The sequence below is a fragment of the Leptolyngbya sp. FACHB-60 genome (assembly GCF_014695775.1).
Classification (GTDB): Bacteria; Cyanobacteriota; Cyanobacteriia; order Phormidesmidales; family Phormidesmidaceae; genus Nodosilinea.
The window spans coordinates 1-57671 of the sequence record NZ_JACJOX010000009.1; the positions used below are offsets into that span (position 1 = coordinate 1).

The following is a 57671-nucleotide window of genomic DNA, read 5'->3' on the forward strand; positions in this document are numbered from 1 at the left end:
ATTATTGATGCTGCCCCAGAGTTGGGGTTATCCTATGTTCCTGGTTTCTGGCCTGAAGCATAGTACAGATCAAGACATGCTGCTACTGAGGGAGCGAGGCTAAGCCGTTAGGCGTATTGCAGTTGTTGAGGCTGATCCTCAAGCGTTGGCAAAGCCGCTATGAAAGAGCATTGCTTCCTCCCCTTAGGCACGCTTAAGCAACTAGACTGTGCAGACTCACCTCCAAGAGGTGCCTGAACCAGCACCTACCTTAGACGATGATCGAACCCCAGATCTGCGCCCAAGCGATCGCATCTCACACCCCCTTTGACCCATCAGAGGCCCAGGCGATCGTCGCCACGCTGGCATTCCTGGAGGAACACGATCGCTTTTGGCAACGAGACAACTACGTTGGACACCTCACTGCCTCAGCCTGGTTGGTCAATGCCGCAAAATCCCATGTGCTGCTGACCCATCACCGGAAGTTTAACCGCTGGCTTCAGGTGGGGGGGCATGTGGGCGAAGAGGATGACTCCCTGTTAGCCGCAGCCCTGCGCGAGACCAGGGAGGAATCTGGTATCCAGGTAATTGAGCCTTTACAAACCACCATCTTCGACATCGGCCACCACCCCATCAACACGGCTAAAGAGCCGCCCCATATGCATTACGACATCCGGTTTTTGCTCGTCGCCAAATCTATGAGCTATATAGTCTCTAAGGAATCTAACGACCTGGCCTGGATTCCCCTGGCAGAGGTGGCTACCGTCGGCAGCTCAACCGCTCTACAACGAATGGCCTATAAAACTTGCTAGCGATCGCCCTCTTTGCCCTGGGCAATCTGAACCTAGGTAGATGCCATTTACTAAAAAGCCCCCGCTGCAAGCTCGTTGAGTAGCCACAGCAGGGGTTTTCTTTGGTAAGGAACTGGGGCTAAGCGCCTTTATTCGTCCTCATCCAGGTAAGCGGCTTCCTCTTCAGCCTCTACCTCAATCTCTACATCCGTGACGTCCACAGCAGCGCCACCAATTTCTAGTTTCTCGCGCACCTGAGCTTCTACCTTTTGGGCAAACTCGGCATCCTCTTGTAGTCGCTGGATCGTGTTCTCGCGCCCCTGGCCAACGTTGTTGCCCTCATAGCTGTACCAGGCCCCTTTGCGAACGATTACCCCATGCTGTTCGGCCAGGTCAACCAGACAGCCCATCGTAGAAATGCCTTGGCCAAAGAGAATGTCAAATTCCCCAATGCGGAAGGGCGGGGCCACCTTGTTCTTAGCTACTTTGACCTTGGCCCGAATGCCGTACTCTTCAGTTCCCTTCTTCAGGGTTTGAATGCGGCGAATATCGAGGCGTACCGAGGCATAGAACTTCAGCGCGTTACCCCCGGTCGTGACTTCGGGGTTGCCATAGGAAATACCAATTTTCTGCCGCAGCTGGTTCAGGAAGATGACCGTACACTGCGACTTACCAATGCTGCCGGTGATCTTCCGCAGTGCCTGGCTCATCAGTCGGGCTTGAAGGCCCACGTGGGTATCGCCCATTTCGCCTTCAATCTCGGCCCGTGGCACCAGCGCTGCAACCGAGTCTATTACCACGAGATCAACAGCCGAAGATCGCACCAGCTGATCCACAACCTCCAGGCCCATCTCTCCAGTGTCAGGCTGGGACACCAGCAGTTCATCGACATTCACCCCTAGGGCAGCGGCATAAATCGGGTCGAGAGCGTGTTCTGCGTCTACAAAGGCGGCAACTCCACCCGCCTTCTGCACCTCAGCCAGAACGTGCAGGGCCACGGTAGTTTTACCCGAACTCTCAGGGCCATAGATCTCAATCACCCGCCCTTTGGGTAAGCCACCGCCCAAGGCCAGGTCGAGGGTTAGTGCCCCGGTGGAAATGGTTTCAACCTTCATGCGGGAAGCATCGCCCAGGCGCATGATTGCCCCTTTGCCAAAGTTGCGTTCAATCTGGCCGAGCACCAGAGTCAGCGCCTTTTCTTTTTCGGTCTGCTCTTTGCTTCCGCCTTTCTTAGCCGCCATAGTCGCCTCAGTGCTGTAGGACAAGACTCCTGAACCCCAGAACAGTTGTCTTCAGAGATTTAGTTTAGTACACTTGTTCCAGAACGCAATAGGTAGTTATCTATCTCAACCGGAATTACTGGAATTTAAGCCTCCAGTCCAGAATCAAGGAAGGAGGGTCAAGATATGGAAGACTCTTTAGTTCAACTCATCGCCGTTTCTGACTGGATTGTGGCTGTTACCCATTGCCGTGCCACAGGATATTTTTGCTGGGTGATCACTCCAGAGTTGTCTGCCCTGACTGATGGCGAAACCTACTCCACTCGTGAATCTGCCCTGGCAGCGGGTCGTGGTTTAGTACAATGCTCCACCGGGCCAGAGATCGACTTCAGCCGCTGTCGTCTTTACTAAGACTAGCGACTGACCTCAAAATGGTGGAGTCGCTATCCCTTGACTGGCCATGGTCAAAGACCTGCTGACGCTATACGAACCCATCAACACCCTCAAGCCCGTTGATGACGGCATCTGGATCGTGGATGGCCCCATTGTCAAAATGTCGATGTACGGCACGGCTATTCCCTTCACCACTCGAATGACGGTTGTGCGCCTAGGCAATGGCGGGCTGTGGTGCCATTCCCCCATAGAACTAACGCCTACTCTCAAAGCCGAGATCGACAACCTTGGCCCCGTCGAACATCTGGTATCGCCCAACAAGATTCACTATGCCCACATTCAGAGCTGGGTAGATGCTTACCCTCAGGCGATCGCCTGGGCATCTCCAGGGGTGCGAGAGCGGGCTGACAGCCAGCAAATTCCAACGACTTTTCATGCTGACCTAGACGATGCGCCACCGCCGCAGTGGGCCACAGAAATTGACCAGGCAATCGTTCGCGGCAGTCGGTTCTTAGATGAAGTGGTGTTCTTCCATCGGCAGAGCAAGACGCTGATCTTGACCGACCTGATTGAAAACGTTGAACCCGCCAAGATAGACAAAGCCTTTCGCTGGTTGATTTACCTGGCTGGTATAGCCGACCCCAACGGTAAGGCTCCCCTGGATTTAAGGATGACGTTTTGGGGCCGTAAAGCTCAGGCGAGGAAAGGCTACGAACAGATGTTAGCTTGGGCACCCGAGAAGATTATTTTGGCCCACGGTCGCTGGTTTCCAGAGAACGGGGTGGCGGAGCTAGAACGGGCTTTTCAGTGGCTCAAGTAGTCCACGCTCAAACTCATAACTTGAACAAAGAACACTTGCACTGTATTGCTCTAACGAGTTTTCCCCAAAGTCAAATCCTCGTACACGCAGCTTTACAGGTGTTTTCCGCAATTGCGCTGAAGGAAATTTAACATTGTTCCCTCTGGGTTCCCTCCCCAGCGGAAGACTGTGCTGAGGGGCTGGCTAATAGACTTAAAAAGCTATTTCATCTTATTTCATCTACTACAAGGCCGGGGTGATGCTGATAGCGCCAGGGCAGATTGTTTGTGAATGAGGGCAGGCGCGAGATGACATGTGGCTGATGGATGCTATGAACTCGTTGAATCGACGGTTCAAGGTGGGGACTGTGCGCTGAGCCGATGAGGGATTGCAGTAAGGGTGGGGGATGCGAGTTGAATGGCGATCGCCAAGGCTGACGACTCGGTGGGATGAGTTAGTGAGAGTAGATTAATTGTGAAATATTGATACTGATTAAAATTAAGCAATAAAAGATGGGACTTTTTTGCAACCAGTTTTTCTCAAGAAGTGAGAGTTTTTTCAGTTTAGAGGGAAGAATAAAGACTAGGCTTAAACACCTATAGGTTATAAAAATGTTTACGTTCTTTCCTAGTCAAGCAAAATAGAGGAAGCTGTATGAATCCAGAGAAATTTGATTTCAAGTCAGACGAGAGTGAAGCAAAAACTGCCAACAACGCTGACCAAAGCAAACAATTTGACAATAATAAAAAAAATACACTAGATGACTTTAAAGATATTAAAAATGTGGATCCAGAATTTATTAGAATGTATTATGAGCACCACTATGACAGAGTTTCTAAGCTTGAAGAGCAAGGGCTCATTATTACTAATGTAGCAATGACATTTAGTGTCGTAGTGTTTACATTTGGCTTTGGTAACATTCAAAGCCTAAATATCGTGACGGGAGTTTTACTTCCACTAACTATGATTTTTGTTAATGCTTTTGCAGTGGGCTACTTAATTGCATCTCGCAACTGGATTAGTTCACACCGAAAAAGAGCTGAGCGTGTTCTTGAGATTTTTGCGAAAGATATTTATCTCCTTGATCGTGCAATTTTCAATTCTTACAAACCTGGCTTTATGGGAAGACATAAAGCCCAACTCTTTATTCACTATATTTTGATAGGTTTAGCCGTTGCACCAATAATCATATACCTGAGCAGCCTTATTTAAATTAAGATATGGACCTTTCCTCTCCTGCGATTAGAGGCTCAGTGGATAAAGCGAGCCTCTGGCCATGACAGACTTGCACTTGAAATTTTGTAATCTCCAAAACCAGCGGTAGTCTTGGAGGTTTTTTTTCTGATCTCCTTGATGACAGCATTTTGCCGACAGTAGGGATGGAAAAATTATGAAGTGTTAATGCTGTAATAGCATGGAAAATAAAGTGTGGATATTTTTCATGCTGACCAGTTCAATGATGTGAGTTTTGCTTAGGTAGAAGGGGAATGATGAATCTACCTTAATCCATAATTCTTCCTAATGAAAAATCTAGTCTTGCAAGCACTAAAGTTTTCTCCTCTATTTTTCCTGTTACTAGGTGGAACTACGGTTAGTGCTCAAAGTCTGCCTCCTTATGCAGGCACAACCTGCTCTGCCTTTGCGACCCATCCAGAGGCTCAGTGGCATTACGCAATGGGCACCGCGCCATCTTCTGTGGACGACGACAGAGATGGTCTGGCCTGTGAGCATTTAACCAGTGCAATTAGAAGCGATGGCAGCCGAATCTTTAATAATCAGGCTAATCGTGGCAACGTGAGATACACGATGGAAGTTTGGCGAGTTAATGCCACTGATGTTTATCTACGCATTAAATCGAGCCAAGGAATGGATTTTACAACCCGTAGTTTTCCATCTGATCCAGCAGCCCGCGAGCACATGAATACCTACTATCGAAATCTGCTCCGTTAATACCTTCTTGATGAGAAGCAGATGTCGAAGCACCGTCGTTCTAGTCGATCTGTAAGTCGCCGCCATCCTGTAGCCCAGCACCATTGGGCAGTGGTTCTCTCTGCCCTGGTGTTCGGCGGCTATGCCCTAGTGCAGCTTCACCAATTGTTCTTCCAAAGCAATGGTGCGGGTGGCCCTGGTTGGGCAATTGGACAACCTCAAACTCAGTGGAACTTCCGTTTAGGCAATCAGCCGCTGCCCGAACTTAGAGCGCTGGGGTTGGAGGTGGTGAACCGCGATCGACTGGCGAATGGTTTGCCACCGTTAGTAGAAGATCCGCTGCTCTCCCAGGTGGCCCAAAGACACGCAGAAGACATGCTGGCTCGTCAGTTCTATGACCACGTTAACCCCGATGGCCAAGATCCCTCAGCTCGCTTTACAGCAGCAGGGGGCCAGGTTGGGGCCGGGGAAAATATCATGCAGCAGAAGGGGACTATCCCGATGGCTCTGTCACTAGGTTTGATAGAGGAATACCAGCAGGGGTGGATGGAGAGCCCTGGCCACCGCGAGAACCTGCTGACTTCCCACTACGCCACCTTTGGTTATGGCATCGTGGCATCGCCCACGGGGACAGAGATCTATGCAGTGCAGATGTTTAGCTTTCCGGCGCAGTAGGCAAGGGTAAAGACTCACTCTCCTACTATCTGCTTCCATTCCGCTAAAGCTAAGGCAACTAGATCCTCAAAGGAGTCAAGCTGTGGTCGATGGCCTAGCAGCGGCTCACAGAGATTGGCATAGTCGCTATAGGAAAGCTTATAGCTATAGCGACTGCGACTTTTGCTCAGGTAAAAGAAAACGATTCTCTCTGTAAGCCATAGTGAAACACTGGCCCAGGCAAAACCTTTAGCTTTTCCCCTTATGTAGCTGTAGCCTGGCTGCTGAATCACCCGCTTTGGGTAAGGCAGCCTCAAATAAAGTTCGGGCAGTGTGCCTACATGGGTAGCCCAAAATTCTGCACACAGCTTGGTTTTATAGATTTCTTTCTCCCCCTTAGCCAAGCCGTATAGGGTTCGGCTCGTGAGGCCCACTTCCCTCATGCGCTCGTCAAACTCAAGGATTTGGAGTCGCAGGGCCGATACCACAGCGGCACTTTCTGGCTTTATCCCCTCTAGCCGCATCCGCAGAGACTTGGGTGGCCGCCCGATGACCCGCGCAGATGTTTGGAGCGCTGGTGCGGCCCCCGTGGTTTGGAGGTAAGGGTGAAAGCTGGGCTCTACCTCAACCGCTGTTTCTGCGGCTGAGTCAGCATGGACAAGCTGAAACCTGAAGCGCTCGCCATCGCCGATAATCGTGAAGCGGTAAAACTCGAAGTCGAGGCGGTTGTACTCTCGGTCGATGTGGTTGTGGGCGTGGAACGTAGGGGCGATCGCTACCAAGCGGATGGGCAGGCTGTAGTCTATCTGGTCGGGAAAAGGCTGGGCATGGCGCAGGCTGGCATAGTAGCGGGTGAGCTGCTGCACTACATAGCGATCTTCGATGTTCTTCAGTTCGAGGACAACAAGCTGCTGTTCTGAGGTAGTGGCTAGAATGTCGCAGATTTGGCCCTTGATGCCATACTGGCGAGCTAGGGGCTCGAGTCCGAACAGCGCCCCTAAGTTGGCCCAGATGAATTCTTCTAGGTTGAACTCGGTTTTGAATGCCCAATCTGTCATAACTTCACTTGGTCTATGACTGGTCAGTCCCCTGACTTGCAGCATACCCGTGAGCCATCACCGATCGCATTAGTAGGGTAGGTCTTGTAAATTCGCTCTGTGCCCTCGACGGTGATCGCCTGTCAATGATGAGGGCATCCCCTAGCGGATTAACCTACCGCCGGGGTGCTCTTCAGCAGAGGTTCATTCTGATCAAGAGCTCCACCAAGCTAGCACAGCCAATCAGGGCCACAGCTAGGGGGAAGCCTGCTACTCTAGCCCCAGTGGAATTTCACTTCGGCCCCTGCGCGCTGGGGACTTTTGCTTTCCTGCCAGCGATCGCTGAGGCAACCCCAGCACAAACAGCACCTTCTCCCCATCGCTTCTGAATTGGTGGCGCATGGAGGGCTGCTGCAGGCGTTGATTCCATTGCTGCTGGATGAGCCAAGGGAGTCGAGCTTTCGCTATCACATAGAGAATGCTTCGGGTCAATGTTTGGGGTAAAGATTAATGGGTTTGAGGTAGTGGGGTTGATGGTGTAGAGCGTTTGGAAGGAGCAGGCTGAGAACATCGGTTACTTGTTCCCAGCCCTACTACATTAGAGTTTCAGGAGAGGCATATAGTTCTGCGATCGCACATCCAACCTTGTGAATTTGAGCAGCTATTTCGAGAGGCGCAACAACTTTAACCATGGCTCCAAACCCTAGGATCCACCGCTGTAGATCTCGATCATCTCTAGACCAACTAGGCAATTGAACTTGCAGTCGGTTGGGATAGAGTGGATCGCTACTCTTAGGTAAAGTAAAAAGAGCACTAGATTTACTGGGGTTTCCTGTCAACTTTGGAGACATCCTCATTTGAGCCATGGGAAAACGCTGAGTCCCCTCGCTAACAAACGCAAAAATCTTATCGGTAAACCACAGCTCTAGCTGCATAGAAGCAGCGGCTCGTACCTCTGGATTGCGGCTGAGGAATTGCTTTTGGGCCTTCGCATTCATGCCCAAATAAAGACTACTACAAGCCTGATAAAGCTGCTGGAGACGATGCAAAGATTGCTGCTGCGCCGCAAGATCCCGCTGATGAGATTGGGGGCGGCCCCGAAATAATCGATCGAGGCGTTCGAACTGCAGTAAGCCTACCTCTGGACCTTCAGCTATCTCGTACGCTAGATACCAGGCAATATTGTGAAAGACAATCTGCAATGGCCAAACATAAAAGAACCCGTCTGGTTGTCCATCAAAAAGACCAACACCAGCAAACCGTTTTAGCTCAAGCAGTTGTCCTGTCTCAATTTCCGACTCTAGACGGTCTGGGTCCTTAGCAATGGCTGAGGTAGGTAACAGGTCAGGATTTATGATGGTTCGGTTACATATAGCCCTGACTGGATACAAGTCCGCGAGGTCGTGCTGGCTGCGGTGTAGACGGTCTTGAAGGGTTTCGAGAATTGCTAAGGCAGCAGGGTCTTGAATATTTTTTACCTGGCTTTGGAGTAAGCCAGCTACCCTCAACAATTCCCGTTCTGATAAAACGCCGCTGCCAATGAAGTAGCCTCGACGCATCCGAAAGCGAGGCAGAATCCCAAAGGGTTTCATTACTTGCTCGATGTCCTTACGTAATGCCGCCTGGCGATCGCCTATGAGTAACCCCTTCTTCTGCATAGCACTGATCAGGCTTTTAAGGCTACTGCTGTGTTCAGGTAGCCAGCAAAATGGATGGTGAGCGATAAACCGAATAGTTGTCAAAACCCGGTTGAAAGCTTCCCAATCGGTGTAGGAGTGAGGATTTACGGCTTCTTCAACGCTTGGGGGTAGAGTTAGTTCAGCTTCTGTAGGGACAGGGCTTAACAAGCCATTCTCCTCTAACCAATCCAAGTCCTGTGCAATCTTGACGGGGTCGGCATAAAGGTTACCTTGCTGATGAGCTAGCACTGAACAAATTTCATCTAAGGACTCTGAGAAAGAACAGTGCTTACCCCCCAGTAACGCGCTAAGTTGCTCAGGGTCATGCTTCTGTAAGCAACCTAAGCCAGGATATTGAACCAGCAGACTAATCAAGTGCATCAGCCGATCAAAGGCCAGCAGGCTTGAATAGCGGTGGAGTTGGATATCGTTGTGGCGAGTGCGGTTAGCGCGATTGGTGATGCTACGGCTGAGGTTGCTCAGCTTGGACTGAATTTCGTCTAGGTTTGATGTGGGGTTAATGGTGTAGATTGCCGCGAACCCTTCAGCAGGAAGGGGTGAAAACTGCTGAAGAGCATTGTGCATCTCCTCAATGACATGATCGGGCACAGCTCGGTTGCGCCGGGTATTCCATTGTTGGCAGGTGGCGAGGGGCGTGGTGAGATACCAACCAATCCAAGTTATATCGGGATAGGAAAGCTTGTTCAGCAGGGCCATTCGCCAGACCCGTTTAACGTTGGTAGCGTCGTAAATGATGCTTTGGCCTAACCCTAGGGCATCCTGAACCTGTTCCTGAATGACAGCTTCAACGTCAGACCACTGACCCTGTATGGCTTCATCGCCGTAGAGGTCTTTGCGAATTTGGTCGGTAGAGACTATACAGCTGCCGGTTATAGCCTGCTGCATTTTATGAGCCAGGGTAGTTTTTCCGCTACCAGGTGGCCCCATCAGCATATGGCAAATGATATCGGCACCCATGGCAGGAAACACTTCAAGAAAATGGAATGCTCTTATTTTATTGGCTGGGGAGTGGCCCGGCCGGTGGACTAATGCGATTGTCCATAGCGTTACGGTTCACTCAATAAGGAAAACCGTACTGATTCTGATCCTTTACGCAGGAGAGATCAGGAGACGCTATGAGAGCAGGCATCCTGGGACTGGATGTGACGGCGTGTGTCGGATTCGTCATTCGCATTAAAATTCTACCCCAGCTGGATTGAGTCGGCCATACTCGACAAAGTTGTTAACGGGCGGTCTGTTTAGCCCGGTCAGATTTCAACCAAAGGAACGCTTCACATGACTCAACTCTTCTGGCAAGCCAAAATCTGGGGGCTTCTCCATGACCCGGCATTGAAGGCGTTGCGCTCATCTCAACACTTTGGCGATGAAGGACCATGGCAACAGCTGTCATGCATGAAGGGGTGGGTTTCACCAAAAGCGTTTGTCGAGCATAAAGACTTTGCTGGTAATAGCACATGGCTAAAGTACGTCGGGCTCTGTGACTTGATTGCATCTGCAAGCGATCGCACTACCATTGGTCGTTTACCGGCCCAGTACAGTGCTGTCGCCTATGGTGATCAAGGGTTAGAAATTCGACACCTCCTTTCGGGAAAACATCTGCACCTAACCCAATGGTCAGAGGAATTTGCAACCGGCGATCGCCAGCAGTTTATTCAGACTCAGGAAGTTGACATCATTCCTCCAGAGATTCGAACCTGCCAAGACGCTCGCAAGGTCTTTTGGTGGTTTTGGCGGTGTTACCCAGAACAAGTGGCTAAGGATATCCCTGCTACCCATCTTCTGCCTGCTGATACCCGGATTCCAGATGCTTCTCTGTGGAGTCATAGTACAATCACGTCTGCGTTGGCAGGGGCTTTAGCGGGATATAATACTCGGCCCGAAGACTACCCTCAGAAGAAGAAGCATTTTGTACGATCGCGCCCTTACCTAGCTACCTTCACGTTCACTCCTGTTCAAGAACTGATTCAGGCTAGTCGCAAGATGCGGGACCTTTGGGCCGGATCCTGGCTGTTACACTACCTATCAGCCCAGGCATGTTGGCGTATGGCCTGGAAATATGGCCCCGATACGGTGGTCTATCCCTGCCTTTATGACCAGCCCTTGATTGACCATTGGCTACTTCAGAAATATCCCGACTTTACCCAGTGGATGCAAATCCCTGACGAGCAAAAACTACTGACGGCAGGGTTTCCCAATATCGTTGTGATGTTACTACCGGACAACGGCGAGGCTAAGGGTGGTTCAGTAGCAGCGGCGATGCAGACGGCTGAGCAATCCATTAAGGAAGCCTGGACAGAGCTAGGTAAAGCCGTGCGGTCGGATTTACAGCGTCGCTCCTCTGCCTGGGGCAAGATTGATAATCAGGCTTGGGACACTTGGCTTGGATCACAATGGCAAACCTATTGGACAGCCTTACCTTTGGGGGATAGTAACCAGCCCTTGCACCAAACTCCTCGTCAAGAACAGAGCTTTAGTGAGTGGACATCTGCGGAAAACAAATTTTCTCAACTTAAAAATAGACCAGGGACTGACGATAATCCAGCCCAGCAAACTGAGTTATTTCTCAAAACTGGAGAAGAGCCTTTTTTAAGGGCTGTTTTCCAGTTGGATAAGCTGACTGATGCAGAAGCGGTAGTGGACGGTGATGAAGGGAAGGATGAGCCAGCCCTTCATTTATCTGGTAAATATCCCAACTTGAACGTGGGCTCCTGGTGGGGCAGTATCTTTGACCAACTACGGCGCAACCTTACCGGTCTTAAGAATGGTCGTACTTGGCAACTCCCCACTGCCTTTGGCCCCAGATCTACGATTTCTGGACTAGGGCCAGTCGTGCACCCAATCTATGACCCCAAAAAACCAGGTTGGGCAACGGAAGGTCAGACCCACAGATTTTGGACTAATCGTGCGCACCTATTTGACGGTATAGAAGAACTAAATGCTACCGAAGTAGTTAAACGAGGACTGCACCAGGTGTTAGGAACGGTACTAGGACTACAGACTGACCCCAAACGAAGTAGCAAGGTGTCTGTTCTGTACCCTGATTTGAGTTCCGGCGTGGCGGGCTGGTTAAAGCAGCTAGAGCAGCGAGTTGACCAACAGGATACAGCAGCGGCTGCGAACCTTCAGCGCTATCACAATTGTTGTCGCGCCATCCAACAACAGTTTGGCTGGAGTACTGAGGTCAGTCAAACACCATGGGGTATTCCTTGGATAGCTAAACATCATCGGCACTGGCCCAACCCTCGTCTATTGAATGCTAGCTGGCTAATTGAGGAGTGCCCAGAGGATGAGGTTGAAATCAACTTAGGCAACGTGAAGCAAACCATTGCCCAATATTTCAGCACGGGCAATAACCCCACCGACTGGTATGTCCTAGCTGTTGGTGACGGAGATGATATGGGCGGATGGCTGAAGGGTAATCGCCTCCAGCCTTATGAAGACTACATTCCAAAAGCATTAGCTCAAAAAGTTGAGGCGATGCCCTCATCGATCAAAACTCCATTTCAAGATTTCCTCAAAGTTAGAAAGCGGATGGGACCGGCCAGCCACGCTGCCCTTTCTCGGGCACTGTTAGATTTCTCCAATCAACTGGTGCCATACCTTACAGAACAACGCTATGCCGGACGCCTGATTTACAGCGGTGGTGATGATGTCCTGGCTTATACGAACCTGTGGGAGTGGGACAGATGGTTATGGGATATCCGTCAGTGTTTTAAGGGTGATGAGGATCCTGCCAAAGAATTTAAAGCAGATGGAGATTACTGGCAATGGCAAAAAGATACCTTGCCGGAAGGGCTTACCGATCGGCCCCTCTTTACCCTTGGGAGTTTTGCCAGCATCAGCTTTGGGGTGGTCATAGCCCATCATTCTGTCCCCTTGGCAATCGCACTAGAAAGCCTCCGAGAGGCAGAGAAGCAAGCGAAGAAGCATAAGTCTACTAAAGGTGATTTGAAGGATGCGGTGCAAGTTCGAGTTATTTATGGCAACGGCAATACATTGAGCGCTACCGCCAAGTTTGAAGTGCTAAACCAATGGCAACGGCTAATTCAGTTCCAAGACACCCACCCTGATGTGGGCTTTGACCCGGCTTTATTTGAACAGGCGGCTGAGTTAATGGATCAACACCCGATCCCATTGGAAGAGGCGATAACACCTTGGGTAACGGCATTTTGCGATCGCAGAGATATTTTCCTCTCTACTGAGTTAGGGACAGAAGCCAAAGCATCGTTTCAAGAAGCCTTAGCACATTTCATCGAAACGATTTGGCAGTCTACCGCCGAAGCCGATGTACCTCCAACTCTTAAAAGTTGGTTAAAACTGGCTGCTTTTGTGCTTCGTAAACGCACCATCGCTATTCTCCCAGGAGGTCATCGTTGATGTACTGGTATACTTTGACCCCTTTGGATGTATTGCTATTTCGAGATGCTAAACCCTTTACCCCTGGGGAACGAGCGTGGGCTGGCAGTGTGTTTCCTCCTAATGGACATGCGATTGCAGGGGCATTAAGCGCATTACTGGGACGAGACAGCAAGCCTAGCGATCGGCCTAATGAGGAAACCTATGGTTTAAAAGGGCCATTTCTCTGTCATCAAGAATGCCTGTATTTACCTCGGCCATTGAACTATGTAGGCACTCGATGCCTATGGCCAACCTCTTGGCTGCGGGAAAAAGATGAGCAGCATCCTAGCCAGCAAATGCTGTGGCATCCATTACAGCCTGCGCCACTACTGCTAGAAGACTTACAACCTGTTGACTCCCAATCAGAGCAAGCAGATTATCGGCAGTTTCTGCACCAGGAAAGTGTTTTAGATCTTTTAGCTGGAAAGTCCCCTCCTGAAACAGCTTGGAAACTCCCCCCAGGGAGATCGCCTTATCCTTGGACAGTAGAGTCTCGGCCTCACAATACCCTAAAGACAGACACTCGCCAGGTTAAGGACAGGGATGGTTACTTTGTTGAAAATGCTATTCGCTTGGACGAAAACTGGAGTTTAGCAATCGGGCTGGATCAAAACATCCACACTAAGCTCCAAGCGGCTGGCCTACCAACGACCATGGGCTTAGGCGGTGAGGGGCATCGGGTTGTGATAGAGCGTTGTCAGAGCCTGGACGAGCAGTGGCAGGCTCTGCAAGATCTGTCTCAACATAACTACCAGCAGGCAGAAACGGCCCTATCTCAAGATCCAAAGAGAGGGCGATCGCTGGCTTATCTATTGACCCCTGGTGTCTTTGAGCGCAATCACCATGGGGTTGCCACCTGTCGTGCCTGGCCTTGGGAATGGGGGTTAGCCCATGCTCCCAACAAAAATCAAACCCGTGGCCCATTGGTCAGTGTGGCAACAGATCGACCTGTACCCATCAGTGGCAGATTTCGTTCGGGCGGTAACAGTGTGCCATCGCCCCAAGTGTTTGCTGCCCCACCCGGTAGCGTTTACTACTTGGAACGGCCAGCATGTCTCTTTCAAGACAATCCTACGCACAAGGTGCATAACTGGCGGCAACTCGGCTACTCTGAACTGCTTTGGATTCCTTTTGGAGCAAACAACAATGATTGAAGATTTGGTTTATTTCTACTTATTGTCGCCCCTCCATACTGGAGGGACAACCCAGGAAGGGAATCTACTCGGGATTGCGCGTGAATCCCATACGGACCTTCCTTACATCCCATCGAGTTCGATTAGAGGTCGCTTGCGGGCTGCAACGCCAGATGGGAGTAGAACTGTACTCTGGGGTAACACCATTGATGATGTGACCAGTGGTGTAGATGACAACCTCAAGCAAGGAGCCCTGTGGATTGGCGACGGCTCTATTCTTTGGCTGCCCGTACCCTCTCTAAGTCATGGAGTGATTTGGGTTAGCAGCCCGCTTTTGTTAAGGCGATGGGCTAAATTCAACAAAGTTAAGACGGAAATTCCTGCTGACTACAGTACTAATCTTAATGGTCAAAAGCCTGTCTATCTTAAAGATGCCATTCTCAAGCCGTCGGAGCTAAACGGCTGGAATACCTGGCAGAATTTTGTCCCGCAAGCCGAACAATCAAAAGGTATCAAGCGAGTGTTGGTGCTGCCTGATAAGCACTGTGCCACACTCCTTCAAATGGCACTCTGGCGGCAGGTTAAGGTCAAACTTGATGAACATAAAACCGTCGATGGAGGATTCCGCTACGAAGAGGCTATTCCGCCAGATACGCTGATGTACTTCCCTTGGGGCATTACCGCTCAGGCAAATGGGAAGAAACCAGACTCCACAAACGCTTTCCATACACTCATTGAGCAACATTCAATTTTACAAATTGGTGGGCAAGAGAGTTTGGGACGTGGGTTTGTACAAACTTGGCTAGATAACAATTAGAAAGGGCTGAATAATGGGATTTGATCCGCGTACGATGGGCAAGCCTGTTTATGAAGCTCTCTATGAGCTTAGAAATTTACCCAGCCAGGATGAAACGCGCCTTAAGGAACAGAAAAATCAGGCAGTTGAGCTGTATACCTATCTCTCAACCTGGGGCCTAATGCGGCTTAAGGCAGAAGAGATGGCGCTGAACCAGGAAGGGAAAAAGCAGGTAGTCAAAAAGTATTTTGTGTGTTTAGAGGAGATTTCAGAACAACGCAAGTTATCTGGGGCAGATGGATTGAGTACCCTCAAAGAACTTGACACGGATGACTACCTTGGTTTGACCGGGTTAGGACTGGCGATCGCTCAAGAATTCAGCTTTTGGGCAACAGCGGTTTATAACGACATTAAGGGTGAGGTATAACTGTGGTTTTTGATCGACCAAAGAAATCAGTGACTGGCAAGCCTTCCCTGGCCACAAGTAACCCTAGCCCCAAGGAACAATCAGGCAAGCCCAAAAAAGTAATTACGGTGGGTGTTAATCGGGGTAATTCTGGTGACAACCGAGGACACGGTGGCAATGGAGGAGGAGGCCACAATGGTGGAAATGGTGATGTTCCATCGCCCTGGTTGCAGCATCCGTTAGATCCCAATCCTGATCCAACACCTGAAGCCAGCTTTGTGGAACATCTACGGTGGATGCGGTCTTATCGAAAAGACGATCCCAATAAGGACTCCACCAAAGTCCAAATTCTGCAAATGGCAGAGAAGAATGCGAATTACCGCGATCGCCTTAAAACCCTCACTGACCGCACTCGACTGATTGCGGGGGAAGACAACACATTTCAGGTCAAGTGCTTGTGGCGCATTCGCGTTGGTGGACATCGAGGGCCAGAAAACATTTTGCTACCTGCCTTTGATGCCTTGGGGATGCCCTTTATTCCTGCCAGCACGCTACGAGGGGTAGCTCGTTCCCAAGCGATAAGAGACAATCTACCTAATGCTCTGGATTACTCGGACAGGGAAGCTGTGAAAAAAGCTTGGCAAGATGCTGAGCAGCAAGCGGCTAAATATTTTGGTCATTTGGATGCGGAAGGCAAGGATCGTATGGGTAAGGTTGTTTTTCTAGATGCCTATCCATTACCACAGCACTCCGGCAATGGCTGTGGATTGGCAGTGGATATAGCAACGGCTATCTGGAAATGGGATGGTGATACTCCGATATACGGCAACCCCAATCCCAATCCATTTTTCTCATTAGAAAAAGCAACATTTTTGATTGGCATCCGTCCTTCTACTAATGGCAACCCAGAGACCTTGGAGAAAGTTAAGCAGTGGCTGAGTCGCGGCTTAGCTTCTGGCATTGGCTCTCAGGTAAATACCGGCTATGGCAGTTTGGTCAGAGCGGGGCAATCGACAGCAGTAGATGAATTTTTCAGTGTAAACTTTGCCCTTGAAGGGCAACTCATCCACGGATGCCAGAAGTTTACTCAGTGGAACTGGAATGATCGTCGCAATGAATGGCAAATGCGGGGAAACCCTGAGCCCGAGGTACGCCCAGTCGCATTCAAATCAATACTGCGCTACTGGTTCCGGGCTTTTGCTTTAGGTGTGTTGCCATCTACAGAAGTGCAACGCTTAGAACGTGAGCTATTCGGCGCAATTAGCCCTAAACAGGCGCGAGGTAAAGTTGCGGTTAGGATTGCTGATGGGCGTGTCGTACAGCGGGAAGCTCGACCAACTCGGCAAGGACAGAATGACCCCTGTGGAGAACAGTCTGGTCGGTTGATCTTGGCTTACTCGTCGGAGACATCTGTCAGCCAAAAACGTGACATTGAAGTCCTGTTTAAGAACCTGACCTGGGTGATGTTCCATCTTGGGGGGATTGGCCAGGGGGCAAGACGGCCCTGTTACTCTCGCAAGAACCGTGAGCGGGCTCCCTGGTGGCGTGGGTCTACCCTAATTCCTGATGTGAGGGATCCATTTTGGAATCTCCCCAGCAAAGTCAATAATTTTCAAGGGCTTTTTCAGCGAAGGTTGCAAGACTTTTATGAGGCATTGGGAAGATTAGCTGATCATCCTGTTAATCCTCGTCAACTATTGGAAGTTGGTCAGGTAAGAAGCGATCGATGGACGGAAGCTGTTGATCGTCACTGTCGCATTATCGTATGCAATGGACAAGAAGACTTTGGCAAACCCTACGCTCTCAGAATTTTGCATCATCGAGATTTTAAGCGTGGGCAAGACTATGACGGCAACCTTTGTGGCCAAGTACAGGGGGGCGTTAAGCCCTCACCCGTTTGGATTGCGGATCTAGACAAGTACCAGGTAGTAACTGTATTTGGGGCGACTCAAGACCCACGTCAAAGATATGCCAGTGAACTACGACGGCAGACGGATCCCAATGACTACGCTCAAATTTGGCCTTTGCAGTAGATCCATTTATTAGATATCCGAAACAATGAAAACCCTAATGATTACTGTAGGCACCCGTCAGGTTGGGTGGCGTTGCCGCGACGGCGTAGTGCGCAGTTTAGGGGCCGATGGCGTCAAATATGACCCGCAGCACACCGCTGAACTTTACCAAAATGAACTAGATCTTAAACGAAATAATCATCAAGACAAAGGTAACGATCACACCTACCCCTGGAGCGTTTGGGACTTAGGGTATCGTCTCTGGCAGCAGTGCCAGCAAGCGGACTTTGGCCCCGTTGAGTTATTGCTGGATGAAGTAATTATTGCTGACCAGATCCCAAAAAGTTTGAGTCATGTAATTTTGTGGGGTACTCAACAGCCAGATACCGTTTCTTGGCACTATCGCCGTATGGATACGGCTTGGCTGGCAGAGTTGATGGCTGGTAAGCTTAAGCAAAAATATCCTGAGCTGCAAGTCAAGGTTTTTAGGCCACTCCTCAGCGCTATTGATACCGAAGCGATTCGCGATGAGCTAGAATCTCACATTTTGCCCTTTGCCTTACAGACGCGACTGCCTAACGACTCAGACTTCACCCTTCTAATTGAAAACAAGGGTGCCACCCCCGCAATCGCAGAAGGACTAAGTATTTGTGCCGGGGCATTAGTGCGGGACTGCCAGGTTGTCACCACTACCCCTACAGAGCCTCGACCACTCTATCCCAGAGTCAGCGATACAGTCCAAACCGTTGCGCCTGCCAATGAGTATCGGCGAGTTAACTTAAGCAGTTACTTTTGGCCTTTAGAGCGATCACGCATTCTTTCAGCCTGGCAACGAGGTGATTTTCGAGAAGCCCAGGTATGGCTGCAAGCCCATCGCCCCCAACATCGTCCTATGTACGAGCTAGCCGGTTATTTAGCGCTAACTACTAACTGGCAAATGGATGACGCCTTAAAAGGGATAAAAAACTGGGTAGGCACAAGAAATGTGAAGAATTGCACGACTAGTGAAATTCGCGAAATTTGGCAGGCGGCGGTGAGTATCATGTGCCCTGCGGGAGGGAAACAAACTTCTACGAGCAAATATCTCAAAATTTGGGAGACTCGCTTGCTCATGGAATTAGAGCTGAGCTGCGAAAATTACACTGCAGCCTTCATGCAGTTTGCCCAAACGCTAGAGCGCCTTTTGTTTTGGCGTTATGAAACCGAAAATTGGATTCAGCAGAGATTGATTACTCCCCCAGAGGATAAAAAAGTTTATGGATTGAAGTACAAAGCTTCTTTAGGAGAACTCAAAATAGCTTGGCTAGAGTCGCAGCAAATTGAGCCAGATAGTTTTTCTTGGCAACAACTTGATGCCATCAATGAATTACGAAACAGTGTAATCCACCGCAGTACTTCGCTGACGCCGGAAGAACTCCAAAATGAAATTTGGCCACATATTGATCAGCCAACACCAGAGGCCCTTTACAAAGCCATGATTTCTTTGTTGCAGACCTTACTGCCACCTGATCATCTTATGCCCGATCGATCCCTCCTACAAGATCTTTACTCCTGGGGCATTGAACAATTACAAGCTTAGACAAACTCTATGAAAGCAGTTCTTATTGCTACCATCGGTACCCGCGATTTGATGTTTCAGACCCAATCGGAGGACTGGTTCAATATTGGCGATGACCAGATGCGCGGCGACATCATCGGCGAGCAGGCCGAAGTCTTAGAAGACCTAGGGCAAGACCTGATTACATTCCGCGAGCTGACCCAATTCTTGCTCGACCACCTCGACCAGTACCGCAGTCGCATTCGCCCAATCATTATGGGCAAGCTGTTTCAGGAAAGGGCGGCGGATATCAGCAAAATTTATCTTGTTGGTACTGACCAGCCGTCTACAGTAGCCGAGCGTAACAAAGACACGCTCAATGCCTGCTACCTGCTCCAAGACTGGTTTCAGCAGCACTATTCCCACATAACCGTGGAACTAATTGCTTTGGGGGCTGATGGCACCAATCCCAGCGACTTTGAGGCTATGTTTCGCTGGTGGCAGAAGGTGTGGCGCGAGACGATTCAAGTCTCTACACAACAACCGATTTGGTTGTGCATCAAGGGAGGAGTAGGACAAACAGCAGAAGCCGCTCGGATCTCTGGCTTGAGTCTCTATAGCGATCGCATCCAATTCTTTGACTTCAAGCAAACTCCTTACCAAAACCGCCAAGGGATACCGTCTGCCTATAGCGGCCCCTTCAAGGGCACTAGCTACCTCTGGGACCGCACCCGTCAGCAGGCATTAAGACTATGGGAGCGCTACGACTACGCTGGACTAGAAGCGCTTCTAGCCCCCTATTTTCAGCAAGACCAAGCTCGGTTTGGAGCATTGCCGATTTGGATCAAGGCTGGGGTTGATTGGAATCAGGGAGAGTTCAAAACCTTCTTTCAGCGGGTCAAGTCCACGCTACCCCCTGCTCAGCAACGTCAGGGCCATACCTGGTGGTGGATGGCCTATGAGCAGGCTCAGTTGGCTCAGGTGCGCTTACATCAGCAGCACACATCAGAGGCCATGCTACATAGCTTTAGGGCCGTTGAAGGTGTGATTTGGGAATGGATGCTGGCTCATTATGGCGACTACATCCAGCATCCCCCAAGACGCTATCCCCAGTTATTGGGTTCTATTTGCGATCGCTACCCCAGTCTCCGACCTTCTTTTGTTGATAGAGCCACTGGTCAATTACGGGAATCGGCCAATCTCAACGGCTATATACAACAGGCCCTGTTAGAAGCAGTTATACCAGCGATTATCAGCAATACTGATTTTCAATCTTTCTGGAGCCAGGACAATCGAGATCAACGCAATACCTTGTCCCATCGGCTAGGGGGCCTGACGGCTCGGGATCTATTTCTGGCTTGGGGTGCAGATACTCAAAATGCAGAGGATTGGCAAAAGCGTATTATTAACTGCCTAAATTTAATAGCATCTCAATCCTTTAGATCCCTTGACCAAGCTAGCATTTTCAGCTTTTTGCATAAAAAAATTCAGAAGTTAATTGATACATATGAACCATAGGTATCTAGTTTAAGCTTACTAAAGTACTTATGTTTTACTCTTTATTTCTTTAAACTAAACTTTTCGTACCTTCATCAAGTTTTTGATGGTTAGGGCACCTTAAGTTTACCGAAGTTTTTTTTGTTCCCAGATAGGTTTCGGCTGTGTGGTGGAGTGGTTGCTTCTTAAACTTTGCATCTCAATAGCTTTCCAACTGAGAAAAATTATGCAAACGCTTTATATTTCACAGCAGGGGTGCTCTGTAAGCCTCTGCCAAGAACAATTGCTTGTTAAACAGAAAGACAATGTTTGTCAGCAGGTTCAACTACCTTTGATCGAACAGGTGCTGGTATTTGGCCAATCGCAGGTAACAACACAAGCGTTACGAGCTTGCCTTAAGCGCAATATTCCCATTCTATATTTGTCTCGAATGGGGCAATGCCATGGTCGATTATTGCCGATGCCGCAAGGCTATCGCCAGTTAGCACGATATCAGAGTGAGCTTTCTGAAGATACTCGGCTTTCAGTGGCTAAGGCGATTGTTCAAGCTAAACTCCGTAATAGCCGGGTACTTCTACAGCGTCAGGCACGACAACGCTCTAAAGAGTCTATAACCGCAGCCGTGCAGCAACTGGAATCGCTCATCATTGGTGCTAGCAAAGCCAGTTCAAACCAAGCTTTGATGGGAGTTGAAGGTGCCGGGGCTGCAAGTTACTTCTCGGTTTTAGGCGATTGCCTAGTTAATCCTGAGTTCAAATTTACGGAGCGTAGCCGTCGCCCGCCTACAGATCCAGTGAATGCACTACTGAGCTTTGGCTATCAACTCCTGTGGAATCATCTTTATAGCCTCATTGAGGCCCAAAACCTCGATCCCTACGATGCTTGTCTACATCAAGGAACTCGCAAACATGCAGCATTAGTTCTGACCTTATAGAAGCATTTCGAGCACCATTAGCGGATTCACTCATGCTGTATTTGGTAAACCATAGGGTCATGGATGTAGAGTCTGACTTTACATTCAAGAGTGGCGGTTGTTATCTCAACGGCAATGGGCGACGCAAATACTTACGTGCATTTATTGCCCGCATGGAAGAGGAGATCAAAGCCGGAGGAGAAGAGCTTCATCCCCGCTGGGATTTGTTGATGGCTCAAGTCAAGGACTACAAAAAGTTTATTTACAACCCGAAGGCTCTGTTTCAGCCCTGATTGACTGACAAAAGTTTGCCTGGATGCTACTCAAAGCCTCCTATAGCAGGGGTTTGAGGCGATCTAGAACGTTTTATGGCTCCGTTTCGCCTGTAATGCTTGTCAGCCAAGGGCTTCGAGGGTTAATGATCCATGTTTTGTCAGTCAACCAGGTTTCAGCCTTATTCGATCCGGTGAGGCTATGTTTTTATACATTGTAGCTTATGACATCCCATCAAATAGGCGGCGAAAGAAAGTGTCTGATATTCTTGAAGGCTATGGTAAGCGAGTTCAATATAGTGTTTTTGAGCTTGTTCTAGCTAAATCAAAGTATGATGATATGAAACGAATATTAAGCCGTTATGTTAATTTTGAGGAAGATAGTCTTAGATTTTACCCAATTTCACAACATACCTTGGAACAGGTTGAAATTTGGGGTGGTGTACCTCTAACTCAGATGCAGAAATCGATTATTGTATGAATTGCGAATAAAGTTATGAGCAGCGGTAGGACTTATTATTTGGTGATATCCCTCGAAAGGCGACTGAGTAAGGTTTTCGGGCTTTTGCAAGCCAACTCTGGATTGTCTGTAGTCGCCAAGGCAAGCATCCTTCGCAACCGAGGCCTGGACACCCTGCTGTGCTTAGGTGCAAGATAGGGTCACTCCCCACCCGCTGGGGATATTAATTGAATGGAAACTAGGCGTCGTAGGGAGCAAAAGCGGTAAACGTTGGAACTCCCCACCCGCTGGGGATATTAATTGAATGGAAACAATCAGCGGGTAAACCTTAGTGCTCAGCAGGTCAGGGCGATCTCCCCACCCGCTGGGGATATTAATTGAATGGAAACATCTTTACGGGTTCCCCTGTCTCTGCGTACAGTGAAATTAGCCGCCTACTCCCCACCCGCTGGGGATATTAATTGAATGGAAACCGATCCTCCGCTCGGCGCTGGTCGTCGCGGGCCTCACTGCTCCCCACCCGCTGGGGATATTAATTGAATGGAAACTGACAGGGCCAGCAGTACCACCGGGTCACTCTGCTGTGTCTCCACTCCCCACCCCCTGGGGATATTAATTGAATGGAAACCCTTTTGATTGTTTTCATGCGATGCCTACCTGCTGTCTCCCCACCCGCTGGGGATATTAATTGAATGGAAACTCCGACATCGGCGATGCGATCGTGAATCGCTTGGGCGTAGCTCCCCACCCGCTGGGGATATTAATTGAATGGAAACTGCAGGTGACGCTTAACCATCAGGCCGGGGTCATAGTCTCCCCACCCGCTGGGGATATTAATTGAATGGAAACTAGATGACGGTAGCGCACCGCCGGAGTCGCGCCCGGCATTCATCTCCCCACCCGCTGGGGATATTAATTGAATGGAAACGATGCTGCCTTGAAAGCCGTCTACTAAGTTGTAGTCGCCTCTCCCCACCCGCTGGGGATATTAATTGAATGGAAACCATTTTGCGCAGGTCGTTCAGGTTCTGGAAGCCGACCACTCCCCACCCGCTGGGGATATTAATTGAATGGAAACCTATGACGGCATTGTGCAGATCCTTGTCGAGGGGGCCTGGCTTTCTCCCCACCCGCTGGGGATATTAATTGAATGGAAACCAGACAAATCCTATTAATATTTCAGTTATTCCTAGCATGGAATACTCCCCACCCGCTGGGGATATTAATTGAATGGAAACTTCTTCCCCGGTCATAGGCTCACACATCCTTTATGAAATCTCCACGATGACTCCCCACCCGCTGGGGATATTAATTGAATGGAAACAGTTATCTTCTAAATAAAAACCGCCTACTGATTGATTGTTTAACTCCCCACCCGCTGGGGATATTAATTGAATGGAAACCTAGGTCCACACGCTTATCCTGGCTTCTGCGTGGACTCCCCACCCGCTGGGGATATTAATTGAATGGAAACTTGCCCCCTACCTGAGTCACTTGGCGGGCGTACTCTTGGGTAACTCCCCACCCGCTGGGGATATTAATTGAATGGAAACTGCATCGGGGCAGGGTCAACATGGGTCAGGGCAGATAGCTGCCTGCTCCCCACCCGCTGGGGATATTAATTGAATGGAAACCTGACATGGTTGAACGGTCTACGATCTCGCCGTTGCCGACGTAGACTCCCCACCCGCTGGGGATATTAATTGAATGGAAACCCATTGCCCCTCACAATCACAACAAAGTCATCAGGCAACTCCCCACCCGCTGGGGATATTAATTGAATGGAAACCTATGCCCCACCGATCGCACAGCAGCAGCCCACGACGACTCCCCACCCGCTGGGGATATTAATTGAATGGAAACCCCCCATGATTAGATCCTGGTAGATCAGGTCTCTCTGGAGTAACTCCCCACCCGCTGGGGATATTAATTGAATGGAAACATAGGATTCACATCGGCAGGGTTTACAGTCACATGGGACTCCCCACCCGCTGGGGATATTAATTGAATGGAAACTCCTTATTTACGGTGGTGTGTTGCGGTTAGTTCTCTAACTCCCCACCCGCTGGGGATATTAATTGAATGGAAACTGTTTCTTTCTCCAGTCGATCGAAGTTAATTCTCGCCATTGTCTGCTCCCCACCCGCTGGGGATATTAATTGAATGGAAACTTGAGGCTTACCTAGCACCTCGGACAGGAATCGGCTCCCCACCCGCTGGGGATATTAATTGAATGGAAACTCATCTATCATCTGCTTGCCCTTCGACATGTACTTGGCCATCTCCCCACCCGCTGGGGATATTAATTGAATGGAAACACGGGGACGCACCGAACGATCGCGCTAACCGGCAATATTACTCTCCCCACCCGCTGGGGATATTAATTGAATGGAAACTTGACGTTTATTTAGTAGCTGTAGGTACTGGTACACCTGTTGATCTCCCCACCCGCTGGGGATATTAATTGAATGGAAACTGAACTAAGCGATTGCCCCTATCCTGGCCACCCTGTCCATAACTCCCCACCCGCTGGGGATATTAATTGAATGGAAACCCAATTGTTTCCCAAAAATTATCTTGAAAAGTGATTTCCTCCCCACCCGCTGGGGATATTAATTGAATGGAAACCTGCCCAATACTGCCTAACCTTCTTATCCTTCAGCGCCATATTAACTCCCCACCCGCTGGGGATATTAATTGAATGGAAACATCCTGCGCTTTCTTTCCAGAGTCAATCAGATCGGAAAGTTTATCTCCCCACCCGCTGGGGATATTAATTGAATGGAAACCTGAACTCAAACAAACGTTTTCAATATATCGCAGCTTATGCCGCCGCCTCCCCACCCGCTGGGGATATTAATTGAATGGAAACTAACCAGCGCTAACCTCAGTGGCCTTGCCCGACTCAACTCCCCACCCGCTGGGGATATTAATTGAATGGAAACTCGGGATAGTTCGATCGCACGGCCCGCCCATGTGTCTCCTCACCCGCTGGGGATATTAATTGAATGGAAACTGCAGAGAAGCAGATCAATGAATGGGGGCTTCAGGTATTCCTCCCCACCCGCTGGGGATATTAATTGAATGGAAACCTGTGCGAACGGATCGACAAACTTCTTTGAGGTGCCGCCGTGGCAACTCCTCCCCACCCGCTGGGGATATTAATTGAATGGAAACATCAGCAGGTTGCATACCGCCTCTATTGATTATTTTGGTATTCTCCCCACCCGCTGGGGATATTAATTGAATGGAAACTGAGCCAGGTCGCCCCCAATGTAGTTCGAGGAATAGTTGACTCCCCACCCGCTGGGGATATTAATTGAATGGAAACTTTATAAAAGCGATTTGCCGATTGGGGTCAGCTTGACTCCCCACCCGCTGGGGATATTAATTGAATGGAAACTTTGGCTTCAGTCGGATACCAAATAATGACAGTTTCGCACTCCCCACCCGCTGGGGATATTAATTGAATGGAAACAAAATCATTTCCTCAACAAGCCTCCGTATAATTTTGGGTCGCGCCTGTCTCCCCACCCGCTGGGGATATTAATTGAATGGAAACCTCAGCGGGGCGACACCCCAGTCATGGGCCAGGTGCACCACTCCCCACCCGCTGGGGATATTAATTGAATGGAAACTTTTCAAACCGCTTTAGGCGATCGCTCATCCTACGGAAGCTCCCCACCCGCTGGGGATATTAATTGAATGGAAACTTACCCGTTCCTCGAACACCTTGAAGCAACACAAGGTTGGACGTTCCCCACCCGCTGGTGATATTAATTGAATGGAAACCCCCTGCCATGTTGCCATCACCAGCATTCAAAAGAAACCCTTCTCCCCACCCGCTGGGGATATTAATTGAATGGAAACTTGGTATAAAAACGACCCTTATTTGAATATAAATCTAGCTCCCCACCCGCTGGGGATATTAATTGAATGGAAACATAAAATGCTCGGCCACCATCAGCCACAACTAGAACCCGGTCACTCCCCACCCGCTAGGGATATTAATTGAATGGAAACCTCTCTCGAAAGAATGCCGTAAGAGATACCTGCCGAGAGTCTCCCCACCCGCTGGGGATATTAATTGAATGGAAACAATTCTTCTGGGTCTTGGGGCATGGTCGCCTCTCTGGTGTGACTCCCCACCCGCTGGGGATATTAATTGAATGGAAACTTCAGCGCTTTGATTTTTTGGCGTAACGTCAAAGGTATTTTACTCCCCACCCGCTGGGGATATTAATTGAATGGAAACCTTTAGGGTTGCAGAGATTGCTAGGAATTCAATAATTACCTCCCCACCCGCTGGGGATATTAATTGAATGGAAACTTCCCACGGAAGCCTTGGCCTGTATACAGTTACGAACTCCCCACCCGCTGGGGATATTAATTGAATAGAAACTTGAGCTGCTGCTTACCTAGGGGGCAATGTTCGGCGATGATGCTCAGCTCCCCACCCGCTGGGGATATTAATTGAATGGAAACTGCCCCAGGTGCGATCGTTCTGTCTGCGGCGTTTAGCTCCCCACCCGCTGGGGATATTAATTGAATGGAAACCTGCCCAGTCATCGTATCGATCGCGGAACACTACGGACGCAGAACTCCCCACCCGCTGGGGATATTAATTGAATGGAAACCATTCTCGCTGTCTACGCGACGAGCTCTAAAGCGTCCTCGACTCCCCACCCGCTGGGGATATTAATTGAATGGAAACCTGTCCTGGATTGGGGAAACGTTGCCAGATATTTCGCGGAATCTCCCCACCCGCTGGGGATATTAATTGAATGGAAACTTATTGTATCCAGTTCATCTTCCACACAATGGATTTTTGCTCCCCACCCGCTGGTGATATTAATTGAATGGAAACATAGTTCGTCAGCGGAGACAATCTCGGTTTGCAGAGATCCCCACCCGCTGGGGATATTAATTAAATGGAAACTCTGGGTATACCGAAACCAAGTAGCCTTGGCCTTGGGGCAGCTCCCCACCCGCTGGGGATATTAATTGAATGGAAACTTGTCAGTCGTGAGCGCGATCGCGCATAAAGGACAGGTCATCCCGGACAGTCCGCTCACTCACCTCTAGAACGTCAGCTAAGCTTTGAGCTGTTTGCTGCTCTGGCTTTCGGATGAGTTCATCTATTTTGAGTAGTCGCTCTAACTGGATGCGTGACATTTGGCTTCCTTCAGTTGTATGGCGACCATCCTAAGCAGTTAACCCGGCAAAAAAGCTTCCGGGTTAACTGCTTAGGAAAAGTTTTCATTATCTCCGGAACAATGGCGTAAGTTTGAAACAAACGCACTGGTCTCATATGTAGCTATGGGACAGGACGATTGAAAATACACTCATAGCTAAATTCGTTTGTGATGGAATCGTTAGCATTTCCCTTTACAGGTCGTCGAGTTCATTAGGGTCGAATTCGAGGTTGAGCGTTGTGGGTTGGGCTTCTTCAGCTTTGGTAGGTTGCGGGACTTGCACTGGTGCTGCAGCCGGTGCTCCTGTTTGAAAGCAGTGCTGGATAAGTACACTATCTACCAGATCAGCCAGCTCAGAATCGGTAAGGTCTTGGGAGCGCTGGAGCAGAGTCTGCTTATTGGTCGCTCCGTATTCCTTGGCCAATAGATGGGCGAGGGTTGTCCCCTTAACCCAAATGCTGCGACCTTTAATCGATTGTCCTGGTTTTCGAGGCATTGTCATATCCTTTAGGCGACTGCCGGTTCTTTGGATTCAGCCTTGGTCGGAGCCTTAGCTTTAGGTTTTTTAGAGGTGGCCGAGCATTTAGCCACAGTATCAAAAGGGTCAAAGTCAAACTTTGCTAGAGACTCATTCAACTCACCACTTAGCAAGGGTAGAAGCTTATGGGTGTACATCGACTCAGCATTTGCCAGGAGAGGGTCGCCTTCGTACAACCTAATACCACGTTTACCTAGGAAGCCTTCTATCTTAGGAAGCTTGACGCCGCCACCAATAGCGATGACCCGATAGTCACTTCCATTGCGCTCAGCCAGAGCCTTAAGCGCGGGGCCTACAGCATCAACGATCCACTCCTTCAAGCAGGCTGTATAAACGCTCGTGATGTTCAAGCACTTACCATCGCCTCGGTAGAAGACTTTTTCCATGCCACCTTCGGTAGCTTCAACCAGACCATTGCCAACGTAGATAGGGTTTCCAGACATCCCACCTAGCATGGCCTGTAGCTCGGAATGGTTAGTGATTCGGTCGATTAGGTTACCAACACCGTAACCGCTGCGATGAGTCTGGTCGTTTAGTGGAATTCCATCCCTAGAACGAGGAGTCAGTAGACAAGTCAAATAACCAATGTCTAAGGTACAGAACTCAGTTCCTTGAGCGATCGCTGAGCCCTCAGAGATTACACCGCTCACGGGCATCTTGATTTGAATCTTGTAGGTTTTGCCGTTACAGACAACCTGGTGCCAGCCAGTAAACTGAGCGACAAGTTTAGCACCGAGCGCCTTGGGGTTATGGCTAGAGCAAATCATTACCACGTTGGTTTCCCCAGCGGGAATCTGAGCTTCACGAATGAGGGCAGCTAAGAGCAGTGGAAGAGCGTTGGTGGTCTTGAGATTGGATTCCTCGTAGGGGGTGTCAGGCCGAAGCTTACGGTCGATAACACTACCACCGGCAATCCAGAGCCTGCCAGCTAACTCAGCATTAGAGCCAGCGACATAGTGCAAAACGTCTGGGGCGACTGATTCATAATCAGCGATGAAGTCTTTCTCCGTGCCAAATTTCACAAGAGAGCGAATCATCACAGGCGGGCAGTGCTGGCTGAAGATTTTTAAGTTCCCAGCACCAGGGTCAGCAGCAAGAAAAAGTGTGTCAGAGTGAGCCATATTTTTTAAGTGCCATAAAGGTCTTTTAGTGGGTTCAATAATCACACTATAGGTATAGTGCGATTATTAAATAATTATACCATTAGTATTTTATGGTAATCCGCTAGAGGGGCCTTGAAGTGCTCAAGCTATCCCTAAAAAACGATAATCACAAGATAAATACCCCGTGGTTATTGCGTGATTATTTATCCAGTAGAAATACTTAGGGGAATTCGCAACTTAATTCAGAAAACTCTACTGAATCAACGAAGCTTTTAAGGACTTTTGTGGTCTCTTCATTCGCTTCGTAGAAGAGAACTCCATCGCAGGCTTGAGCAAACATCTGGTTCTGCCCGTAACGCTGGGCATCCATTATCAGTGCATAGCCAAACCGTCTAGAGAGCATCTCTCTAGTTTTCTCATCAACACCAGCGTCTGTCACATCTAGAAAACCATTCACCAGCCGAGCGGGCGGCAGACTAAATACGTCTGACCATCTACGACTTTGAGGCCATCTTTCTCAGTAGTGGTGAGGTTTACTTGGGCTATGGCAGAGCCGGTTGCGTGGTAGGTTACTTCAACGACGCTAACCCCATAACCATCTATTTGACTAACAACCCGCTCGGGGATGTAGAACTCATAGTCCTCTTTAACTGTGGGAGCCTCCACTCGATCGTGGATAGCTTTAAGGAGAATGTACCAGCGGTGAGTGGACAGTTAAGCAAATAGCAGTTCAACTCACCAGCAGGCACACCAGGACCAAGTTGGACGTGAGCACTGAGAACCTGGAGCGGCTGGAATGGTTTGGCCTAGTGTTGTCCGAGGAGAAGGAGGGAATCCTATACTGGCACTTCATTGAGTCAGCGAAGGCCGCTTAAACATAAAGAAAGGGAAAAAATATGGCTATCGATCCTTATAAACCAGAACTCGCAAAACGCCAGACAGCCTTTCAAATCGCCACTAAGCAGCTCATGGATCGCTTAAATCAAAATATAGGCCTGGCCAGCCAGGGTAAAGCTGACTTTGCTGAAAACTTCAATGGAACATTAGAGGCGCTGCGGGATTACGAACAATCAGGCCGTGAGTTATCTGAATGGATTTCACAAAAAGGTAGCTGATTGAAAGACCATTGTTTGCGTTTTCGACCTATGTAACACCTCCTTTTTTGCATTTTAACCCTAGGTAGAAGGCAGGCAGCGGCGCTAGGTTTACCTCAATGGTGACAACTTAAGCATAGGTTTGAGAAGTCAAGGTAGTGGGTGCGGGGTCGAACGTAAGTCTAGGAGGCTTTTTGCGCCAAGCTTTGACCGTACCGAGGTCAGCATTGGCTGGGTCAGTGAAGTAGGCAATGAGGTCATGGGCTGGCCCCTTCGAGTGGGCGACGGAGAAGTGATAGAGGCCGCGAAAGATCATTTCTAGAGACAGGCGCTCAACCGGAAGACTTAAGGCATTGGCCAGGTCATCGGCTAAATCGACCAAGACGAGGTAGATAATCCAGGTCGCCCAGACCTGTAAGCGAATGCCATTGGGTGAGCCCGTCCAGAGGTAGCTGAGGCCAAGCAGGCGTTTGACCAGGTTGAAGGACTCTTCGATGCGCCATCGGCGTTGATAGAGGTCAGCGACGACTCCCGGAGGCAAGACGGTGGGGTCAAGCACCGAGGTGAGGTAGGTGTGCCACTGCTGGCCTCGTCGGACTTCCACTAAGCGCAGCGTCAGGATGGGATTACCCTGATAGCCCTTGCCCAAACGGACCTGGGAATCGCGATGCCAGGGACTCTCGCTGAGTGGCTTGAGCACCTCAATCGGGCCATTCGCTCGCACCCGTGTAATGAAGCCTGCCCCTTGGCGGATGAGGGACTCAAAAAACCGAAAGTCCCAAAACCCACGGTCTAGAATCATCAACGTTTTGGGGCCAATGGCCTGATGCAATCGGGGCATAAACGCCGTGTCATGGGTGTAGGGATTGGCCTCTATCCACACGGCGACTGGCGTCTGTCGCACTAAATCTAGAATGACCATCATCTTGCCGCCTAGCTCGGCGACCTTGGCGTCTTCTAAACTCTTGAGCTTGCGAAACAGCGCTTCTAGCGTCGAGCCATCGGCAATCCAGACTCGCTCAAAGGACCGCAGCGCCACCGTCACACTCTCGGGTAGGGGGCGCTGAACTCGCTCGGCCCAGCGCTGATGAATCAGCGGCACTAAGTCCTTGAAGACCTGCTCAAACAACTCGCTGGGAAAGTCTAGCAGTCGGTTCGAGAGGGCTTGTTGACTCACGGGCGCGCCTTGCACCACAGCAGGTCTTCGCGGTTTAACACCCGACACAACTCACGCACCGACGGCACCTGACGCCAGAGCAGCGTCAGAATAGCGGCCATCATCAACGGCAAGGTTAAGATTCGTGCCCGGAGTCCCAGTTGCCGATATAAACCGCTTTGCGCATATACCGTTGGCGTTAGCAGATCATTCAGCCGGGCTTTGACTTCTTCGCTCTCCACATAGGGTTGGTTGCGTGGACGAACGTGATCTCGATGGCTGGAGCTACGAGTCATGTCACCATCTCCGAAAGGCGCTTGACGGCTAGCCTAGCGTCTTAAATTGTCACCGTTGGGTTTACCTATAAACCGCGTGCCTTATCTGACATCATCAGTTCGCCTTCGCAGTGGGGAGCCTTCCCTCTCCCCATAAAAATAGCCTCCCTATGAAAGCCTTGAATTTGGTTTGGATTTTCTATCAGCTCTGATAACACCACCGCTTCAATTTTTTGACCTCTTCCCGCAGCTCCTCAGGCGACCCTTCGTGCCGCTCGATTAGGGACAATAAATTAATTTGGAAGTCATAATCCACAAAACTAAAGCGGGATGTTACCGCAAGGGCAACGTCTAGTTCCCCAGCGGCAAGCAGGAGCGCGATCGATTCAAGGAGCTGGACGCATGTGAGCCCACTCCTAGCGGCGATCGTTTCAATCTTTTCTATCGCGGCTGGTTCAAGGGAGAGTGCGGGCGGCGTTGGGTTTACCGATTAGCCGCGCGCCTTCCTTGCCATCATTGGTTCGCTTTCGCAGTAGGGGGCCTGCCTTCTTCCCTACGTTAGAAAGGCAATGCCTGAAACCCTCGATGTACAGAGAGGTGCGGGACACTCTGGTGGGATAAAAAAGCCCCGTGGTAGGAGCCTGAAACAGTTTTTCATCTCTGTATCAGTCTTGGGGTAAGAGCTTCCTTTTCTCTTCTTCCGTCATGCGTGGGTTCCGACGAATTGCCTCGTCGTATGCCGCGTACGGATCTTCCCCAGAACCTTCAGGCTCATCATCATAGTCAGCAACAGGTTTTGGCCTGACTGCCTGACAGAAGTGGGTGAAAGGCTTGAAACCTCGTGAAGCGAGGGGGAAAGGGTGAGGTGACATGAGACGCTGAAATTTGCGTCATCTCAGGGTCTGTACCATGTCAGCCACCACCTGTCTCTATGATCAAGTGCTGTCCTTGCTGCGTCAATATAGCCATCGCCGTGACCTGCGGCACCTCAAAGCGCTGGCTTGGATGGTGACCGCGCTAGTGTGCAGCGGTCGGTTGAGCCTGCCGGAATGGGAATCGTATGTGCCGAGTCGCGCTTGCCAGGCGCAAAGCACCGAACGACGGTGGCAGCGCTTCATGAGCAATCGACGGGTTCGCGTCAAAAGTTTGTACGTGCCCTTGGTGCTAGCGGCGATTCACCAGTGGCAAGGGCGACGGCTCTATCTGGCGCTCGATACGACGGTGCTGTGGAATCGCTACTGCATGATTCACCTGTCGGTGACCTGTTGCGGACGAGCCGTGCCGCTGCTGTGGCGGGTTTTGGAGCATCCTAGTGCTACCGTCAGTACGGAGCGATATCTCCCCCTGTTGCGGTTAGCCCATCGGCTGTTGCAGCCCTACCCTGATGTGATGGTGTTAGCAGACCGGGGGTTTGCTAACCATGACCTGCTGGCGTGGTTAAGCCAAAGTCGATGGCACTATTGTTTACGCTTGCCCAGTGATGTGGTGGTGCATGGCCCCCCCGTCATCCCATAGCGGTGGGCTATCTCTGGCCTGCCAAGGGCGAAGCCCGATTCTATGAGACCGTCGGGCTCTGGAGCGATGGCCGCTGGCCCTGCAACCTCGTGCTGGCCAATGTCAAAAGCGTCAAGGAACCCTGGGCCGTTATCACCGATGAACGGCCGTCCCTCAACACCTTGTGGCAATATGCCCTTCGCCTTCGCGTCGAGGAGCTTTTTCTCGATTCCAAGTCGGGGGCCTTTGAGCTAGAAGCCTCCGGCATTCGCTCGGCTACCGCCCTCGAACGGCTCTATCTCGTCGCTGCCGTCGCTATCCTCTATGGCACCACTCAGGGCATGGCCGTCCAACTCGATGGCCTCCGTACTCAGGTTGACCCTCATTGGACACGGGGCATCAGTTACCTCAAAATTGGCCTCCGCTGGCTCAAGGGAGCCGTCAACAAAGGGCGTCCACTGCTCCAGCTCATTGCCCTCTTCACCATTGACCCGGAGCCCTGTTTTGCCTCTAAAAAAGCTGAAGCCCAGTACTATGACCGCATCTGGTTCTCTAGAATCCAGTCTTTGCACTGTCAGCTACCACCCTGGGAGGCAGCCTAAAGATGTGTCAGGCAGTCAGGGTTTTGGCTTTGGCTTCATGGATTTGGACATTAGCGCAGCTGGTGGGGTAAACAAAACGCCATCGTATTCATCGTCGTCCTCATCGTATTCATCGTCGTCCTCAATGAGTGCATGAGGGGGTGAGGTTTCTAACTTAACTTCAGCGGGTGTTTGGGGCCGATGGGCTTTAGGCTCGACCGCAGTGGAGGTCTGGGGCAGTTGCTTAACCTCAATGAGTGCTGCTCCCTCAGGCCATAGAGAGCGCTTACCATTCACAATCTGAGCCGCGATAATTCCTAGAAGGGTGCTGGCGGTGGTGCCATTTTCTTTAGCGATCACTTCAAACCCTTGCTGAATCTCTAGGGACATGGGAACTGAAGAATTGGAGGAGGATGGATGGGGTTTAGGTTCCTCACTTAATTCACGAGCCACCAAATCGGAAACCCACGCGCTCGTGCTCAATTCTGCCTGCTCAGCTGCCCGGTCAGCTTTCTCTTTTAGCTCGGGTTCAACATAGGAAACGATTTTTTGCTTAAGTGTAACCATAAGCTTGCTCGGTGTACATAAATCTGTATATACTTTATCATGAGTATATACATAATACAAGAGGTTGCGGCCCTGCATGCACACCTTGACAAAGGTAAATACACTAGTGGGCATAAAAGTGTATACGAATTCAATGCAGTGTATACACCGAGTGCCCACCCCTCTCCCCTTCAAGCGCAGAATCGCCGCAAAACGCGAGAATTTTGACTAGATGTCCGGCAAGGCCAGGGGCGAAAAAAAGAGCGATCGCTGAAACCCTTGCTGTGTATAGATTTCGGCGATTTGCGGTATTAAAAAAACAGTCAATCGCTGAAACCCTTATATACCAGAGGTTTCAGCGATTGGCGAAAAAGCCGACCGCAAATGGCGCGCTTTTTTCTCGACGGCTGAAAGCCTTACAGGGTAATGGTTTCAGCGATTATTCTTTTATGCTTTCAAACACATACTGTAAGCATGTATGACTCCTACTATGGTGCTACCCTTGACTCCTGAGCACTTATTCTTGGTGCCTATAGCCTAGAAAAAAATAGAAAAAATAGAAAAAAAAGAAAAAAACCCGGAGGTAGAGGGGACACCTGCGGTGCCGGTCACCGGACAATATACAAAAAAAAGCCAGCCCAAGGCCCCAAACGCAAAAAAGACCCCCTCGATGGGAGCCTTTGGCGACCGCTTAAGCCTTTGGAACTCTTCTATGCGGCGGATTCCCAAGAGACGTAATTGAGGAAGCCCTTAGGGATGGGCCTATAAGCCTCTCTCCATTCCTGTCCGTCCCACTGCTTTTCGATAAGGATCCCAAGTGACCAGTTAACCTTAAGCGATCCCATAGGGTTGATCCATCCGCGCATGTCGCAGGGCTTTGTTGCATGAATAGGTCAAGCGACGCCGGTTCCCCCATCAGGCCAGTGACTAAGCTTCAACCGGATAGCTCTCGGGCTTCGCTAGTTGAATCATGCGGTTCAGGGCCGTACATTGCAGGAAGAGCTCGACGGCCTGGTTATCAAAGGTTCGAGACCGCACTCGCCCCCAAAGGTGATCTTGAGACGAAACATCGTGGTTTCAGCCAGCGACCGGCGATGATAACCACTCTCCTGCTTCCAGGCTGAGCGGCCAATCTGGTCAATGCGCTGCAAGATTTGGTCTCTCGGATGGGTCAGGTGAGGAGCCTCAAGACAACAAGGTTGGGCATCATGGCGGGGAGGAATTGTGGCTACAGCGGCACGCTGGGCAATCGCGTCATGGCATGCGAAGGTGTCGTAGGCCCCATCGCCTGAGACTTGGGCGATTTCACCGTTAATGCCATCCAGCAAACTCGGGAGGATTTCGCTGTCGTGATAGTCGTTGGTGGTGACCTCAGCAACCAAAATCTCACCGGTCGCTTCATCGACACCGAGATGAAGCTTGCGCCAGGTGCGCCGTTTGCTCACCCCGTGCTGCCGGGCTTTCCATTCCCCTTCCCCGTAGACTTTGATGCCAGTGGAATCAAGCACGACATGGCGAGCCCCTCTAGCGGGTTGAACCGGCATGGCCACGGACATTGCGCCCAACCGCCGAGATACGGTGCTGTGGTCGGGCACCGGCAACTGAATATTCATCAGCGCAAACAACGATTTAACAAAGCCTTGGGCCTGACGCCCGGCCAGGTGAAAAAGGCTCTTCAGGGTCGCCACTGTTGCAATCGCCTCATCACTGTAGGTCCGAGAGGCCCCTCGCCGTCCCGTGGACGTTGTGACTAACCACTGCTTGAGGACGTCCTCGCTCAACCAAACGGTGAGGCTTCCGCGTTGCTTTAGACCAGCGTTATACTCAGACCAGTTACGGACTCGGTACTGCATGGCGTCGGGTTTTGGGTGATACTTAAACCTTAGGCCATCGCCCCGTCCGTAACACCCTATTGATGCAACAACGCCATGTCGCAGTTGAATATCTCGGTACGACCCTCTTCGATTAGCCTGAGTGGCCCTATCTTCTGAGCTACTCGCCAGAATTGTGGATTCGTTAAGAACCAGTGAGTCTCTGCGTCGAAAACATGGTTCGGGTGGTGTTGAGTTAGCCATTCTTGGCAATGCTGCTTGAGCCATTTTTCCTCCTCCATCGGGACGGCCAGCGTCAAGCCATCGTATTTCCAGAGCAAGAGGTCGATATCCTTTTCAGCGGAAAACTCACCCACACAGTTGGCCACGAAATCGTGCATAACTTGTTGCTCTTTGCCCTGGCCTAGGTGAGCTAGCAGCCTACCGGCGATTTTGTGAACGTCTGTGCCCTCTTCGTCCTCAAAGCGCTTGAGTTGGTCTGCCAAGCGGAATGGGCATCCCACAGCGTTTTTAATGACCCTTCCACCTTTCTTAGCGCGCAGTATCTTCTTAACGTTGTCGAGGCTGTACTTCTCGAAGAAGGCTTCACGAGCGACCATCAAAGGCCTCAAGATAGGCCCCTCTAGGATGCGGTCAATCTCTTCAATACTGTAGAACCGGAAATCCAAACCATCTTTCTCAAGAGACTCATTCGCTGTGTGGAGCATGTGCTGGCGCTTTAAGCCATAGGCCGCACCGTAAACAATCTCCTTCAGCGCTTGCTTCCCGCCCCCGGCCAAGTCGAAGCCAGCGGGTGCAATATGAGGCCAAACGCTTTCTCCTGCTTGGGTAATCTGCTTCAGCCGCTCAAGAGCCTCTTTGCATCCCTGGATGACATCTGGCTCAATTACATCTGGCTCAAAAGTTTTTTCGTTTCCCAAGATGACAGCTAATTCAATCAGCTGAGCACACTTGAGGTCTATCGTGATTTTAACCCTGGGCCTAGCGCAGGGAGTGGGCTGGATGAGGAGCATGCTGAGGGTGCTGGCCAGATTCACCACGCTTCCACCCTGAGGGCAGAGCCTGCCAGAGCTACTAGCCTTGATGGGGCCCACGTACTGCGCTTCAGTTGCATTGGGATCCATCGCCCGTAGAGCGCAGACATAGGAGCGAAGCTTAGCCAAATAAATTTCTCTTCCTTTCTGAGAGTGATTCCATTCGGGGGTGCCGAGCATTGCCTTCTCATGCATCCAAGGAACTATCCAGGGATGGTTTACCAGGCGGAAGGGAGAATTCTGCCAAACCTCGATAGCTTTCACGAGATTAGAGTCGAGCCGTCCTTTGTTTTTACGAATACTCTCGTGCGGTGCTGAAGGACTGCTGAAGTCTTTGGGGTCTTCATCCGTAAGACCATCCATACGAAGCTTGCATCCTTTCTCAATCTGGATAGCCAGCAGTTCTAGCAAACCTAGGATGTTGTACTGGCGGCACTTGTTGGCCTCTGCTGAGTAACCACTAATCGTGATTAGCGGGAGACGCCCGTGGTGCTTAGTATCAATTTCAATCTTGCTCAGCTTTGAGAAGACTTCTTCAACCATCGCGCGGTGGAACCCCTTCAGATGAGAGTGAGAGATGCACTTCTCGTAGGGATGCCCTGTGAGCTTTGAAGTCAAAATGCCAGCGGGAATAGAGCAAATGTAGGCATCGAACGGGCGCTTGTTGTCGGATTTACGATACTTGTCAGCGGTGATTTCAAAGAGAACGTCCGCTGCTGCCACTAGAAAGACATCGGGCTCAACCCCTAAATCTTTGAGGCCATTAATAATGAAGGGCGCGACCACGTTGTTCTTACAGCTGAGCCAGCCCATGCGCTTACGCGCTTCGTCCTTAATATTTTTGCTAAAGCCTTTGAAAATTTCTAATGAGTTAGGGTAGTCTCCCCTGTCCTCGATGTTGGCTAGTTGCTCGTCTAAAGTGCGACCCTTCTGGACTTTGGTTGTGGTATAATTAGACCGCATCAGAGATGTCCTAGCAGTTGTTTTCGGTGTAGCCGACGTTTTTTCGGACTTTAATTCAGTTGTCATTTAGATCGCCTTTCTAATTCGATGAGTGGATGAGCCGGTGAACTGAGAGCGAGCGTGTGTTAAACAAATTCCTAAAAAAGCCGTTGTGTCGAGCAGCGGCTTTTTTGTGTGCCTAAATACCCTCATTGAATGTGGGTGCGATTGTCTGGTCATCCTCGCGCGAGTACTGAACCAGGAACGAGGCTGGGCCATTCAATAATTCCTCCAGTTGTAATTTCACTAGTTCGATCTCGCCTGAGATGATTGGGCGATCGCGATAGATTGTCGTTCCTAATTCGTTGTCGCCTTTGCAGGCTGTAACTGTTGCAATGTACATGGGGATTAAATTTCCTCTGTGATTGTGAAAATGTCTTCGACTGAGTTCAAGTTGAAAGTTTTCTTCAAAGCCAGGAACGTCTTAGCGCTGATTTGTTTGACGGGGCCTTTGTACAGCTTGTGAACAGTGGCATAGCCTAGACCAGTCTCGTTGATAAGCCATTCCCGATTGTGACCGGCTGCTTGCAGATACTCTTTAAGTCGGCAGTGAAACATTATTTGAATTTGTCGAATTCTTGTCTCAATTATACATCTAAAACTTGTTGAAGAAAAGCGCACCATTCTAGCTTGAACAGAATGAAGCACTTTGGAAAAACTGAATAGAATGGCCATCTATAGCCCCTATATTTATGGAAAATTTGTGGAAACTCAACAGATTTTTCATGACAGTCTCCCAACTCAAAAAACGAGAAGCCACGCGCAGGCTATTCTTCGAATACCTCAAACCCCCCTTCCTGAGAGACTTAGCGCGGCGTTCTGGTATTCCATATCGGATTTCATCCTATAGATTCCAAGCCTATATTCATCGCGATTATGCAAACCTTGCACGGCGCGGTATTTTCACTACAATCAGACCTCACCTGTTCTCTAGAAATCTTAGAGTTAGAGAACAAGTTTCTATTTGGCTGGTCGAAAATCTCGACCTAACCATACAGAACGAACTTCATAGCTCAGTTGTTGTCTTTTCTGAAAAGAAGTTAGATCGGCTTGCATACTTAGAATGCGGGTGTCTTGGCGATTGGCGGGACAACCTTGAGGAGGTGCTCGTGTGTTAGAGCCTACTAATGCTTTGGGAAATGACTCCTTATATATAGAGTCAATTGAGCGGCAGTTGTGCCCCTACCTTGATCTGGCCAAGCTTGCTGAAGGGCTACAGCTTTAATTATGATGCTCAGCTCGATCGCGTTTCAAAGGAGTACTACTCGCGACTGTATCTGAACGATTGGGAGCTAATTCCTGGGAAGACACTTTTAAGTGTTCTAGATTCAGCTACCCTGCGGCGAGCCCTGATGGAAATCAGCCTAGAACACAGAACCGTGATCAATGCCTATTTTGGTGACCATGTGGTAGCGAATGTTCAGATGGCTAAATGGCTTTCCCCTGGTATGCGGTTGGCGGACTATCAATCGTTTCTGCTGCCAAATGCGATCAACGCCCTGGCCTTTGTAGTTCACCGGCTACTGTAGTTTCTGCACAGGACGTGAAGTTAGGAGGGTCTAGCTTCTCCTCTTAAGTCTTCTGAAAAAAGACGGGAGGCCCATAAATAGCGACGGACAAAGGCCAAGGCATCAGCGAAGGTAAGGTGTTGCTTCATATACCAGGCCGTATGAGGCAGGGAGAACGTAAATTGGGGGTGCAGGCGCTGGGAGAGGAGGACGACCAGCGAGAACAGGGCCAATAGGGTAGGAGTTGTGCGTCGGATCGCTACGTCAGACCACTGCTGCTGAGTTTCAACCCCAAAGTGAGCCCGCACCTCCTGGAAGGTGACTTCGACTTGCCAGCGTTGGCGAAACCAGAGCAAGATGTGGGCGGATGATGCCTCGAGATTAGTACAGAGAAAGGCCTGCGGCTCCAACTTGTCCAGCGGGTCACGTACCAAGACCCAACGAATGGGGACAGGGGGAAATCCCGTGTGATACCACACCGCTGTTTAGGAAACCCACTCTAAGGTGTAGGGTTGCTGACCAGACCAGCCCTCCAGAGTAAGGGACTGCCAGCGGGTGGTGGAATCGTCCAACTGTGTTTTTAGGGTGGCTAAGCGTTGCCCGACTTGACGAGGACGGCCAATGGTGTGGGCATCCCGAGGCGGAGCAGGTTGATAAAGGGCGGCATCTAGGCGCAGTCGAGTGAGGACGTGAACCGGATTGGGGAGATGGCTCACCGACGCCAAAAAGTCTAGAGCGGCGAAGTTGCTGCCGGACACCACCACAATGGGCTGATGGCCCAGCCAGCGTCGGACTTGAATCAGCATCTGTCTAGCCCAGTCAATTAACGCTTTGTGCCGTCGCCCTTGCGTTTGGTTGTAGCGCTCTGACGGGGCCAGCACGGTCAAAAAGGGCAAGGCCCAGACTCGCTGTGCTCAGGGAATCGGCACCAACAGCATTACACTGAGCCAGCGCAATCCACTGGTCTTGACGAAATGCTCTTGGCTCGAACGCACTGGGTCGCGGTAGATACCCCGCGCTGCAATCCGCTTTCCCCACCGTCGTTCGATGGTGTCATCGAGACCCATCACCATGACCCCGTCAGCGGCAATGGTTGTAACCAAACTACTCAACAAGATTCGACTCGCCTGCTGAGACGACCAAACCGCCCGATTCAGCACCCGGTGATAACGCTGAAATTGAGCTTCGTCGGCTAACCCCATCACCCGCAAGAGTTGGCTCACCGTGCGTTTCCCTGGAGCTAACAACCCTCCCATCACCAGGGTCAGGGCCTGGGGCCACACCCGCTGGGAAAACAGCGGCTCAAACGCTCTCATCATCGACATAAATTCTATCGCAGCAAGCTCATCAGACTCTCATCTGAATTCTGCTTGCTGCTTTCCTTTTGGGATCAAATGGATAAAGTCGATCTTAGGATAGAATCGAATGTTTCAGGGTAGAGCGCAGCAATCTTCTTAAATGCTTATGGGGAGAAGATTATTCCTTCAACTTTAGTAGATTAGAAAAAGCCACTTACCGTTTTCCAGTCGAGAATCACTATCTAACAAGGAGCAAAGGTTAATGACTGTTAGATAAGTAACGCTATTCAATAAATGGTTAAAGCCTTTAATTATATCACACAAATTAATTTTCAAAGAACTTAATGGTAGCTTAGGAGTAATCACAAAGGGTCACTTCAGTCCTCTACAAGGCTTCATTCTCCTGCTGACAATGCTCGATCATTTCTCACTTCTGACCCTGGGGGGGGGACTCGCTTAGTAAAATTACTCAATTCAAATCCGCGTCAAATTTTCTCCAGCTCCGTTTTTTAAGTATTTATACTTACCTAATATGGGTTCAAAGATACAAGGCGATCGGCTCAATGACATGCTCTGGGTCAGCTCCCTGGCTCACCACACAGTTCGGCGTTGAGGGGCAAGGGGATAGCTTGCCATCCTGAATGCCTAGTTCAGGTGCCTCTCCCACAAATACCTTTGAAAGACCGGGAAGCGCTCCTGACGGCTGGGCAAGACGGTCTTGCTCGATGCGCACCCAGTCTCGAAGATGTACACCGTTGGCTACGGCGGAAAGTCTCCCGGTAACGCCCGCCATCGCACGCCTTCCACTAGTAAATACAGGATGGCGTTGAGAATCTCCCACCTATCCACGCTGCGGGGACGGCCACCGGGCTTGGCGGCAGGCAGTAAATCGCTCAGAAGTTCGTATTGGTCTTGGGTTAAGTTGCTGGGGTAGTCTTTACTCATAGCCTCACTCCGGCGTTGCTGACGACTATCTGCAACCCACACGGAGTGAGCTTTTTTACTCAAGCCCTCACTTTTAAAACACCCTCTAAAGTATTCAACACCCTATGGCTTCATCTCAAGACGTTGGACAAATTTTTAATACCTTCCACCACCTCTTGATGGACTTAGACCCCTTTGTGAACGTGAAGGAGATGCGCTTGACCTTCGACAAAGATGGTCAAGCATTCCTAGTAGCACCAGACTTCTCGGAACTAATTCAATCGGATCCAAAAATTCATCGCTTACTTCGGGAGGAAATGCGCCAGATTATCGCAAAGTATCGCTCTATTCAAGCAGAGTAATTTGCTGTCCTCGTGGCTGTTAGCTTGATAGCAATTGTCCCAGAAGGTGTAGGTGACTTCTAGCAATGGGGTGAAGATGGCTACCACACAGCGATTGCTAGGACTTTCTGTTAACTAACACCATTACTTAACAGCAGTTGATGGATTCCCCGCCTCTGGGCATTTTAAGCAAAGGTGCTTAGAGAACCAGATGAAAAACGCTCAACCAATTACGCCGACTACGGTGAGGCCCTTGCGGGTGCTTAGTGCGATCGCAGCTTGTACCGTTCTACTAATGGCCGCTATCTTCATTGTTCATGAGGGCAGCTATCGTTACCAGCTCTGGCGGGCTGGTGGCATTTGGTGCGCGACACTAGAGCCTGACGGTACGATCACTAAATCCTTCGGTGCTGATGCTTGTGCTAATTGATGGCTAAACTTGACTGCTGCGATCTCTGCCACTTCTGCGCCCACAGCCCTTATCTAGTTTGTGTAGATCACCCTGAGGGAGTAGAGGGCGATCGCTGCCCTGATTTTAGGCTGAACACTGGGGCGCGCGCTGTTCCTGATGACCCGTTGGCTTGGTATGGGGAGGAATGGCAACCAGAGGGAGCTAGCTACTACGATGGGGAGCTAATTTTAGACCCGGTGCAGCGACTGAACCTGGAGCAGCGATTAGAGATGTTGGATACTCATCCGCTGTTTACGTCCCGGTGCCCTAACTGTGAGAGACCGGTGCCCAAAGCGACCAACGGCCAGATTCATTGGGACTGTGGGCATTGCGGTTGGGCCGATGACTCAGTGTGAGTAATAACGAGACGGTTAACCGTCCCAAAAATGCAGGTAAACCCGAAGAGAGATTATCAGTAGAACCTGTCTTTCGGTGTGAATTATCACATCAGTAGACATAAACACTTAGAAAATGGTACAGCGAAAACGCAAGACGACCTTCCCCTGTGGACATCGAGGACAGGGGAGGGAATGTCAGCGATGTTTACAGGAGGCTAGGGAAGCCCAGGCCCAAGCTGAAGCAGCGGCAAATCGTTTGCAAGAGAAAGACGAATGGGAGGCTTGCTTTGAGATGGATATAGTTGATTTACGAGGCTTGCCGAAGCATATTCTTAAGAAAGCTCGGCAAGTAATTCAATCTCTGGACAATGGGCAAGACTATCGCTTCTTTAAAGGAAAGCAGATGAGGGTAAATTCCCAGCTCGTGAGGATTCCCTTCAGTAATGACTATCGTTTGATAGTGAAATATTCGGGACGGGAATTCTCCATGTTGGAAGTGTTGTCCCATGAGGATTACAACAAAAAGTATGGCAAGAATCAACGTAGAGTAGGCTGATCTTGAACCACCAACGCAGGAAGCTCTATTTACGCCCTAGGAACTGACGCAAGGGGTTCCCAAACTGCGACGGGTTGTTCTATTTGTGTAGAGAGGCTTTTAGCCCGCCATCTCTTGTTAGCAGACCAGTGTCCCCCAACCAAACGGTAGGTTTGCCTCCTCCGCGCCTGATTAGCCTATGGTAAGGTTGTACCTCGATGAACTCCTATGGCTTCAATTCTTGCGTGCCTTTTGGCGATCGCGTTGTGGGCTTTGCCAACTTTCTCAGCTTTTGCGATCGAAGCGCCTGCCCCTCAGTCCATAGGTGCGATTCCCGGCTTGTCAGAGGTATTTGCGGGAAAGACTCCTGAACTAGGAATTCAGGATGGCAAGCTGTTCCCCTGCCCATCAACGTCTAACTGTGTCGTTAGCCAGGGTGCTGACAAAGACCATGCGATTGCGCCGATTGCTTATACAGGTAGCCGGGAGGAAGCTCGTAAGCTACTGATTAGAGTTTTGGGGGTTGTGCCACGTACTGAGATTGCGACCCAGCAAGAGAACTACATCCGAGTTAAATCCACCAGCCGCATTATGGGGTTTGTAGACGATACCGAGTTCTACTTACCAGAGGATGAGCCAGTCATACACGTTAGAGGAGCAGCCCGATTAGGAGAATCTGATTTAGGCGTGAATAGACGGCGGTTGGAGCAGATCCGCTTCGCCTTGCAGGACTTGGGTGTTTAGTCGGTCGTAGCCAGCGATCGCACCTCCCGCCATCTACTAAAACAATGCTCTGATGAAGTAACACGGGTCGCTCTATCGCGCTGCCTTTACCTGCGGCCAACTTATTGTTCCTAGTCCCCACCCTACGCTTACCCGAGGGTGCAGGGTATCAAATATTCTCGATATTTATCCCCAACAGATAATTCTCTCTAATTAGAGCAAATCACCATTTCATAGAGCCAGGCATCCTCTGTGTTGTTGGCAGTCTCAACTATTGCGATTGCATCTTCCAAAGTAGACCGTGCTTTCCCTACAACAACTTGTTGTGTAGTGAGATTGGGTAGCATAATTTTCCCCAAGTGGTGCTTTTTAGTGAATATCATCCCTAAATATGCGCATCACTAAATCTGTGAGTAACTATAATCAGTGTAGGATAAATTAAATTCCTTCTAATTCTTTCTTAAGTCGTTGGATAGAGTAGAAGAAGTAGAGAACCAAATGATTCTAGAGTTTCTTTCTAGCAGTCATCGTGGATTTTGATGTGTACCCTATGGATGGTTTGAATTATGGCAGTAAAAAGTAAGGAAGCCTTAACAGGCAAGCCCCTCCTGGCCAAGGTCAAAGAAAATGATGGCCTCTCTAAGCGGGAACTTGCTAAGGAATGTGGTTACTACACGGCTGGTAAAGAAGAGCAGACCCGTGTAAACCTGGCTGAGTTTTATGATGCTCTCCTAGCGGCCAAGGGAATTCAGCTTGAACCAGAAAGTGGTAAGTCAGATGGTCGAGGCCGAGAACCGTCCTACACCCTAACGGTTCACAAGAATGGTCAGATTGTGATTGGCGCAGCCTATACCCAGGAAATGGGCCTTAAGACTGGAGATGAGTTCACGATTAAGTTGGGCTATAAGCACATTCACTTGAAGCAGCTGGACGCTGAAGGTAATGAAGATCAATCCTAACGAAATTGATTGACGAATTAAGCGTTCCAATTCCTACCCTTTGGAATTGATCTTTCAAAGGGTTTTTTATCACTAGGTCAACGCTAGCTGCTTAAAGAACTATTTAAATTGACTCGCGGTCACTCCGCAGACTGCTCCCATCCTATTGCCTGAGCCGATCTCCTCAATCTAACCGTGTCTGTACCCAAGTTTTGAGTCTAGAGTGTCCAGATTAAAATAACCGCTTATGTACTTCCCCAGCGAACATTCCCTGCAGAATTTCCTGTTTGTATTCTTCAAGGCGCATGGCTATGAGGCCGCTACAGAAGTTCAGGTTGGAGGCGGGAAAGCAGACTTGGTTACGCATATTCACCTTATCGAGTGCAAACAGCTTCTCACTCGATCAAAATTATTTGAAGCTGCTGGACAGCTGACGACATACCTAAAAGCTCGCCCAGATAAGCTCCTTGTAATCGCAGGCCTCACACCAGCAAGCGGCGAGTATGAGGCTAAGCAGGCAGCTCAGCGGTTGGAGGACGTTGGGTATCTTGTGTGGTTTCTTGATGAAATAGCGGATTTCAAAAGTTTCTATAAAAAGTGGTACGGCTTTTACTGATTCAGGAGCAAGCTAGATTCAAAATTGCCCAGACACCTGAGTAGTTCAATCGATAAGCTCTGGAGAAGTATTCTCTAGAGCTTTTTAATGACTATCAGGCTGTTGCCAGACCACTTGCCGCCATCGCTAAACGAAGGAAGTCATAGGCAAACTGCCTATCTTCTTCCTGCATGCTTTGAAGGCCAAAGTGAAGGCATAGCGACAAGCACACGTCAGCCATGACCAGGAAGATAGACTTCTGATTCTTTTCGAGCGTTTGAGTCTGCGCGGCATTTATTCCCTCAGCTGCCGAGAGGCGCTTTTCAAGGCTAACGAGTTGAGAGTATCTACAAAACCACATTTTTCGATTCCTGCTAAAATTGAAGGGCATGTTAAAACTATGTCGCCCAGCTTCGGCTGGGCTTTCTAATTCCTAGGCATATACAACCGTACAAAATAGGTTGACCAGACTCGTTTGGGTGCTTTTTGAGAGTTTAGGAGCATAATTTTTACATGTAAAGAGCATGCATTTTAACTCAGCTAAATTCTACGATTTGAAACGCGAAATCAAAAGCTTTTCCCCTTGGGAGGGAGCTCTTCGTTGTTTCGAGGCTCGGCTTCCAGAATTAATCGCAAATCAGCCCATTGGTGGTTGCTGGAATTACCATCGAAAAGACGCAGATGGCTACAGTCTTTTCAACGTTTTAGGGAAAGATTTTAGGCTTCATCGATTGAGTTACACGTACTTCAATCAGCCGCTTTCGGGTGGCCAATGGGTGCTCCACCGCTGCAATAACCCATCGTGCTGGAAACCCAACCACCTGTATGCGGGAAATGCTTCTGACAATGCGATTGATCGAGTTGCTGCCGGGACTACTCGCGGCAAGTTGCCTGACAAAACTGTTTTTCTAATCAAGCGATTGATTAAGACTGGTTTGTCCAACGGGGCGATCGCTAAGCAGGCTGGAGTCACCCCAGGGTGTGTATCCCACATCCGACTGGGTAAGCGCAGACGAGATATCGCTGCCTAAACCAAACCAAACAGCCGGGCCACCCCGACTTTTATTTTTATCTATCGAAACTATAGAAAATAATGCGAATCTTCTTGAAACTTCAGAACCGCGACTATGGCGCGATTATCTCTCCTGAGGATGATGACCTCAACAGCAAGAACTGGTACGAAACCGAGCGCGGCTACATACAACAATATTCGTCAAGCGGCATTATAAAACTGCATCGTTTAATTATGGAGCGCAAACTAGATCGAGCTCTGTGCCCCAACGAGATGGTCGATCACCGCAGCAGGATCACCCTCGACAACACCCGAGACAACCTACGGCTGGCCACACAAGCTCTTAACGAGGGAAACAAGGGAGTACGGCGAGACAACTCCTCTGGATATAAAGGAGTCAGCCTGATGGCGAACGGCAAGTTCAAAGCGACTATTACTGTCAGCGGCAAGTCTAAGCACCTTAAATGCTGGCCTACAGCATACGAAGCTGCACTAGCCTACGACCGAGCCGCCCGAGAGTGCTTTGGGGAGTTCGCGTTCGTTAACTTCCCCCGGAGGGGCGTGGTAGATTACCACCAGTGTTTACCACCAATTTCAGCATAAGCGCAGCGTTCCACTAGCTCATTGCCATTTGAGCCAATGACCGCATGGTGAGCTGCAAGCTTGCAACCACAGTACGGAGAGGGAGGGATTCGAACCCTCGGTCCTTGCGGACACCCGATTTCAAGTCGGGCGCATTCGACCACTCTGCCACCTCTCCAAGGGGAGATGACTACCAAACAGGTAGCCCTAACATCTGTTATATCACTCTGATGACAGACTTAAAGACCAATCTAGGTGCGTACGAGCGAGGGCAATTCTTACCTGCTGAGAGTGTGACAGACAATTCACAGGCACAAGGGAAGTCATGGAACGTTACTGCCTTCGTCAAAATACTTCGTATTGATATACATCATCTTTGGAGCCACAGGCCACCCCAATGCAAACTGCTATGGTTTGCTGGTGGCCATGCAATGTCGGCCTACTAATAAACGCTATGAGTCAATCCATGTTCTCGACCTGGCCTGCTTCCATCAGCGCCCCCAAGGCCGCTGTTAAGCCCGAACAGCTGACTAGCACGGAACTGGTAGCCCTTTGCCAGCAACGGCTACGGCCCGAGCGAATGATGTTCGCCGAACTTCTGCGTCGTTACCAAGGCCATGTGGATAAGCTGCTCTACCACCTGGCACCCGATTGGGCCGATCGGGCGGATCTCGCCCAGGAGGTCTGGATTCGTGTCTACCGCAACATGCGCCGCCTGAATGACCCCGCCAAGTTCAAAGGCTGGCTGGGCCGCATTACCACCAACTTGTTTTACGACGAGCTGCGGCGGCGTAAGCGCAACCGCGCAACCCTCTCCCTCGATGCTCCCCTTGCCCTTGAGGATGGCAGTATCGACTGGGATGTACCCGCCAATGCTCCTGGTCCGGTCGACACTATGATGACCCAGGAATTCTACGACCAGCTGCATCGCGCCATTGCCGATCTGCCTGAGGTTTTTCGCACTACGATTGTGCTGCGTGAGATTCAGGGGCTGTCCTATGAGGAAATTGCCGAGATGACTGAGGTATCGCTGGGTACTGTTAAGTCTCGCATTGCCCGTGCTCGGCAGCGGTTGCAGACCGATCTCCAGCCCTATTTAGGCCATTAGAGGCAATGTATCCAGGGTGCTCTGCCAACCAACTTTACATTTTGTGCGATTGACGAAGCATTGGGAACCGATCTGAAACAAGAACGCGTCCTTATAGCAATGCCTAAGCAAAAGCAGCAATCTCTATCTAGGGATATATATTTTGCTTGCTACAATTGCTCCTCGGAGGTTACCGATTTTAAGGGGTTGGCATTATGATCAGTAGCGGCGGTAATAACTCGAATTTAGCGAATTGCTAGATTGGGTCGTTGCCTACCATGGTCGTTGTTTAGTTGCTTATTCCAGGTGTTGTTTTTGGTATGGCTACTTTCCCCTATATGCCTAGCCAGGTTCAGCGTTCATCCTCCAGCGGTGCTACTTCAGATGAATCTTTGATGCCTACAGCGTCTTGTTGTCATGATTTAGATGCTACTAAGCGCGATCGCTTCGAGTTGCTAAGCGCCTACCTCGATGGTGAGGTTACGCCCGAAGAACGTCAGCAGGTTTTGTGTTGGCTTAAGCAGGACGACGGTGCCCGCACGCTATACAATCGCCTACTCACCCTCCGGCAAGGTCTACGCACCCAAAGCGTCTCCTCCGCCTGCGACCCAGAAGAGACTATCGCGGGTGTTTTTCACGGTCTCAACCACCGGCTCAGGATGGTTACAATGGCAGGCCTTGGAGTGGCTGCCATTGGCGTGATCAATCTTTTATCTGGTGGGGCTGGGGTTGGCAATTCTTCCTGGCGCATGGCGACGAATGCTCACCCTGAGTCTTTAAAGATTGCTCTTGATGAACCAGCTTTTCCGATTCCTGAGACATCGCCAGCTATGACTACCGACTTAGGTAGTCCTATAGAGGCTGGCGGTCTTCCCATTGATTCTGAGCTGTAGCTGCTTAAGCTGGTGTTTAGTTCAACTTGTTAAATCGTGAAACGGGTGGAGCCTCCTTGAGAGGTTCTACCCGTTTCATGTTGTGAACTTGATTGATGTGTTTGCTTTTGGCAGGTCAGGGTAGGCCTAAAACTTTTCTAGCTGGTCAAGGCGCAACCAGATGTTGGGGGTTGGCACCTCGCCAAACTTAACCAGGGCATAGTCATCACTGGTTTCCAAAATTTCCCCTCGGGTTTCAAACAGGTAGGGTGGGAACCGCTTATCGCTAGCGGTAGCCTCTAGACTGCTTTCTAGTTTGTCGCGCAGGGCACGCACCAGGTCGCCACGCTTTAAAGTTGCTGCCATAGATCTATTTGCTATCAACCTCAGCCTTACTGTACACGAAATTCACTGGGCACAGCGTCCTAGGATGCTCCTAGCGTTGGCCTCTTAGCGCTGAGCTGACCCCTCTAACGTTGGCACTGGGGGCAGTAGTGGGCCGATCGCCCGGCTAGCTTGAGTCGGCAGATGGGGGTAGCGCAGCGGCGACAGGGTTCGCCTTCGCGATCGTAGACCCAGGCAACGCCACCGTAATTGCCATTGATGCCATAGATGTCGCGGTAGTCGCTAAAGGTAGTGCCCCCTGACTCAATACTGGTGGTGAGCACTTCGCGAATGGCGTTGTGCAGCCGTTGGAGTTGCTGAGAGCTAACGCGATCGCTGAGAGTGAGTGGCCCAAGCCCGCTTAAAAATAGCGCCTCATCGGCGTAGATATTGCCAAGGCCCGCGACCAACCTCTGGTCGAGCAGGGCGTTTTTAATAGGGCGATGACTGCGACTGAGACGCTGGCGCAGGTAAGCCAGTGAGAACCCTTCGCCAAACGGTTCAGGCCCGAGGGTCTGGAGGCCAGTCATAATGCTTTCGGGAGCAACCCCAGGGGGCACCCACCAGAGGCGGCCAAAGGTGCGCTGATCGACGTAGCGCAGCTCATGGTTGTCGCTGAGCCAGAGGCGGACCCGGCAGTGGGGCTGCACTGGGGTTTTTGGGTCGAGCCACAGCAGTTGCCCCGTCATCCGCAGATGCACCCCCAGGTAGCCGCCTGGGCTACCGTCAGCCTGGGTGAGCTGCCCCAGCAAATATTTTCCCCGGCGATGCCAGTCCGACAGGCTGGAGCCGGTAATGCCGGCTAAAAAGGCCGCTTCATTGTGGGCGGGATAAGCGATCGCGCGGGCCAGTAATACCTGCCCACCCTCCAGCCGATGCCCTGGCGTTACCCGTGCTAGACCGCGCCGTACGGTTTCAACTTCAGGTAATTCTGGCAAAGCTTAACCTTGGGCCGCTGCCCCCTTACAGTGTGTTCCTGAACTATAGCAATCGTGGGGAATGCGCATACAGAAACGATCCCAATAATTAAGGCCCATGCCGAAGCACGGGCCTTAATTATCATCGACAACGCTAGTCGAACTCCTATGGTCCCTGGCAGAGCACTGAAGGCAGCTTTCGGTCAGGGCTAGAGGGCGATCGCCTAGCTAGCGGCTTTCTTAGCGGCCTTGGGGGCCTCAACCTCTTGAAGCTCAGCCAGCGCGAAGTTGTTGGTGTTAATGCCGGCGTAATTGACATTATTAAAACGCACTACCGCGGGGTATTTGATGCCGCTTTGGTCGATGGTGGCAACGGTGCCGACTTCCCGGAACCAGTAGGACTCTTTGCGGAGAATGCGAACCTTAGAACCACGTTGAACCATGAACAATGCCCTCTTGAAAATCAATATTAATGGCAGCTTGCCCAGGCCAAACCCCAGCCCAGACTCATTGCAAAAAGCCGTGGCTAAGCTTGGATAGGGGGTTATTCCATGTCCACCAGATTACTACGAGTCTTTAGCTCCATGGCACCAGAGGGTTTAAGTTTTATTGCAGCCCTGAAAATAGGATCCACAAAGATCAAGGAAGCTTGTGGGACAATCGGTTTACAGTCAATGCAGGTGCCCTCTAGACTGCTGAGAGGACAAAAAGATGCTGAGGCGATCGCCCTAATTCTTTCAGCCATAATTTTGTTTACATTTCGCAATATAAGGGCATAGTAGAAATATCACCCTGCGGGAGATTTGCTCAGCATGCTCACTAAAGTCCAAACTTTGGTACAAGCCACCGATGGTCGCTACGCCTCTGACCAAGAGCTGATGTTTTTTCAGCAGTATCTGGGCTCCGTTAGCACCCGGCTACGAGCCTACCAAAAAATTCAGGTGGCCGAGCAGCAGATTATCAACCAAGTCCTGACTCGGCTTAAGGTTCAAAAGCCCGACATCTTTCTAGTCGGTGGTCAAGATTTAGCCGCCAAGTGGCAGCGAGACACAGTGCGAGTGCTGCGCTACAGCGCCACGGCCCTGCTGCTTGACGATTCAGAACGGCTTAAAGACACCCTCCTGATGTGGTTCCAATCGATCATGCGAGCCTTTAGTGCCCAGGAAAGCTGCAACCTCACCTACACCGTCATGCAAGAGGTGATGACCCAGCATCTCAATACTGAAGAGCTGAGACTATTTTTGCCCATCCTAGAGTTGAGTCGGACAATCTTGGGCGGGTCTATTTAGCCCAGCCGAAATCAAGGCGAGCCAAAAGCATTCTAGAGCCGTGGCATCAACCGATGGCCTCATTGCCTCATACAGTAGCGCCCAGGCTGCCATCCGCAGCGGTCTGGGATTTAGTGCTTGGAGATAATTACTACGTTTTGTGTCGTGACAGGAGAGCGTAGGTAAGCGACAATGCTTTATCCCTAGCAGTTTGAGCTTTGGGCCACCAGGTTAACAATGGTGCGATCGCGCCCCATCACTGTTAATTTTGCGTTGGCTTGGGCACATTACAGCTATCACTGAAAACAGTCTTACAGGCCTGTTCGATATATGGTTATGTCCACAGAGACCGCCCACCGTCTGCACCAAAAATTCCCCAAAAAGCATAACCACTATGCCCTGCGGGATTTCTTTCAATTTAATGGCGACTACGGCACCATTACCGACTGGAACGACACCCGCAATGTGCTCACCAGCGAAGACTTTATCATTGGCCTGCTTGAGGGACTGCAAGAAGAGGTCGGCGACGCCTCGGCCGCCATCATGTACACCGTAGGGCTAGAGTGGGGCAAACACGACTCACTGATCTTTGAAGCCTGGTTTGAGCGCGAGTTTGCCATGAGCCCCCGCCGCGCCAACCTGATGTTCTTGCTCGAAACCTGGTGGTGGCCCTTCATTTCTCAAGGCTGGGGCCGGTGGGAGGTCGATATGAGCGATCGCAAACAGGGCTTTATGTTCATCAACGTGTTTGACTCCGCTGTAGCCCGCACCCTAGGCGACGTGGGCAAGCCCGTCTGCCACCTGTATGCCGGTCTGTTTGCTGGATTCTTTACCGAGATGGTGCGCAAGCAGCTGAGCTGCATTGAAATTCAGTGCTACTCCATGGGTGAAACCTACTGCAAGTTTTTGCTTGGGGGGCGCGAGCGCATTGATGCTGCTTCCTTCTGGATGAACGAAGGGGCCAATGCCCGCGACATTGAGAAGCGCCTGCGGGCTGGGGAAGGTGGCCAATGAGCATGATTCCCGAAGAGTCTCAGGTCACTCAACCCTGGCTGAGGGAAACGGTGCAGTCTTTCTTTGAAGCTGTGGCCTGGGACGGGCGATCAGTTCTCGCCATGCCAGGACTGGGAGCCACCGCTCGGTCAGAGTCAACCATGACTATGACTGTCAGCGATTTCTTCCAAAACATTGCCTGGGATGGCCAGCCCACCATTGGCGTACCCGTTGTGCCCCTGGCGGCAACGGCCACCCCTGCTGCTGATCCCAATCTCGATTTGACCCTAGATGGGTTCTCTGACCTATTTGGCTAGCCTCTGCCATCGCTAAACCTGCTCACTGACGGTAAGCGCTATCCTCCCCCGACCACCTGCGCCCCAGTTCTTCGGAGAATTTTGCCATGACTTTTAAGCTCGACACTCTGTTTGACTCGCCCGACAAGCAATACCTCGACGCCAACGACCTTAGTACCCTGAGCCAGTACGTCAGCTCAATTCCGGAGCGGATGGCGGTCTACCGCACCCTGCGAGATCAGGAAATTGCCATCATGCAACCCATTGCCGATGCTCTGCAGCAGCAGGCCGGACACCCTGAGCCTTTAGTCGAGCGCAGCGTGCGCAGCGGGCTGATGGTGCTGCGCTACGCCGCCATGGCTATGCTGCTCGACGACGATGGCTTTGTAGAAGAGCGCTTGCAGGGCTGGCTACCCGAGATGGTTAAAGCCTACGAAACGCAGGCGGTCGATCAACAGCTGTTTCAGCTGCTGATGCAGCAGTTGGCTAAGGTCTTTTCGCCGGCCCAGCTCAACCTGCTCAAACCCAGCCTTGAAAAAGCCAAAAGTCTGATGCTGAACACTCGCGAAACCGTCACCCTGGCCGGGTTGCTCTAGATACAACTAGCGGTTTGGCCGTTGGGGGTTGCCCCTGCCCCGCCCGTGATTGGCGGGTCTGACCACCATCATCATTACCCTGTGAAGGACGTTAACTATGGTTTCTGTTGCTGATTTGCTCACCGATGGCCGGCTGCCCGGCAACTACTTTGCCCAAGATCTCTATGTGCGGGGCTCAACTGAGCTGGGGCTGCTAGAAAATCGTCGCGGCGATCGCCTATTGGCCATTCCTGACTCGCTGCTCCAGGCCATTTATTCTGGGCTAGAAAAAGAAACTGGTCAGGCGTCGGGGCTGGTGCTCTACAACTGTGGCCGCTGGTGGGGCAAAAATTTCTACGCCCGCTTTTGTGAAGAGCTGGCCGACTACTACAAGCAGCCCCTCTCCAGCCTATCAATGGCTGAATTTCTCCAGTCGCTGCAGCAGTGCTGGAAAACCCACGGCTGGGGCCAGATTCATTTGGATATTACCTACCGCGATCGCGGCTTTTTAGGAGTAGAAATCTGGCATTCTCCCTTCACCGCCGCCGCCCCCCAAGGCCAAAAGCCAGCGGGCGACCTGGAGCGTGGCATTCTTGAAATCTTCTTTAGCCAGCTCACCGGGCGCGAGCTGCGCTGTGCCCAAACCAGCTGCACGGCCAAGGGCGATGACTGCAACCGCTTTGTTCTGGGTCTACAAAAGCGGCTACAGCCCGTAGAAGCTCTGGTGGCCAATGGCCAAGCCCACCAAGCCATTATGCAAACCCTAATGCAACAGGGGTAAACAAACGGTGGCCCTCACCCGGCAAATTCGGCGATCGCAGTATTACATCCTGGGACTGGTAGGACATGGGCAGTTTGGCCGAGTTTACTGCGCCATCCACCGCAAAACTGGGGAACTGGTGGCGATTAAAGACCTCCACAAAGACCGCTTTCCCACCCACAAGTTTTTGCGGGAGCTGCGGTTTTTAATCAGCCTGGAGCACCCCAGCATTGTCACCTGTCACGCGCTGGAGCATTCCACTAGCGGTCGACAGCTGGTGCTCGACTACTGCGAGGGGGGCACACTGCGATCGCTGATCGAGAGCGACACAGTACTCACAGTGCAAGAGGTGCTGGGATTTACCCTAGACATTCTCGCCGCTCTAGAGTGCGCTCATCGCCAGGGCATTGTGCATTGCGATATCAAGCCCGAAAACATTCTTATGGAGCTGACGCCGGGGGGCTGGGTGGCGCGAGTATCTGACCTAGGCATTGCCCGCCTCAGCCAGGAAGCCAAACAGGCCGATATGGGCCACACCGGCTCCCCCGCCTACATGGCCCCAGAGCGATTTTATAACCAGCATCCTCCAGCCGCCGACCTTTATGCCGTCGGCATCATTTTGTATGAGCTACTGCTGGGTCAGCGGCCCTTTTCGGGCACCCCTATGGAGCTGATGGTGGCTCACCTCAACCGTCCGCCTATAGTGCCCGCCCAGGTGGCTGAGCCCTTTAGCAAAGTGCTACGCAAAGCGCTGCAAAAGCTGTTGCCCAAGCGCTACTTCAGCGCCCAAGCTATGCGCGCCGACCTGATGGCGATTTATCAGACTTACCAAACCCAGGGGCTGTTGGGTGAACCCGCCCGTGTCAAAGAGCTGCCAGAGCTAGATTTAGTCACCGATTTGCCCTTTGTGGCGCTGCCACACCCCACGACGGTAATGGGCTTGGTGCCCTTGCCCCGACAGGGCCATCTGCTGGTGACCTGTAGCCAGCAGCAGGTGTGGTTCTATCACTGGCCCAAAACAGGAATGACCGCCCCTCTAGCCAGCCAGGGTTTTACCTTGCCCGCCCCAGTGCAACGTTTTTTGCCAACTCCCCAGGGAGGTCTGTTAGTCACCACAGGCTCCCTACACCTGCTATCGATGAGACACGGGCTGGGTTGTGTCGCCCAGGGTATTTGCCCTGATGGGGTAGCGGTTGCACCCAATGGGCGCTGGTTTGCCACCGCTACCCAGGTCGCCAAAGATTCATTTCGCGTAGCCGTCCGTCAGTTGATAATGCCACTGGGGCAAGGAGTCAAAATATCGGCACCGCTAACGGCCGCGATCGCTGCTGCGGCCGGCGATAAGCTAGTTACTCTCCTTGCCCCAGACAACCGCCACGCAGCGCTAGTCGTGCGTCGGGGCAGCCGTACGCTGTTTCATGGGGTGACGCGCCGGGGTACTTATCTCGGGGCAGTCTCGGCCTCGGTGCCCATTTACAATTTAGTGCCCACCCGCACTCCCTACCGTTACCTGGCGCTAGAGGAAAACTGCACTAATGCCCTGCTGATTGTCGACCTCAAGCCTTTTAGAATGCTGCGCTACCGGGTCGACATTTCACCGCACTGGCTGTTTGAGACCGCCGTGGGCTACGGTCTGCTTAGCCAAGAGGGAGAATTTCTATTAATTAACGATGAAGGCCGCATCATCAATCGTACGGCTGGGCTGCCTCGACCGCAGGCCATGGTGCCCCGATACTCTAAGACTAGCCCTGACGAATCAGCGCCGATTCAATATTTGTGGAGCGTCAGCGAAGCTGCAAGTAGCCGTATCTATCCCATTGAGCTAGCTGATTTAGCTCCAGATATTTTGTTTTAACCTGAGTTTGGCATTAGGTTTGGGAAACTTGGCAGCAGATTCACCGCCCTTGTGATTGGGGTAAGAATCGGAGCCGACAAAGAGCGTGGCTAACGCTTCGTCATCGCGCTTTTGTAAGGGCAGCGAATGTTGCGATTAGCCGTCGCCAGATCGATTAGGATATGCTGCATCATCCTCGGTTGCGATGGCGATCGGTCAATGGAATGCCCAATTTGTGGCAGTGGCAGTAGCTAATATTCTAATTGCGTGTCCATCGCTATGCTTGTTTGAATCCCGTTGCGAAGCTAGGTTGTGTGCAGCTAAAGGCTGGTAAGCCTTAATCATCAACATCTATTGTCACAGTGGATTGAGGTTTGAAGCACATCTTATACAAAAAACGTTTCTGTAAATAAATTAAAGTAGTTAAATCAAAACATTTGTGTTGGCAAAAAGCGAACAACACATAAGAATTAATTGGAATTGTCAAGATATAAAAAGTCGTATAACTTCATGATTATTGTTAGTGATTTGACGGAAATTACGGAAGCATACTCTTCATAACATGGCAATAATAAGGAATATCGTACCTGGAAAAGGCTGAAGGAACGATTCTTAAGCTGATTTATATTTGAAATAGATTGGCATGAGAAAATTGTTTGAGTTTTCTGCGCGCTAAGAACCATTTGGTTGTTTTGGTCGCTACTGTCTGCAAGGATGAATTAGCCTCCGTCAAAACTGGGTCATCAAAATTTGTTGTAAGCAGTAATTTTGCTGCTTTTGGTAATCTGTTTATCCATACTTTAAGGCATCCATTATGTCCACTGCTGTCGTTTCACCTGTAGCTCAGTTGCGTTCTGAACTTGGCGATTTTAGTAGTATTGTTTGTTTCAGAGCATTAGTCGTTGGCACCGAAGAAGTCTTAGGTGAGAAGGCCGCTGCGATCGCACTCATTGGCGCTGGTCGCCAGCGGGGTCGGCAAGTGGCAGAGCAACTAGGTCTTGCAGGGCAAGGTAGGTCGCTTGAATCGGTGGCTGAATTACTCCAAGCGGCCTTGGGCAAAGATGGTACCCGACTCTGCATTGTTGAGAAGATCGTCGAAGCCGAAGACAAAATTTCAGTTTACTGTCGAGAAACGATTTGTTCGGCTGGCGAACCCGAAGGGTCTCCCCGCAAGCTTACTTTTACCCTAGGAGCCGTTCAGGGTGTGGTTGAGAGCGTTACAGGAAAGCGTTTACGAGGCAAGCAAACGGAGTCTGTTCTGCGGGGCGGTGCCTTTGATGTAATCGAATTTGAAGTGATTGGCTAAACCAAAGGCAGCTTAAAGTCTGTAGTTCTTCTTGCAAAGAAGCTACAGACTTTGGCGTAACCAAAGCAACTGCATTCCAGTAGGTTATGACGCTATCAGGGGATGGTGCGTCGCGACCAAAAGATTAAGAATCGCCGAGATTTGGAATGAGCGAGGATTGCTCTCAACCCGAGTTCTCGTAGGTCCTGATCGCGGGCTGGAAGCAAGCCGATGGGGAAGGCGCTTAATCGAGTTGTAGCGGCGCTACGAAATCTGGCGATAGGGGCGGAGGGCTTGCCGCCGCAGATGAATGAGGCAGGTTGTAGCCGATGATGCTCACAACTAAGCCGAAAGCAAGACCAGACATAAATACCCAGCC

Annotated in this window: 53 protein-coding genes, 1 tRNA gene, 4 pseudogenes and 1 CRISPR repeat array (1 of these 59 running past the window's edge); of the genes and pseudogenes, 35 read left to right on the forward strand and 23 right to left on the reverse strand. The window is 50.6% G+C overall.

Annotated elements, in window-relative coordinates; translation table 11 throughout:
* Positions 1–257 precede the first annotated feature (257 nt).
* Complete coding sequence (locus H6F57_RS02105; protein WP_190624383.1) at positions 258–791, forward strand: NUDIX hydrolase; 534 nt, start codon at positions 258–260, stop codon at positions 789–791.
* 128 nt (positions 792–919) lie between these two features.
* On the opposite strand, the gene recA is transcribed toward H6F57_RS02105, so the two are convergent.
* Positions 920–2011, reverse strand: a complete 1092-nt coding sequence (recA, locus tag H6F57_RS02110) for a recombinase RecA (protein ID WP_190624438.1) — start codon at positions 2009–2011, stop codon at positions 920–922.
* A 165-nt stretch (positions 2012–2176) separates the two neighbouring features.
* Between recA and H6F57_RS02115 the strand changes: the two genes are divergently transcribed.
* The 5 genes from H6F57_RS02115 (at position 2177) to H6F57_RS02140 (ending at position 5786) form a co-directional block, all read left to right on the forward strand.
* Positions 2177–2401: a hypothetical protein gene (locus tag H6F57_RS02115; protein WP_190624385.1), complete on the forward strand. Its 225-nt coding sequence runs from the start codon at positions 2177–2179 to the stop codon at positions 2399–2401.
* Between the two features lie 49 nt (positions 2402–2450).
* Positions 2451–3203, forward strand: a complete 753-nt coding sequence (locus tag H6F57_RS02120; RefSeq protein WP_190624387.1) for a DUF4336 domain-containing protein — start codon at positions 2451–2453, stop codon at positions 3201–3203.
* Positions 3204–3836: 633 nt separating this feature from the next.
* Positions 3837–4394, forward strand: coding sequence for a hypothetical protein (locus tag H6F57_RS02130; protein WP_190624389.1), 558 nt, complete (start codon positions 3837–3839; stop codon positions 4392–4394).
* Positions 4395–4703: 309 nt separating this feature from the next.
* Positions 4704–5132: a hypothetical protein gene (locus tag H6F57_RS02135; protein ID WP_190624391.1), complete on the forward strand. Its 429-nt coding sequence runs from the start codon at positions 4704–4706 to the stop codon at positions 5130–5132.
* Positions 5133–5222: 90 nt separating this feature from the next.
* On the forward strand, positions 5223–5786 hold the full coding sequence (locus tag H6F57_RS02140) for a CAP domain-containing protein (RefSeq protein WP_190624393.1): 564 nt from the start codon (positions 5223–5225) through the stop codon (positions 5784–5786).
* Positions 5787–5800: 14 nt separating this feature from the next.
* Here the strand turns inward: H6F57_RS02140 and H6F57_RS02145 are convergent, their stop codons facing one another.
* From H6F57_RS02145 to H6F57_RS02150, 3 genes are all read right to left on the reverse strand, one after another.
* Positions 5801–6823, reverse strand: a complete 1023-nt coding sequence (locus H6F57_RS02145) for an endonuclease NucS domain-containing protein (protein ID WP_190624394.1) — start codon at positions 6821–6823, stop codon at positions 5801–5803.
* Positions 6824–7072: 249 nt separating this feature from the next.
* A complete protein-coding gene (locus tag H6F57_RS27895; RefSeq protein WP_277873712.1) occupies positions 7073–7204 on the reverse strand; it encodes a hypothetical protein in 132 nt (43 codons plus the stop codon).
* 191 nt (positions 7205–7395) lie between these two features.
* Positions 7396–9459, reverse strand: a complete 2064-nt coding sequence (locus H6F57_RS02150) for an ATP-binding protein (RefSeq protein ID WP_190624395.1) — start codon at positions 9457–9459, stop codon at positions 7396–7398.
* A 318-nt stretch (positions 9460–9777) separates the two neighbouring features.
* Between H6F57_RS02150 and cas10 the strand changes: the two genes are divergently transcribed.
* From cas10 to cas2, 9 genes and pseudogenes are all read left to right on the forward strand, one after another.
* A complete protein-coding gene (cas10, locus tag H6F57_RS02155; RefSeq protein ID WP_190624396.1) occupies positions 9778–12879 on the forward strand; it encodes a type III-B CRISPR-associated protein Cas10/Cmr2 in 3102 nt (1033 codons plus the stop codon).
* The gene (locus H6F57_RS02160) at positions 12879–14054 is read left to right on the forward strand and encodes a type III-B CRISPR module-associated Cmr3 family protein (protein WP_190624397.1); all 1176 of its coding nucleotides are present in this window, start codon (positions 12879–12881) and stop codon (positions 14052–14054) included. The genes cas10 and H6F57_RS02160 overlap by 1 nt, the downstream gene beginning before the upstream one ends.
* Positions 14047–14850 carry a type III-B CRISPR module RAMP protein Cmr4 gene (cmr4, locus tag H6F57_RS02165; protein WP_190624398.1) on the forward strand — a complete coding sequence of 268 codons (804 nt, stop codon included), beginning with the start codon at positions 14047–14049 and terminating at the stop codon, positions 14848–14850. Before H6F57_RS02160 ends, cmr4 begins: the two co-directional genes overlap by 8 nt.
* Before the next feature lie 13 nt (positions 14851–14863).
* Positions 14864–15256: a hypothetical protein gene (locus H6F57_RS02170; RefSeq protein WP_190624399.1), complete on the forward strand. Its 393-nt coding sequence runs from the start codon at positions 14864–14866 to the stop codon at positions 15254–15256.
* 2 nt (positions 15257–15258) lie between these two features.
* Positions 15259–17268, forward strand: coding sequence for an RAMP superfamily CRISPR-associated protein (locus tag H6F57_RS02175; protein WP_313933538.1), 2010 nt, complete (start codon positions 15259–15261; stop codon positions 17266–17268).
* A gap of 25 nt (positions 17269–17293) precedes the next feature.
* Complete coding sequence (locus H6F57_RS02180; protein ID WP_190794971.1) at positions 17294–18826, forward strand: hypothetical protein; 1533 nt, start codon at positions 17294–17296, stop codon at positions 18824–18826.
* Between the two features lie 9 nt (positions 18827–18835).
* Positions 18836–20302: a hypothetical protein gene (locus tag H6F57_RS02185; RefSeq protein ID WP_190624401.1), complete on the forward strand. Its 1467-nt coding sequence runs from the start codon at positions 18836–18838 to the stop codon at positions 20300–20302.
* A gap of 205 nt (positions 20303–20507) precedes the next feature.
* A pseudogene (gene cas1, locus H6F57_RS02190) lies at positions 20508–21487 on the forward strand (CRISPR-associated endonuclease Cas1).
* A 181-nt stretch (positions 21488–21668) separates the two neighbouring features.
* Positions 21669–21947 carry a CRISPR-associated endonuclease Cas2 gene (gene cas2 / locus H6F57_RS02195; RefSeq protein ID WP_190624402.1) on the forward strand — a complete coding sequence of 93 codons (279 nt, stop codon included), beginning with the start codon at positions 21669–21671 and terminating at the stop codon, positions 21945–21947.
* Positions 21948–22129: 182 nt separating this feature from the next.
* Positions 22130–26942: direct repeats of the CRISPR family, unit length 36 nt; unit sequence CTCCCCACCCGCTGGGGATATTAATTGAATGGAAAC.
* Between the two features lie 3 nt (positions 26943–26945).
* On the opposite strand, the gene H6F57_RS02200 is transcribed toward cas2, so the two are convergent.
* The 4 genes from H6F57_RS02200 to H6F57_RS02215 all read right to left on the reverse strand — a co-directional run bounded on the left by H6F57_RS02200 (position 26946) and on the right by H6F57_RS02215 (position 29219).
* Entirely contained in the window at positions 26946–27101 is a 156-nt protein-coding gene (locus tag H6F57_RS02200; protein ID WP_190624403.1) for an HTH domain-containing protein, read from the reverse strand.
* A gap of 213 nt (positions 27102–27314) precedes the next feature.
* Positions 27315–27617 carry a hypothetical protein gene (locus tag H6F57_RS02205; protein WP_190624404.1) on the reverse strand — a complete coding sequence of 101 codons (303 nt, stop codon included), beginning with the start codon at positions 27615–27617 and terminating at the stop codon, positions 27315–27317.
* An 11-nt stretch (positions 27618–27628) separates the two neighbouring features.
* The gene (locus tag H6F57_RS02210; RefSeq protein ID WP_190624405.1) at positions 27629–28780 is read right to left on the reverse strand and encodes a hypothetical protein; all 1152 of its coding nucleotides are present in this window, start codon (positions 28778–28780) and stop codon (positions 27629–27631) included.
* 202 nt (positions 28781–28982) lie between these two features.
* Positions 28983–29219: a hypothetical protein gene (locus H6F57_RS02215; RefSeq protein ID WP_190624406.1), complete on the reverse strand. Its 237-nt coding sequence runs from the start codon at positions 29217–29219 to the stop codon at positions 28983–28985.
* Positions 29220–29658: 439 nt separating this feature from the next.
* On the opposite strand from H6F57_RS02215, the gene H6F57_RS02220 reads away from it, so the two are divergent.
* Positions 29659–29877, forward strand: a complete 219-nt coding sequence (locus H6F57_RS02220; RefSeq protein ID WP_190624407.1) for a hypothetical protein — start codon at positions 29659–29661, stop codon at positions 29875–29877.
* A gap of 109 nt (positions 29878–29986) precedes the next feature.
* Here the strand turns inward: H6F57_RS02220 and H6F57_RS02225 are convergent, their stop codons facing one another.
* Together H6F57_RS02225 and H6F57_RS02230 are read right to left on the reverse strand one after the other, a co-directional pair.
* Positions 29987–31033 carry an IS4 family transposase gene (locus H6F57_RS02225; RefSeq protein ID WP_190624408.1) on the reverse strand — a complete coding sequence of 349 codons (1047 nt, stop codon included), beginning with the start codon at positions 31031–31033 and terminating at the stop codon, positions 29987–29989.
* Positions 31030–31308 (reverse strand): hypothetical protein, encoded by a 279-nt coding sequence (locus tag H6F57_RS02230; RefSeq protein WP_190624409.1) that lies wholly within the window; start codon positions 31306–31308, stop codon positions 31030–31032. Before H6F57_RS02230 ends, H6F57_RS02225 begins: the two co-directional genes overlap by 4 nt.
* 888 nt (positions 31309–32196) lie before the next feature.
* Between H6F57_RS02230 and H6F57_RS27405 the strand changes: the two genes are divergently transcribed.
* A complete protein-coding gene (locus H6F57_RS27405; RefSeq protein WP_199289417.1) occupies positions 32197–32802 on the forward strand; it encodes a transposase in 606 nt (201 codons plus the stop codon).
* 2 nt (positions 32803–32804) lie between these two features.
* The gene (locus H6F57_RS27410) at positions 32805–33383 is read left to right on the forward strand and encodes a hypothetical protein (protein WP_242024708.1); all 579 of its coding nucleotides are present in this window, start codon (positions 32805–32807) and stop codon (positions 33381–33383) included.
* A 15-nt stretch (positions 33384–33398) separates the two neighbouring features.
* Here the strand turns inward: H6F57_RS27410 and H6F57_RS02240 are convergent, their stop codons facing one another.
* The 4 genes and pseudogenes from H6F57_RS02240 to H6F57_RS02255 all read right to left on the reverse strand — a co-directional run bounded on the left by H6F57_RS02240 (position 33399) and on the right by H6F57_RS02255 (position 38119).
* Positions 33399–34043: a hypothetical protein gene (locus H6F57_RS02240; protein ID WP_190624410.1), complete on the reverse strand. Its 645-nt coding sequence runs from the start codon at positions 34041–34043 to the stop codon at positions 33399–33401.
* A 792-nt stretch (positions 34044–34835) separates the two neighbouring features.
* Positions 34836–35761: pseudogene (locus H6F57_RS02245) on the reverse strand (IS5 family transposase).
* Positions 35762–35817: 56 nt separating this feature from the next.
* Positions 35818–37803, reverse strand: coding sequence for a hypothetical protein (locus tag H6F57_RS02250; RefSeq protein ID WP_190624411.1), 1986 nt, complete (start codon positions 37801–37803; stop codon positions 35818–35820).
* A gap of 112 nt (positions 37804–37915) precedes the next feature.
* Complete coding sequence (locus H6F57_RS02255) at positions 37916–38119, reverse strand: hypothetical protein (protein WP_190624412.1); 204 nt, start codon at positions 38117–38119, stop codon at positions 37916–37918.
* 844 nt (positions 38120–38963) lie between these two features.
* Here H6F57_RS02255 and H6F57_RS02265 point away from each other — a divergent pair.
* A complete protein-coding gene (locus H6F57_RS02265) occupies positions 38964–39305 on the forward strand; it encodes a hypothetical protein (RefSeq protein ID WP_190624414.1) in 342 nt (113 codons plus the stop codon).
* A 20-nt stretch (positions 39306–39325) separates the two neighbouring features.
* Here H6F57_RS02265 and H6F57_RS02270 read toward each other — a convergent pair whose 3' ends face one another.
* From H6F57_RS02270 to H6F57_RS02285, 4 genes and pseudogenes are all read right to left on the reverse strand, one after another.
* Positions 39326–39718, reverse strand: a complete 393-nt coding sequence (locus H6F57_RS02270) for a hypothetical protein (protein WP_199289418.1) — start codon at positions 39716–39718, stop codon at positions 39326–39328.
* A gap of 51 nt (positions 39719–39769) precedes the next feature.
* Positions 39770–40609, reverse strand: a pseudogene (locus tag H6F57_RS27415) (transposase).
* Between the two features lie 511 nt (positions 40610–41120).
* Positions 41121–41249: a DUF1499 domain-containing protein gene (locus H6F57_RS28240; RefSeq protein ID WP_347279958.1), complete on the reverse strand. Its 129-nt coding sequence runs from the start codon at positions 41247–41249 to the stop codon at positions 41121–41123.
* Between the two features lie 21 nt (positions 41250–41270).
* Positions 41271–41527, reverse strand: a pseudogene (locus H6F57_RS02285) (transposase); the annotation flags it as partial.
* 104 nt (positions 41528–41631) lie between these two features.
* Here H6F57_RS02285 and H6F57_RS02290 point away from each other — a divergent pair.
* From H6F57_RS02290 to H6F57_RS02320, 7 genes are all read left to right on the forward strand, one after another.
* Entirely contained in the window at positions 41632–41868 is a 237-nt protein-coding gene (locus tag H6F57_RS02290) for a hypothetical protein (protein WP_190624417.1), read from the forward strand.
* Positions 41869–42276: 408 nt separating this feature from the next.
* On the forward strand, positions 42277–42654 hold the full coding sequence (locus tag H6F57_RS02295) for a hypothetical protein (protein ID WP_190624418.1): 378 nt from the start codon (positions 42277–42279) through the stop codon (positions 42652–42654).
* A gap of 745 nt (positions 42655–43399) precedes the next feature.
* Positions 43400–43915, forward strand: coding sequence for a DUF1499 domain-containing protein (locus tag H6F57_RS02300; RefSeq protein ID WP_190624419.1), 516 nt, complete (start codon positions 43400–43402; stop codon positions 43913–43915).
* Between the two features lie 545 nt (positions 43916–44460).
* Positions 44461–44853, forward strand: a complete 393-nt coding sequence (locus H6F57_RS02305) for an AbrB family transcriptional regulator (RefSeq protein ID WP_190624420.1) — start codon at positions 44461–44463, stop codon at positions 44851–44853.
* A 226-nt stretch (positions 44854–45079) separates the two neighbouring features.
* Entirely contained in the window at positions 45080–45448 is a 369-nt protein-coding gene (locus H6F57_RS02310; RefSeq protein WP_190624421.1) for a hypothetical protein, read from the forward strand.
* A gap of 503 nt (positions 45449–45951) precedes the next feature.
* Positions 45952–46458, forward strand: a complete 507-nt coding sequence (locus H6F57_RS02315; protein WP_190624422.1) for a hypothetical protein — start codon at positions 45952–45954, stop codon at positions 46456–46458.
* Between the two features lie 62 nt (positions 46459–46520).
* Positions 46521–47042 carry an HNH endonuclease gene (locus tag H6F57_RS02320; RefSeq protein WP_190624423.1) on the forward strand — a complete coding sequence of 174 codons (522 nt, stop codon included), beginning with the start codon at positions 46521–46523 and terminating at the stop codon, positions 47040–47042.
* Positions 47043–47116: 74 nt separating this feature from the next.
* Here H6F57_RS02320 and H6F57_RS02325 read toward each other — a convergent pair.
* Positions 47117–47199, reverse strand: a tRNA-Ser gene (locus H6F57_RS02325).
* A 276-nt stretch (positions 47200–47475) separates the two neighbouring features.
* On the opposite strand from H6F57_RS02325, the gene H6F57_RS02330 reads away from it, so the two are divergent.
* Positions 47476–48129 (forward strand): sigma-70 family RNA polymerase sigma factor, encoded by a 654-nt coding sequence (locus H6F57_RS02330; RefSeq protein ID WP_190624424.1) that lies wholly within the window; start codon positions 47476–47478, stop codon positions 48127–48129.
* Positions 48130–48428: 299 nt separating this feature from the next.
* Positions 48429–49001 (forward strand): zf-HC2 domain-containing protein, encoded by a 573-nt coding sequence (locus tag H6F57_RS02335; protein ID WP_206753707.1) that lies wholly within the window; start codon positions 48429–48431, stop codon positions 48999–49001.
* A gap of 126 nt (positions 49002–49127) precedes the next feature.
* On the opposite strand, the gene H6F57_RS02340 is transcribed toward H6F57_RS02335, so the two are convergent.
* From H6F57_RS02340 to H6F57_RS02350, 3 genes are all read right to left on the reverse strand, one after another.
* A complete protein-coding gene (locus H6F57_RS02340; RefSeq protein ID WP_190624426.1) occupies positions 49128–49346 on the reverse strand; it encodes an NAD(P)H-quinone oxidoreductase subunit O in 219 nt (72 codons plus the stop codon).
* Between the two features lie 104 nt (positions 49347–49450).
* Positions 49451–50302: a DNA-formamidopyrimidine glycosylase gene (locus H6F57_RS02345; RefSeq protein ID WP_190624427.1), complete on the reverse strand. Its 852-nt coding sequence runs from the start codon at positions 50300–50302 to the stop codon at positions 49451–49453.
* A 203-nt stretch (positions 50303–50505) separates the two neighbouring features.
* A complete protein-coding gene (locus H6F57_RS02350) occupies positions 50506–50724 on the reverse strand; it encodes a photosystem I reaction center subunit IV (protein WP_190624428.1) in 219 nt (72 codons plus the stop codon).
* Between the two features lie 369 nt (positions 50725–51093).
* Here H6F57_RS02350 and H6F57_RS02355 point away from each other — a divergent pair, with 369 nt between their 5' ends.
* The 7 genes from H6F57_RS02355 (at position 51094) to H6F57_RS02385 (ending at position 57313) form a co-directional block, all read left to right on the forward strand.
* Positions 51094–51570, forward strand: a complete 477-nt coding sequence (locus H6F57_RS02355) for a phycobilisome protein (protein ID WP_190624429.1) — start codon at positions 51094–51096, stop codon at positions 51568–51570.
* A 309-nt stretch (positions 51571–51879) separates the two neighbouring features.
* Positions 51880–52563, forward strand: coding sequence for a V4R domain-containing protein (locus H6F57_RS02360; protein ID WP_073608551.1), 684 nt, complete (start codon positions 51880–51882; stop codon positions 52561–52563).
* Positions 52560–52859: a hypothetical protein gene (locus tag H6F57_RS02365; protein ID WP_190624430.1), complete on the forward strand. Its 300-nt coding sequence runs from the start codon at positions 52560–52562 to the stop codon at positions 52857–52859. Before H6F57_RS02360 ends, H6F57_RS02365 begins: the two co-directional genes overlap by 4 nt.
* 86 nt (positions 52860–52945) lie before the next feature.
* Complete coding sequence (locus H6F57_RS02370) at positions 52946–53434, forward strand: hypothetical protein (RefSeq protein WP_190624431.1); 489 nt, start codon at positions 52946–52948, stop codon at positions 53432–53434.
* 97 nt (positions 53435–53531) lie between these two features.
* The gene (locus tag H6F57_RS02375) at positions 53532–54194 is read left to right on the forward strand and encodes a V4R domain-containing protein (RefSeq protein WP_190624432.1); all 663 of its coding nucleotides are present in this window, start codon (positions 53532–53534) and stop codon (positions 54192–54194) included.
* A 7-nt stretch (positions 54195–54201) separates the two neighbouring features.
* Entirely contained in the window at positions 54202–56028 is a 1827-nt protein-coding gene (locus H6F57_RS02380; protein WP_190624433.1) for a serine/threonine-protein kinase, read from the forward strand.
* A gap of 793 nt (positions 56029–56821) precedes the next feature.
* Positions 56822–57313 (forward strand): hypothetical protein, encoded by a 492-nt coding sequence (locus H6F57_RS02385; protein ID WP_190624434.1) that lies wholly within the window; start codon positions 56822–56824, stop codon positions 57311–57313.
* 223 nt (positions 57314–57536) lie between these two features.
* On the opposite strand, the gene H6F57_RS02390 is transcribed toward H6F57_RS02385, so the two are convergent.
* Positions 57537–57671, reverse strand: partial view of a hypothetical protein gene (locus H6F57_RS02390; RefSeq protein ID WP_190624435.1) — the 3' portion only. 93 nt of this gene lie beyond the right edge of the window; only the last 135 of its 228 coding nucleotides appear in the window; its start codon lies off the right edge, out of view; its stop codon occupies positions 57537–57539.

What these genes read in the sequence shown, in the direction of transcription:
- H6F57_RS02170 (WP_190624399.1), top strand. Translation starts at nt 14,864, where the DNA reads ATGGGATTTGATCCGCGTACGATGGGCAAGCCTGTTTATGAAGCTCTC.
- H6F57_RS02255 (WP_190624412.1), bottom strand. Translation starts at nt 38,119, where the DNA reads ATGTACATTGCAACAGTTACAGCCTGCAAAGGCGACAACGAATTAGGA.
- H6F57_RS02230 (WP_190624409.1), bottom strand. Translation starts at nt 31,308, where the DNA reads ATGACTCGTAGCTCCAGCCATCGAGATCACGTTCGTCCACGCAACCAA.
- H6F57_RS02335 (WP_206753707.1), top strand. Translation starts at nt 48,429, where the DNA reads ATGGCTACTTTCCCCTATATGCCTAGCCAGGTTCAGCGTTCATCCTCC.
- H6F57_RS02370 (WP_190624431.1), top strand. Translation starts at nt 52,946, where the DNA reads ATGACTTTTAAGCTCGACACTCTGTTTGACTCGCCCGACAAGCAATAC.
- H6F57_RS27895 (WP_277873712.1), bottom strand. Translation starts at nt 7,204, where the DNA reads ATGCGCCACCAATTCAGAAGCGATGGGGAGAAGGTGCTGTTTGTGCTG.
- H6F57_RS02210 (WP_190624405.1), bottom strand. Translation starts at nt 28,780, where the DNA reads ATGGCTCACTCTGACACACTTTTTCTTGCTGCTGACCCTGGTGCTGGG.
- H6F57_RS27405 (WP_199289417.1), top strand. Translation starts at nt 32,197, where the DNA reads ATGTCAGCCACCACCTGTCTCTATGATCAAGTGCTGTCCTTGCTGCGT.
- H6F57_RS02385 (WP_190624434.1), top strand. Translation starts at nt 56,822, where the DNA reads ATGTCCACTGCTGTCGTTTCACCTGTAGCTCAGTTGCGTTCTGAACTT.
- H6F57_RS02120 (WP_190624387.1), top strand. Translation starts at nt 2,451, where the DNA reads ATGGTCAAAGACCTGCTGACGCTATACGAACCCATCAACACCCTCAAG.
- cas10 (WP_190624396.1), top strand. Translation starts at nt 9,778, where the DNA reads ATGACTCAACTCTTCTGGCAAGCCAAAATCTGGGGGCTTCTCCATGAC.
- H6F57_RS02365 (WP_190624430.1), top strand. Translation starts at nt 52,560, where the DNA reads ATGAGCATGATTCCCGAAGAGTCTCAGGTCACTCAACCCTGGCTGAGG.
- H6F57_RS02135 (WP_190624391.1), top strand. Translation starts at nt 4,704, where the DNA reads ATGAAAAATCTAGTCTTGCAAGCACTAAAGTTTTCTCCTCTATTTTTC.
- H6F57_RS02130 (WP_190624389.1), top strand. Translation starts at nt 3,837, where the DNA reads ATGAATCCAGAGAAATTTGATTTCAAGTCAGACGAGAGTGAAGCAAAA.
- H6F57_RS02320 (WP_190624423.1), top strand. Translation starts at nt 46,521, where the DNA reads ATGCGAATCTTCTTGAAACTTCAGAACCGCGACTATGGCGCGATTATC.
- H6F57_RS02160 (WP_190624397.1), top strand. Translation starts at nt 12,879, where the DNA reads ATGTACTGGTATACTTTGACCCCTTTGGATGTATTGCTATTTCGAGAT.
- H6F57_RS02150 (WP_190624395.1), bottom strand. Translation starts at nt 9,459, where the DNA reads ATGGGTGCCGATATCATTTGCCATATGCTGATGGGGCCACCTGGTAGC.
- H6F57_RS02205 (WP_190624404.1), bottom strand. Translation starts at nt 27,617, where the DNA reads ATGCCTCGAAAACCAGGACAATCGATTAAAGGTCGCAGCATTTGGGTT.
- cmr4 (WP_190624398.1), top strand. Translation starts at nt 14,047, where the DNA reads ATGATTGAAGATTTGGTTTATTTCTACTTATTGTCGCCCCTCCATACT.
- H6F57_RS02290 (WP_190624417.1), top strand. Translation starts at nt 41,632, where the DNA reads ATGGCTTCATCTCAAGACGTTGGACAAATTTTTAATACCTTCCACCAC.
- H6F57_RS02180 (WP_190794971.1), top strand. Translation starts at nt 17,294, where the DNA reads ATGAAAACCCTAATGATTACTGTAGGCACCCGTCAGGTTGGGTGGCGT.
- H6F57_RS02360 (WP_073608551.1), top strand. Translation starts at nt 51,880, where the DNA reads ATGGTTATGTCCACAGAGACCGCCCACCGTCTGCACCAAAAATTCCCC.
- H6F57_RS02330 (WP_190624424.1), top strand. Translation starts at nt 47,476, where the DNA reads ATGAGTCAATCCATGTTCTCGACCTGGCCTGCTTCCATCAGCGCCCCC.
- H6F57_RS02300 (WP_190624419.1), top strand. Translation starts at nt 43,400, where the DNA reads ATGGCTTCAATTCTTGCGTGCCTTTTGGCGATCGCGTTGTGGGCTTTG.
- H6F57_RS02310 (WP_190624421.1), top strand. Translation starts at nt 45,080, where the DNA reads ATGTACTTCCCCAGCGAACATTCCCTGCAGAATTTCCTGTTTGTATTC.
- H6F57_RS02240 (WP_190624410.1), bottom strand. Translation starts at nt 34,043, where the DNA reads ATGCCCACTAGTGTATTTACCTTTGTCAAGGTGTGCATGCAGGGCCGC.
- H6F57_RS02375 (WP_190624432.1), top strand. Translation starts at nt 53,532, where the DNA reads ATGGTTTCTGTTGCTGATTTGCTCACCGATGGCCGGCTGCCCGGCAAC.
- H6F57_RS02250 (WP_190624411.1), bottom strand. Translation starts at nt 37,803, where the DNA reads ATGACAACTGAATTAAAGTCCGAAAAAACGTCGGCTACACCGAAAACA.
- H6F57_RS02115 (WP_190624385.1), top strand. Translation starts at nt 2,177, where the DNA reads ATGGAAGACTCTTTAGTTCAACTCATCGCCGTTTCTGACTGGATTGTG.
- H6F57_RS02295 (WP_190624418.1), top strand. Translation starts at nt 42,277, where the DNA reads ATGGCTAAACTTGACTGCTGCGATCTCTGCCACTTCTGCGCCCACAGC.
- H6F57_RS02315 (WP_190624422.1), top strand. Translation starts at nt 45,952, where the DNA reads ATGCATTTTAACTCAGCTAAATTCTACGATTTGAAACGCGAAATCAAA.
- H6F57_RS02105 (WP_190624383.1), top strand. Translation starts at nt 258, where the DNA reads ATGATCGAACCCCAGATCTGCGCCCAAGCGATCGCATCTCACACCCCC.
- H6F57_RS02185 (WP_190624401.1), top strand. Translation starts at nt 18,836, where the DNA reads ATGAAAGCAGTTCTTATTGCTACCATCGGTACCCGCGATTTGATGTTT.
- H6F57_RS02355 (WP_190624429.1), top strand. Translation starts at nt 51,094, where the DNA reads ATGCTCACTAAAGTCCAAACTTTGGTACAAGCCACCGATGGTCGCTAC.
- H6F57_RS02200 (WP_190624403.1), bottom strand. Translation starts at nt 27,101, where the DNA reads ATGTCACGCATCCAGTTAGAGCGACTACTCAAAATAGATGAACTCATC.
- H6F57_RS02305 (WP_190624420.1), top strand. Translation starts at nt 44,461, where the DNA reads ATGGCAGTAAAAAGTAAGGAAGCCTTAACAGGCAAGCCCCTCCTGGCC.
- H6F57_RS02145 (WP_190624394.1), bottom strand. Translation starts at nt 6,823, where the DNA reads ATGACAGATTGGGCATTCAAAACCGAGTTCAACCTAGAAGAATTCATC.
- recA (WP_190624438.1), bottom strand. Translation starts at nt 2,011, where the DNA reads ATGGCGGCTAAGAAAGGCGGAAGCAAAGAGCAGACCGAAAAAGAAAAG.
- cas2 (WP_190624402.1), top strand. Translation starts at nt 21,669, where the DNA reads ATGTTTTTATACATTGTAGCTTATGACATCCCATCAAATAGGCGGCGA.
- H6F57_RS02340 (WP_190624426.1), bottom strand. Translation starts at nt 49,346, where the DNA reads ATGGCAGCAACTTTAAAGCGTGGCGACCTGGTGCGTGCCCTGCGCGAC.
- H6F57_RS02350 (WP_190624428.1), bottom strand. Translation starts at nt 50,724, where the DNA reads ATGGTTCAACGTGGTTCTAAGGTTCGCATTCTCCGCAAAGAGTCCTAC.
- H6F57_RS02220 (WP_190624407.1), top strand. Translation starts at nt 29,659, where the DNA reads ATGGCTATCGATCCTTATAAACCAGAACTCGCAAAACGCCAGACAGCC.